Origin of the sequence: Neotabrizicola shimadae, assembly GCF_019623905.1 — a bacterium.
In the GTDB taxonomy this organism is placed as follows: Bacteria; Pseudomonadota; Alphaproteobacteria; order Rhodobacterales; family Rhodobacteraceae; genus Neotabrizicola; species Neotabrizicola shimadae.
This window is the reverse complement of record NZ_CP069370.1, coordinates 450,383-508,053: the sequence shown is the minus strand read 5'-3', so window position 1 is coordinate 508,053 and position 57,671 is coordinate 450,383. Positions and strand designations below refer to the sequence as shown.

The window sequence follows — 57,671 nt, the reverse complement described above, 5'->3', positions numbered from 1 at the left end:
CGAACTGGAAGGCGATGTCGCGGAAGCCGAGGTCTCGGGCGATGTCTTCCAGCACGGATTGGGCGGCGGCGTCGCCCTGCGCGTCGTCATCGACGAAGTGGACCGGGCGGCCCAGCACGACAGAGGTGAGGGGCGTGCCGGTTTCGGCATCGAGCCGGGCGCGCAGGTGGCCCATGAAACGGGCCACGACCTCGCGGAACGAGATGAGGCGGGAGCCGAGGCGGGTGGTCTCGCGGATGAGGGGCGAGCCCAGGGTGGATTTCAGGCCACGCATCAGCCGGCCATCCTCGCCGCCGGTATAGGCGGCGATGGCGGCGCGGCCGAAGCTGGCCTCGGCGGTTTCGGTGTCCAGGAAGACCGCGGTGGGGATGGTGGGCTGGGTGCCCTCGACCGCGATGAGGCGGGCGCCGGTGGCGTCGGCGAGGCCGACGGTGGAGTTCGAGGTGCCGAAGTCGATCCCGCAGGCGGGGGCGGTCAGGGGCGCGGGCATGGCATCGGCCTTCACGTTCGGGGAGGCGGCGCTTTAGCGGGCGGCGGCGATCAGGGCAAGGGGTTACCAGGGGATCGGCTGGCGGCGGCGGAAGAAGCCGCCGGTCGGGCCGTCCTCGGGCAGGAGGGCCAGCCAGACCGGGGTGTCGGCGCCTTCGTCAGGGGTGAGGGGCGCGCCGTCGCCGCCCATGCGCGTGGCGACCCAGCCGGGGTCGCAGGCGTTGATCTTCACGCCGGGGGGCAGGTCGCGGACCAGGGCGCGGGTCAGGGCATTGAGCGCGGCCTTGGCCACGCCATAGGCGCCGGGGCCGCCGAGACCCTGGGCATGGGCGCCCCAGCCGGAGGAGAGGTTGACGATCCGGCCCCAGCCGGTGGCCCGCCAATGCGGCAGGTTCAGGCGGATGAGGTCGAGGGGGGCGGCGACCATGACCTCCATCGCCTCGTCGAAATCGGAGCGGGGGGAGAGGAGGGAGGAATGGCCGAGGATGCCGGCGTTGTTGACGAGGATGTCGAAGCCCCCTGCCCCGGTCACGGCCTGAAAGCTGGTGTCGGGGTCGAGGAGGTCGATGTGGGCGAAGGCGACGCCCAGGGCGGCGGCGGCGGCGCGGCCTTCGTCCTGGTTCCGGGCCGAAAGGGTGACGCGGACGCCCCTGGCCTTGAGGCCCGCGGCGATGGCGCGGCCGATGCCGCGGTTGGCGCCGGTGACGAGGGCGGTGGGGTGGAGGGGGCGGGAGGTGGAGAGGGTCATGGTCGGGCCTTTCGGGTGTCCGAGCTCGGACGCTTTGGCGGATTGAGGAAAATCAGAGGGTTGCGGGCGCGGATTAACTTGGACTTAACGATTGGCCGGGAGGCTGGATCGACCGGAACCCGCAGACACGGCGCGGAGATGGCCGGCCTTACCGTTGCTGGCGCAGCCAGTCGGTGAAGCGGTGGACCTGGGGCGGGGCGCTGGGGGCGGCGTGGAGCGTGTAGAGGCCAAGCAGCACCTCGGGCGCGCCCGGCAGGGGGACGAGGCGGCCGGCGGCGATGTCGTCCTTCAGGGCGAACTCGGGGGCCAGCGTCATGCCGAGGCCGGCGATGGCGGCACGCATCGCGGCATCGTCGAGGTCGAAGCGGCCGGCGATGTCGAGCCTTGTGCCGGGCTGGCCGGAGGCGGCGAGCCAGACCTGCCAGTCCCAGTTCGTCTCGGTGCCCTGCAGCGCGGGAACGGTGGCGAGATCCCCCGGCGTGGGCAGGCGGGCAAGCAGGCCTGGCGAGAGGAAGGGTCGGCAGCGGTCTTCGAGAAAGACCTCGGCGCCTGCGGGGACCGTGCCGATGGGGTGATAAGCCAGCGCGACATCGGCGGGCGGGCCGGGCGGCAGGCCGGTGCCGGTGAGGGTTTCGACACGGATGCGCAGGCCGGGATGGCGGGCGCGGAAGCGGTCGAGCATGGGGATGAGCCAGCGGACCGCCAGGGTCATCGGGACCTGGACGGAGAGTTCGGAAGCGCCTTCCTGCGCCTCGCGCAGGGCGCGTTCGAGGATGAGGAGACCGGGGGCGGACTGCCGCCAGAGCCTCTCACCGGCCTCGGTCAGCTGCACGGCGTTGTTGCGGCGGTGGAAGAGCTGGGTGCCGAGCGCGGCTTCGAGCGCGCGGATCTGGTGGCTGACGGCGCCGGGCGTCACGCCAAGCCGCAGGGCGGCGGGGCCGAAGCCCTGCGCCTCGGCCGCGGCGGCGAAGCTGCGCAGCGCATTCAGCGAGACGCGGGACGTGGCCTGCATGAGGATTCCTGAGTCAGATCGAGGATTTCTCGTTTGTTTTATCGGCTGCGGCGGGGTTTGACACGAGGAACCTTCGCCCGAGACATCTTCGCCCGGAGTTCGCGATGCCGCCGCGCCTCACCTATCTGCCCGCAATTCTGTGGGCGCTGGCCTCGACCGCGATCTGGACGCTGATCTTTGCTGCGGTAAAGGCCTCGGGCGGGGCGGTCGGGGCGTTCCAGCTGACCTTCCTGCGGGGCATCGGATCGCTGGCGGTTCTGGTGCCGATGGCGCTGGCGACCGGGGGTTTCGGGCAGTACCAGAGCCGCCAGCCCTGGGCGCATCTGGCGCGGACCCTGTGCGGATCGGGGGCGGCGGTCGCGATCACCTGGGCCTCGGCCGAGATGCCCATCGTGGATGCCACGGCGATTGCCATGCTGTACGGGCCGCTGGCCGTGGTGCTGGGGGTGGTGGTGCTGGCGGAACGGGTGGGTCCGCTGCATGGGCTGGCGGTGGCGGTGAGCCTGGCGGGCGCGCTGGTCGTGGCACTGGCGCAGGGGGCGTTTTCCGGCGGGCTGGTACTGGCACCGGTGCTGGCATCGCTGGGCGGTGCCCTGCTGATGGCGGTGGAGGGGGTGCTGATCCGGGTTCTGGGACAGCGCGACCGGGCGTTGACGGTGATGCTGTATGTCACCGTGCTGGGCCTCATGGTGCTGGCGGTTCCGGCGGTGCTGGACTGGCAGCCGCTTGGGCCGCTGGGGCTGTTGGCTTGCCTTGCGCTTGGGCCCTTTGCGGTGCTGGGGCAGTATTGCACGATCCGCGGTTATCGCGCGGCGCCCCTGTCGGTGGTGGCGCCGGTTGACAATGCCTGGCTGGTCTTTGCGGCGGTGCTGGGGTTCCTGGCCTTTGGCGAGGTGCCGGGGCCGATGACGGTGCTGGGCGCGGCGCTGATCATCGCGGGCGGCGTGGCGCTGACGCGGGTAAAGGCGCGCTAGGAGCGATTCTTCTGCGAAGGCGCGGGGGCCTTCGCAGAAGAATCGGGGCCGGTCAGATGGCGGCGACGACGCCGGCGAGCATTTCCCGCACCAGGCCTGCAACCTGGCTGAGCGTCTGGTTCGGGATGCCGGCCATCGAGGCGACCGGATCGACGGCGGAAACCTCGGTGCCGCCCTCGACCTCGCGAAGGATGACATTGCAGGGCAGCATGGCGCCGACGCGGGGTTCCAGCGCGATGGCCTCCCAGGCCATGCCGGGATTGCAGGCGCCGAGGATGCGGTAGCCGGGCATGTCGCGGCCGAGCTTCTTCTTCATCGTGGCGGCAACGTCGATTTCGGTGAGCACGCCGAATCCTGCGGCGGCCAGCGCGGCGCGGGTGCGGGTCTCGGCATCGGCCAGCGCGGTGCCGGGCAGGAGGCGGGTGATCGTGTAGGACGCGGGCGACATGGGCAGCTCCATCATATTCCGTATTGTATATATGTTGGAGCCGCCCTGTTCCAAGGGGTCAGAGGTCGAGGGCCGCCAGATCCTCGGTCGTCAGGCTGAGCGCGGCGGCGCAGGCGAAGCTTTCGACATGGGCGGTCTTCGTGGCCGAGGCGATGGGCGCGGTGATGCCGGGCTGCGCCATGACCCAGGCGAGCGCGATCTCGGCCGGGGTGACGCTGTGCGCGGCGGCGACGCGGTCGAGCGCATCGAGGATCGCAAAGCCGCGGGGGGTGAAATAGTCGCCCATATCCTCGCCCCGGGCCGACTGGCCAAGGTCTTGCGGGCCGCGGTACTTGCCGGTGAGGAAGCCGGAGGCGAGGGCAAAGTAGCTGACCACGCCCAGGCCGCGGGCGATGCAGAGGTCGCGGAGCGGGCCTTCGAAGCTGTCGCGGGCGTAGAGGTTGTATTCGGGCTGCAGCACCTGGTAGGCGGGCAGTCCGGCATCGGCGAGGGCCAGGGCATGGCCCAGTTGCTCGGCATCGAGGTTCGAGGCGCCGATGGCGCGGATCTTGCCGGCATCGCGCAGCGCGCCGAAAGCGGCGAGGGTTTCCTCCTGCGGGGTTTCGGCATCGGGCCAGTGGGCGAAGTAGAGGTCGATCACATCGGTGCCGAGGCGACGGAGCGAGGCTTCGGCGGCCTTGGCGATCCAGCGGGCGGAGAGGCCCTTTTCGCCGGGGCGGCCCATGTCGGAACCGACCTTGGTGAAGAGCGTGATGCGCTGGCGCATCCCCGGCCGGGCCTTGAGCCAGCGGCCGATGACGGTTTCGGATTCGCCGCCCTGGTTGCCGGGGGCCCAGCTGGAATAGACATCGGCCGTGTCGATGGCGTTGAAGCCGTGATCGACGAAGGCGTCGAGGACGCGGAAGCCCTGCGCTTCGTCGATGGTCCAGCCGAGCACATTGCCGCCGAAGACGATGGGCGCGGTGACGAGGCCGGTCTGGCCGAGGGGGCGAAGCTGCATGGCGGGTCCTTTCTGGGGTTTCCCGCTGTTGTGGCCTGCCCCGGCGGCGGGGGCAAGCGGGGCGGTCAGGCCCCAGGGGATCAGGCGCGGTCGGCGGCGAGGCGCAGGCCGAGCCCCATAAGCAGCGCGCCGCCCGCGCGGTTCATCCAGGCCACGGCGCGCGTGGATTTGCCAAGGCGGCGGGCAAGGCTGGAGGCGGCGAAGACGGCGACCAGGTCGGCGGCGGCGAACATCAGGTTCACCACCGTGCCAAGGATGAGGAGTTGCAGCCAGACCGGAAAGCTGGCGGCGGGGTCTGCAAACTGCGGCAGAAAGGCCACGAAGAAGAGCGCGGTCTTGGGGTTCAGAAGCTCGACCAGGACGCTTTGGCGGAAGGCGCGGGCCGGGCTTTGCGGGGCAAGCTGCGGTGTGCCCGCGGTGGCCTTGCTGCGGATCATGCCCCAGCCGAGCCAGACGAGGTAGGCCGCCCCCGCCAGCTTGAGCAGCGCATAGACCGTGGGCACGGCGTGGAACAGAGCCGAGAGGCCGGCGGCGGCGGCCAGGACATGGATGTAGCCGCCAAGCGCGATGCCAAGCGCCGCCATGAGGCCGGCGCGACGGCCGCCCGCCAGGGTGCGGGCCGTGGCGTAAAGGATCGCCGGCCCCGGCATCAGCGCGAAGACCGCGGCGGCGGCGAGGAAGGCGAGGAGCGTGTCGAGCGGGGCCACTCAGCGGACCTTGAGCGTGGCGAGGCCGATCATGGCGAGGATCAGCGAGATGATCCAGAAGCGGATGACGATCTGCGGCTCGGCCCAGCCCTTCTTTTCGAAGTGGTGGTGGATCGGGGCCATGAGGAAGACGCGCTTGCCGGTGCGCTTGTAGTAGGCGACCTGGATGATGACGCTGAGCGCCTCGACCACGAAGAGGCCGCCGACGATGGCCAGCACGATCTCGTGTTTCGTGCAGACGGCGATGGCGCCGAGGGCGCCGCCCAGGGCCAACGAACCGGTGTCGCCCATGAAGACGGCGGCGGGGGGGGCGTTGTACCACAGGAAGCCGAGGCCGCCGCCGATGAGGGCGGCGGTGAAGACCATGATCTCGGACGTGCCGGGCACGAAGTGGACGCCGAGGTAGTTGGCGAAGGTGGCGGAGCCCACGACATAGGAGATCACGCCGAAGGTGCCGGCGGCGATCATCACCGGCATGATGGCCAGGCCGTCGAGCCCGTCGGTCAGGTTCACCGCATTGGCGGCGCCGACGATGACGACCATGCCGAAGGGCACGAAGAACCATCCGAGGTTCAACAGCGCGTCCTTGAGGAAGGGGAAGGCGAGCTGGTTGGTCAGGTCGTTGGGCTGGAACCGGGCGGCGGCATAGGCGGCCAGCGCGGCGATGGCGAGGCCGGAGAGGAAGCGCACGCGGGAGGAGACGCCCTTGGTGTTCTGCTTTGTCACCTTGGCATAGTCGTCGGCGAAACCGATGAGGCCGAAGGCGAGCGTCACCAGCACGGTGATCCAGATGTAGGGATTGTCGAGCCGCGCCCAGAGGAGCGTGGAAACCATGAGCGCCGAGAGGATCAGGAGCCCGCCCATCGTGGGGGTGCCGGCCTTGGCGAAATGGCTTTGCGGCCCGTCGTCGCGGATCGGTTGACCCTTGCCCTGCTTGCGTCGCAACAGGTTGATGAGGGGGCGGCCGAAGAGGAAGCCGAAGACCAGCGCGGTCAGGAAGGCCCCGCCGGCGCGGAAGGTGGTGTAGCGGAAGAGGTTGAAGATGTCCCCGCCGGTGGAGAACTGCGTGAGAAGGTAAAGCATTATTCTGTCCCCCGGTGGTCTTGCGCCACCCCTTGCCCGAGCCGGCGCAGCGCGTCGACGACCAGGCTGACTTTCGATCCCTTGGAGCCCTTGACCAGCACGATGTCGCCGGGGTCGAAGAGCGTTTTGGCATGGGCGGCGAGTTCGGGCGCCGTCTCTGTCCAATGGCCGCGCTGGCGGCGTGGCAGGGCCTGCCAGAGCGCCTTCATCCGCGGACCGACACAGTGGATCACCGCGATGGCGTCAAGGCCCGGATGACGGGCGATGGCCTGGTGGAGCGCGATCTCGTCGGGACCAAGTTCCAGCATGTCGCCCAGGATGGCGATGCGGCGGCCCTGGTGCAGGGCGCCCTGCCCGTCCGAGGGCTTGGCGGCGATGAGGATGTCGAGCGCCACGGCCAGCGAGGCGGGATTGGCGTTGAAGGCATCGTCGATCAGGTCGAAATGGGTTTCCTCGACCGGATCGAGCAGGATGCGCTCGCGCGTGCCCCGGCCTGCCGGCGGCTGCCAGCGGCCGATATCGAGCGCGGCCATGACCGGATCGGCGCCAAGCGCCTCGGCCAGGGCGAGCGCGCCGAGGGCGTTGGCGGCGAAATGGCGTCCGGGCGACATGACCTTGAAGAGGAAGGGCGCACCGTTGCGCAGGGCGTGGGCCACGGTTGCCGTATCGCAGAGACGGGTGCTTTCGAGCCGGTAATCCGCGGATGCGGCCTCGCCGAAAGCGACGATGCGGGCGCCCGAGGCGGCGGCGATGTCTTGCAGGATGTCGGCGCACGGTGCATCGGCTGGCAGGATGGCGGCGCCGCCGGGTTGGAGCCCCTCGACGATGGAAGCCTTTTCGCGGGCGATGCCTTCGAGGCTGCCGAGGGCTTCCAGATGCGCGGGGGCGATGGTGGTGATCATCACCGCGTGGGGCTGGACCATGCGGGCGAGCGGGGCGATTTCGCCCGCGTGGTTCATGCCCAGTTCCAGCACCGCGAAATCGGTGTCGGGTGCCATGCGGGCCAGGGTCAGCGGCACGCCCCAGTGGTTGTTGTAGCTGGCTTCGGCGGCGTGGGTCTTGCCCTGGCCCGACAACAGGACCCGCAGCATTTCCTTGGTGGAGGTCTTGCCCACCGAGCCGGTGACGGCGGCGACCTTGGCGCGGGTGCGGGCGCGGGCGGCGCGGCCGAGGGCTTCCAGCGCGGGCAGCACCTCGGGGACGATGAGAAGCGGCGCGTCGGCGGGGACATCTTCGGGGATGCGCGAGACGAGCGCGGCGGCGGCGCCCTTGGCCAGCGCCTGGGCCACGAAATCGTGGCCGTCGCGGATATCCTTCAGCGCGACGAAGAGATCGCCCGGCTGGATCGTGCGGGTGTCGATGGAAACGCCGCTGGCTTGCCACGTCCGGGTGGAGCGGCCGCCAGTCGCGGCTTCGGCATCGTCAGTGGTCCAGAGTGCGGTCATGCGGGGCGGCCCTCCAGCGCGGCGACGGAGACGGAGGCCTGTTCCACGTCGTCGAAGGGATAGACGTCGCGGCCGATGATCTGGCCGGTCTCGTGCCCCTTGCCCGCGATCAGGAGCGCATCGCCCGGCTGGAGCTGGTCCACCGCGCGCAGGATGGCCTCGGCCCGGTCGCCGACCTCGTTCGCTTCGGGGCAGGCTTGCATTATTTCTGCACGAATAGCGGCCGGAACCTCGGTTCTGGGATTGTCGTCTGTCACATACAGAACATCGGCGTGGTCATGGGCGGCTTTGCCCATCAGCGGGCGCTTGGTGCGGTCGCGGTCGCCGCCGGCGCCGAAGACGATGAGGATGCGGCCCATCACATGCGGGCGCAGCGCCTTGAGCGCGGTTTCGATGGCGTCGGGCGTGTGGGCGTAATCCACGAAGACCGGGGCGCCGTTGGCGCGGGTGGCCGCCAGTTGCATCCGGCCGCGCACGCCCGTGAGCCGCGGCAGGACCGACAGCACGCGGTCAGGGTCTTCTCCGCAGGCGATGGCAAGGCCGGCAGCCACGGCCACGTTTTCGGCCTGGAAGGAGCCGATCAGGTCAAGCTCGACCTGCACCGGCTTGCCCTGCCAGGAAAAGCGCACCTCTTGACCGGTGGCATGGGGGCGGGTGGCGATGAGGCGGAGGTCGGCGTTCTGGGCGCGGCCCACGGCCAGCACGGTCAGGCCGCGATCTGCCGCCCTGTCGGCCATTTCCGGCCCCATGGCGCCCGTGGTGTTGATGACGGCCACGCCTTCGGGCGGAAGGAGACGGTCGAACAGGCCGGCCTTGGCCTGGAAATAGGCCTCCATCGTGCCGTGGTAATCCAGATGGTCCTGGGTGAGGTTGGTGAAGCCCGCCGCGGTCAGGCGCACGCCGTCCATGCGGCGCTGGTCGAGGCCGTGGGACGAAGCCTCCATCGCGGCATGGGTGACGCCGGCGGCAGCGGCCTCGGCCAGGACGCGGTGCAGGGTCACGGCATCGGGCGTGGTGTGGGCGGAGGGGGCAACCCATGCGCCTTCGACGCCGGTGGTGCCGATGTTGATGGCGGCATGGCCAAGCGCCTGCCAGATCTGGCGGGTGAAGGTGGCCACGGAGGTCTTGCCGTTGGTGCCGGTGACGGCGGCCATGATGCGGGGCTGGGCGCCGAACCAAAGGGCGGCGGCGCGCGACAGGGCCTCGCGCGCGTCTTCGGCGACGATGAGCGCGGCGGGGCTGGCGGCAAGGGCCGGGGCCGCGAGGCGGGCGCCTTCGGCATCGGTGAGGATGGCGGCGGCGCCCTGGTCGAGCGCGGTGGCGATGAAGGCGGCGCCGTGGGTGCGGCTGCCGGGAAGGGCGGCGAAGAGATGGCCGGGACGCACGGCGCGACTGTCCAGCGTGAGGCCGGTGATGGCGGCCTGCCGGCCATCGCGCGCCGTCAGCCCCAGTTCCGCCAGTGTTGCCTTCCGTTCCGCCATCGCCTGCCCCTGCCCCGCGCGTCCGTGTTCACCGCGTCATTCGGTGACGCTGACGGCTGTTAGACCATTCGCCGCCCCGGCATCAACCTGCGGTCTGAGCCCGACGAGCGGTGCGACGCGGCGGATGATCTCGGCGGCGACGGGAACGGCGGTCCAGCCGGCGGTGCGGCGCGGCTCGGGCCCCGAGGTTTCGACCGGCTCGTCCAGGGTGACGGTGAGGACGTATTTCGGGTCGTTGGCCGGGAACATCGAGGCGAAGGTGTTGATCACCTTGTCGTGGTAGTAGCCGCCGGTGGGCTTGGGCTTGTCGGCGGTGCCGGTCTTGCCGGCGACGGCATAGCCCGGCACCTCGGCGAAGGAGGCGGTGCCGCGCGTCACCACCTGGCGCAGCATGGAAACGGAGTTCTTGGCCACTTCCGGGCGCAGGACGCGGGCGCCCTCTACCGGGGTGGGGTGTTTCAGAAGCGTGGGGGTGACGGTGATTCCGCCGTTGGCGATGGTGGCATAGGCCGCGGCGAGGTTCAGCGGGCTGGAGGACAGGCCGTGGCCGTAGGAGGCGGTGATCGTCACGATTTCCGGCCAGCGCGCGGGGACCAGGGGCTTGGCGCCCGCCGCTTCCACCAGTTCGACCGGCGAGGGGGACAGAAGGCCGAGCGCGCGCAGGAAGGCCTGCTGGCGTGTGCCGCCGATCATCATGGCGATATGAGCCACGCCGACGTTCGACGATTTCACGATGACGTCTGTGACCGAAAGCAGGGGGCCGTAGTTGTGGTTGTCGAATTCCTTGATCTTGAACTTGCCCCAGATCATCGGCGCATCGGCATCGACCATGGTTTCGGGGTTGACGAGGCCAAGCTCCATCCCCTGGGCGGCGGTGAAGATCTTGTAGGTGGAGCCAAGCTCGTAGACCCCCTGGACCGCGCGGTTGAAGAGCGGGCTGTCGGCGGGATCGCCCTTGACCAGCGGTTGCGGGCGGTCGTTCGGGTCGAAGTCGGGCAGCGAGGCCATGGCGATGATCTCGCCGGTCTTGACGTCCAGGAGGACGGCGGCGCCGCCCTTGGCGTTCATCATCTTGATGCCGGAATCGAGCACTTCCTCGATCGTCGCCTGCACCGTGAGGTCGATGGACAACTCCAGCGGCGCGCCGGCCTGGGCCGGGTCGCGCAGGCGGGCGTCCAGCGCCTTTTCGATGCCGGCGGTGCCGATGACCTCGGCCGAGGACACGCCTTCGGCGCCGAAGGAGGCGCCGCCCAGGATGTGGGAGGCGAGTGCGCCGTTGGGGTAGAGCCGCATCTCGCGCGGGCCGAACAGAAGGCCGGGATCGCCGATCTCGTGCACCTGCTGCATCTGTTCGGGGCTGATGACCTTCTTGATCCACAGGAAGCTGCGCCCGTCGGTGAAGCGGCGTTGCAGGTCCTCGGCCTTCAGGTCGGGGAAGATCTCGGCCAGCATCTGCGCGGTGCGCGCGGGATCGACCAGGTCCTTGGGCTGGGCGTAAAGCGCGTGGGTCAGCATGTTGGTGGCGAGGATGCGGCCGTTGCGGTCGGTGATGTCGGCGCGGCCGGCGAGGATTTCGGCGCCGGAAGAGGCGGAGCGGGGTTCCTCGGGCTCGGTCGCGGCGATCTTCATCATCTGCGCGCCGATGGCGGCATAGGCCACGATGAAGCCGAGACCCAGGAGGAGGATGCGACCCTCGGCGCGTGCCCGCGACCGGTCGCGCATCACCTCGTGGCGGGCACGGCGGTTTTCGGCCTCGATGGCATCGGGGTTTTCGCCCTGGGCGCGGGCGTGGAGGATGCGGGCGAGAGGGCGAAGGGGGGTGCGGATCACGGCAGGTCCCCCTCGTCGGTGTCTTCGCCCATGATGGTGACGGGCTGGCCGAGGTCGCCGGGAAGGTCGAGCTTGGCGCGGGGATAGGCCACCTGTGTCACCTGGCCGAATTGGCCAGGTTCCAGCGGCAGGAGGCCGAGTCGGTCGAAGTTGATGGTGGCCAGCTCGCGCAGGCGGTCCGGGCGGTTGAGATAGGCCCATTCGGCGCGGGTCAGAGCGAGGCTTTCGCGCAGGCTGGCGATCTCGTCCTGCAGGCCCGCCACCTCGCGCAGGGCGTGTTGGGTCGCGTAGTTCTCGCGGTAGGCCCAGAAGGCGAGGCCCATGACGGCAAGGAAGGAGAGGACATAGAGAACGGGACGCATCAGCGGCTCTTCTGCGGCAGGGTGGGAAGGTCGAGACTGGCGGGATCGGGTGCGCGGGCGGGCGCATCGGTGCGGCGGGCGACGCGCAGCTTGGCCGAGCGGGCGCGCGGGTTGGCGGCAAGTTCCTCGTCGTCGGGGCCTGTGGCGCGGCGGGTCACAAGCTCGAACCGGGGGGCTTCCTGGGCGACGGCGGGGGCGTAGCGGTTGGCGTTGCCCTCCTGGCCGGCGGCCTGGGCGAAGAAGCGCTTCACCACGCGATCTTCGAGCGAATGGAAGGTGACCACGGCCAAGAGACCGCCGGGCTTCAGCGCCCGTTCGGCGGCGTTGAGGCCGTCGAGCAGCTCGTCGAACTCGCGGTTCACGGCGATGCGCAGCGCCTGGAAGCTGCGGGTGGCGGGATGGCTTTGCCCCGGTTTGGGCCGCGGCAGGCAACGCGCGACGATCTCGGCCAAGCGCAGCGTGGTGGTGATGGGCGCCTTGGCGCGTTCGGCCACGATGGCGCGGGCGATGCGGCGCGAGGCGCGTTCCTCGCCGAAATGGTACAGGATGTCGGCGAGCTCGGCCTCGGAAGCGGTGTTCACGAGGTCGGCGGCAGAGGGGCCGTCCTGGCTCATCCGCATGTCGAGCGGGCCGTCCTTCTGGAAGGAGAAACCGCGCGCGGCATCGTCGATCTGCATGGAGGAGACGCCCAGATCGAGCACGACGCCATCGAGCGGCGCATCGGCGCAGGTGTCGAGCGTCGAGAAGGTGCCGTGCACCAGGGTCAGGCGGTCGCCGTAGGGCGCGCCCCAGGTGCGGGCGAGGTCGAGCGCGAGGGGGTCGCGGTCGACGCCGATGACCCGATCGGCCCCGGCCGCGAGCAAGCCACGGGTGTAACCCCCTGCCCCGAGCGTGCCGTCGAGCCAGAGGCCGGAGACCGGTGCCACTGCCGCCAGAAGCGGCTTCAGGAGGACGGGGATATGGGGGGCGGTTTCGGCGGGTTCAGATGCGGTGGCGGGTTTGGCCATGGGTCAGGCCCCCGGCTGTGCCGCGGGCAGCGGGCCCAGAAGCGACATGAGGTCGGCATCCTCGGGCAGGCGGGCGATGTCCTCGGCGGCAAAGCGTGCCTGGCGCTCGTCATAGGTGTCGCGCTTCCAAAGCTGGAAGCGATCGCCGGCGCCGGCGAACATCGCCTCGAATCCCTTGGCCTGGTCTTCGGGCGAGATGCCCAGTTTCTCGCGCACGCGGGGCGGCAGGACGATGCGGCCGTCGTCATCGACTTCGGCTTCCATCGACATCTGGATGTAGATGCGGCGGATCAGCGGCAGGTTGGGCGTCGTGTCGGGCGCCGACATGATGCGTTCGACCATCTGGTCCATCTTGGCGGCGGTGAAACATTCGACAGCGGGGTTGCGGGGATCGCCGTAGACGATCACGAAACGCGGGCGGCCGTTGGCGGTGTAGTCGGGATCACCGGATTCGAGGACACGGCGAAAGGCTGCCGGGATCGAGACCCGCGCCTTGGAGTCCACCTTCTGGGGGACCTCGCCTCTGAATATGCCCTTCACGGCTTTGCCGCCCCTTCACGCCCCTCGCACCCCGGAAAATGGAAACGGCGGATCAGACGCTGCCATGTCTGATCCGCCGCCTGTCCCAGTTCACTTCTGGGCGGTCCAGCCACGCGCGCCACTTGGGGGGTGCTGCTCGCTCGCGCGCCGGATCTCTTTATTCGGTCGAAGCCGGGGGTGCCTGTATGAAAGCCTGCCTTTTTGCCTTAAGTTTCCGAGGTCTGCGCCTCGTTCTTACTGCCCGTCGTCTTCCGATGAACAAGGGATGCCATGGGATTTTATGGGACGCAATGGGTTTGTTTGGGCGGAACTTGCGAGCCCATCACCCACTGTGGCGCGGAATCCGCGGTCGCCCCCTGGGGGATGCGGCGACGTTCGCAAAACCTAGCGGAAGGGGTTGCGCGAGGCCCCATATCTAGAAGGCGGAGGCCATCCCAGACCGAGGCAGTGGCCGTGCAGATTTTTCCCATCCAGTGGGGCCAAATCCCAGGCCTACCCCCTGGAATGAAAAAATCCGGGGCTTTCACCCCGGATTCACCGCGAATCGCGGTCGCGTGATTCGGCCGTGATCGGCGATCAGGCCATTCCGCCGCCGATCAGACGCTCGGCCAGGCGGGCATAGGCCTGGGCTTCGGGCCCGTCGCCAAGCGCGATCGGGGTGCCGCTGTCGCCTGCCTCGCGCACGGCGAGGCTGAGGGGGATTTCGCCCAGGAAGGGCACGTCCAGCTTTGCGGCCTCGGCCCTCACACCGCCGTGCCCGAAGATATGCGCCTCGTGGCCGCAGTTTGGGCAGATATAGGAGGACATGTTCTCGATCAGGCCAAGGATCGGCGTCTTGAGCTTGAGGAACATGTCGATGGCCTTGCGCGCATCGAGCAGCGCCACGTCCTGCGGCGTGGAGACGACAAGCGCGCCGGTCAGGTGGGTGCGCTGGCAGAGGGTGAGTTGCACATCGCCGGTGCCAGGCGGCAGGTCGATGACGAGGACATCCAGCTTGCCCCAGTTCACCTGAGTCAGAAGCTGCTGCAGCGCGCCCATCAGCATGGGGCCGCGCCAGATGACGGCCTCGTCTTCCTTCAGCATCAGGCCAAGCGACATCATGGTGACGCCGTGCGCGGTGACCGGGTCGATGGACTTGCCGTCGGGGCTGGAGGGGCGGCCCTTGACGCCCATCATGCGGGGTTGGCTGGGGCCGTAGATATCGGCATCCAGCAGCCCGACGCGGCGGCCCTGCCGGGCCAGCGCGACGGCGAGGTTCGAGGACACGGTGGATTTGCCCACACCGCCCTTGCCCGAGGCCACTGCGAGGATGCGGTCGATGCCCGAGATGCGCTGCGGCCCGCCCTGGTGGGGGGTGGGGTGCTGGCCGATGCGCAGGTTTGGCGCGGCCTCCTGGGGCGGCGCCTTGGCCGCGGGGCCATGCGCCGTCATCACCACCTGGACATCGCTGACCTCGGGCGCGGCGCGGAGCGCCTGTTCGGCCGCGGCGCGGGCGGGCTCGAAGGCGCGCGCCTGTTCGGGCGTTTCCGCTTCGATCACGAAACGGACCTGGCCGCCGGCGATGGACAGGGCTCGAATCATGTCGCGGCTTACGAGATCGGCGCCGTCGGGCAGCCGGATGCCCCGAAGAATCTCCATTACCCCTTCGCGCGTGATGGCCATCGTGTTTTCTCCGCCAGATTCCCTGGCATAGGTCGTGCGCTTTCGGCAGAAGGGCAAGGGGTCGTTTCGTCTCTGCCCAAGAGTTCAGCGAAGGTGCTGCATTCCTTGACGTTTCCGTAAAGGAACCCATGCGGATTGCGCATAGCTGCGTTGCGGCATGGCCCATTGTGCAGGTGCAGCAAATCCCTCATGTTACCCCTAACAGCGAGGGCAGACCCCGACACCCGGAAGGTCCAGCCGCGCCAAGAAGAGAATGTGAGGCTGACATGGCATATGTGAACAACACCCGCACCGCTTCCCCGGCGCTGTCGTCCGAAGTCGGTGGCATCTTCAAGTCGATCAAGGTTGCTCTGGAACGCCGCGCCGTCTTTTCGCGTACCGTTCGGGAACTGAACGGCCTGACCGACCGCGAACTGGCCGACCTGGGGATCTCGCGCGTGTCGATCCGCGATGTCGCGGCGCAGGCGGCCTACGGCTACTGAGTTTCTTGCGAGGCCCCTTCCTCCTCCCTCGGGGCCTGTAGCAAAAGCGGCGATACGTCTCCTCCTCCCTCGTATCGCCGCACTTTCTTCGGAAGCCCTGGGCTTCCACCAGCTTCGGACGGTCCTCTCCTCCTCCCTCGGACCGGACGGACAAGCGGCGGCCCCTTCCTCCTCCCTCGGGGTCGCCGCGCAAGTTTCCGGGGTTCTGGCCCCGAACGACGTGCGATGGCCCTCCTCCTACCTCGGGCCATTGTCTCCAGCGGCGGCCCCTCCTCCTCCCTCGGGGTCGCCGCGCAGGTTTCCGGGGTTTAGGCCCCGACCGGCGTGCGATGGCCCTCCTCCTCCCTCGGGCCATTGTCTCCAGCGGCGGCCCCCTCCTCCTCCCTCGGGGTCGCCGCGCAAGTTTCCGGGGTTTCGGCCCCGACCGGCGTGCGACGGCCCCTCCTCCTCCCTCGGGCCGACGGCACCTGCGGCGCTCCCTCTCCTCCTCCCTCGGGAGCGCCGCACCCTCCCTTGCACTTGAACCTTGCGGCTTGCCGTGCATCTTCGCCCGGACCAGAGGCAGGCCGGGACGGACCCATGCGCGCATCGCTGATCTCGGCCGCCTTTGTGGCCGCCATGGTGGGTTTTGGCAGCACCGTGGCGCTGGTGCTGGCGGCGGCCCATGCCCTGGGCGCGACGCCGGGACAGACGGCAAGCTGGGTCCTGGCCATCTCGGTCGCCAAGGGCATCGGGAGCCTGGGGCTGAGCTGGCGGCACCGCGTACCGGTGGTTCTGGCCTGGTCCACGCCCGGTGCGGCGCTGATCGCGGCCAGCAAGGGCGTGACCATGCCCGAAGCGGTGGGGGCCTTCCTTCTGGCGGCGGGGCTGATCGCGCTGACGGGCGCGGTGAAGCCGCTTGGCACGCTGGTGGCGCGCATCCCTGACGGGATTGCTGCTGGGATGCTGGCCGGGGTGCTGCTGCCCTTCTGCCTGAAGGGAGCGCTGGCGGTGAAGGACCTTCCTGCCGTGGTCCTGCCGATGGTGGCGGTCTTTGCGCTGGTGCGGCTGCGTTCGCCCGCCTGGGCGGTGCTGGCGGCTTTGGCCACGGGGCTGGCGCTTGGCTTCGGGCTGGGTCTGGCGCATCTGCCCGCGACCGGGCTGGTCCTACCGCGCCCCGAGTTCATTGCGCCGGAGCTGCGGTGGGATGTGCTGATCGGGCTTGGGTTGCCGCTTTATCTTGTCACCATGGCCTCGCAGAACCTGCCGGGCTTTGCGGTGATGCGGGCGGCGGGATATGAGCCTCCGGTGCGGTCGGCGCTGGCGGTGACCGGCGGGCTGTCGGGGCTTTCGGCGCTGTTCGGGGCGCATCCGATCAACATGGCGGCGATCACCGCGGCGATCTGCATGGGGCCGGATGTCCACCCGGACCCGAAGGCGCGCTGGCGGGTGGGGGTGTTCTATGGGCTGTTCTGGATTGGCCTGGGGCTGGTGTCGCCCCTGGTGATTGCGGTCTTGCAGGCGCTGCCGCCAGAGCTGCTGGCGGCGATTGTGGGGCTGGCGCTCTTGTCGCCGTTGACCGGGGCGCTGGCTGGGGCCTTCACGCCGGAGCCGACGCGCTTTGCCGCGGCGATGACGCTGGCGGTCACGGCTTCGGGCGTGGCGGCCTTCGGGGTGGGCGCAGCCTTCTGGGGCTTGGTGGCCGGGCTGGCCTTGCAGGGGCTGGAGCGGTTCAGGCGGTTCTGAAGGTCCGAAGAAATTTGCCCTAGAACGGCACGTCGTCGGCCTGTTCGGCTGGCACGATGAACTGGGCCACGACCTTCTTCGACCCGGCCTTGTCAAACGCGATGTCGAGCTTGTCGCCCTCGATCCCTGTCACGCGGCCATAGCCGAACTTCTGGTGGAACACGCGGTCGCCGACCGCGTAGGCCGAGGCGGCGGTGATGTCGATCACCGTGCCCCGCGCCTCGCGTGGCTGGCTGACCGGGCGCGCGCTGCTGCGGTCCTGCAGGCGGCGCCAACCGGGGGAGTTGTAGACATCGGCCTTGGCGACGCGGTCTTCGAGCGATGAGCCGAAACTTGTGCCGGCGAAGGGCGCCGCCGCGCCGTAGCCGCCGCCGTAAAGGCCGGGCGGCGTGAGAACCTCGACATGGGCCGCCGGCAGTTCGTCGATGAACCGGCTGGGAAGCTGGCTTTGCCACTGGCCATAGACGCGGCGGTTCGCGGCGAAGGAAATTGTGCAGAGCACCTCGGCCCGGGTGATGCCGACATAGGCCAGGCGACGTTCTTCCTCGAGCCCCTTGAGGCCCGATTCGTCCATGCTGCGCTGGCTGGGAAACAGGCCGTCTTCCCAGCCGGGCAGGAACACCACCGGAAACTCCAGCCCTTTGGCGGCGTGGAGCGTCATGATCGAGACCTTGTCGATCGCCTCTTCGGTGTCATTGTCCATGATGAGGGCGACATGTTCGAGAAAGCCTTGAAGATTCTCGAACTGCTCCAGCGCCTTGACCAGTTCCTTCAGGTTGTCGAGCCGTCCGGGCGCCTCGGGCGTCTTGTCGGCCTGCCACATCGCCGTGTAGCCGGATTCGTCGAGGATTTTCTCGGCCAGTTCGACGTGGTTGGCTTCGAGGTTCAGCGTGGTCTCGTGCCAGCGGTCCACGCCGTCGACGAAGGCGCGGAGTTGCCCGCCGCCCTTGCCCCCGATCAGGCCGCGCGCCACCATCTCGCGCGCGCCCTCCAGAAGCGAGACGCCCGCGGCGCGGGAAAATCGCTGGATGTCGCCCTGCGCCTTTTCACCAAGGCCGCGCTTGGGAAGGTTCACCACACGCTCGAATGCCAGGTCGTCGTCGGGCGAGACGGCGAGGCGGAAATAGGCCATCGCGTCGCGGATTTCCTGCCGTTCATAGAAGCGCGGGCCGCCGATGACACGGTAGGGCAGGCCGATGGTCAGGAAGCGGTCTTCGAAGGCGCGCATCTGGTGGGAAGCGCGCACGAGGATCGCCATGTCGTCCAGCCGGAAGCGGCCGACCGCCCTGCCCCGCTGGAGGCTTTCAACCTCTTCCCCGATCCAGCGTGCTTCTTCCTCGCCGTCCCAATGACCGATGAGGCGGACTTTCTCGCCCTCCTGCTCTTCCGTCCACAGCGTCTTTCCAAGCCGCCCGGCATTCACCGCGATCACGCCTGAGGCGGCGGCGAGGATATGGGGGGTGGAGCGGTAGTTCTGTTCCAGCCGGATGACCTTGGCGCCGGGAAAATCCTTCTCGAAACGAAGGATGTTGCCAACCTCGGCCCCGCGCCAGCCATAGATGGACTGGTCGTCGTCGCCGACGCAGCAGATGTTGTGGTGGGCCTGCGCCAACAGCCGCAGCCAGAGATACTGGGCGATGTTGGTGTCCTGATATTCGTCGACCAGGATGTAGCGGAACCATCGCTGGTATTGGGCCAGCACGTCGGGGTGAGCCTGGAAGATGGTGACGCAGTGCAGAAGCAGGTCGCCGAAATCGACGGCATTCAGGGTCTTCAGCCGGTCCTGGTATTGTTCGTAGAGTTCCGTGCCCTTGCCCGCATAGGCATGGGCTTCGCTTGACGGGACCTTCTGCGGGGTGAGCGCGCGGTTCTTCCAGCCGTCGATCATGCCGGCCAGCATCCGGGCGGGCCAACGCTTGTCGTCGATGTTCGAAGCGGCGACGAGTTGCTTCAACAGGCGCAGCTGATCGTCGGTATCGAGGATGGTGAAGTTCGACCGCAGGCCGACCAGTTCGGCATGGCGGCGCAGGATCTTCACGGAAAGCGAATGGAAGGTGCCCATCCAGGGCATTCCCTCGGCCACCTCGCCCAGAAGGCGGCCCACCCTGTCCTTCATCTCGCGCGCGGCTTTGTTGGTGAAGGTGACGGAGAGGATCTCGTTCGGGCGCGCCTTTCCCATGCGCAGGAGATGCGCGATGCGGGCGGTCAGCGCCTTGGTCTTGCCGGTGCCGGCACCCGCGAGCATGAGGACCGGGCCATCCAGCGCCTCGACCGCGGCGCGCTGTGCGGGGTTCAGGTCATCCAGCCAGGGCGCGGGGCCCTGGGCGGCTATCATGGCGCGCTGGCTGAGCGTGAGGCCGGAAGGATTGGAGGGCGCATCGGTCATGGTACGATCCTAGCGCGGTTGAACCGCCGGGGAAAGCCCGCGTTCCTTGAATGTTCCTGCGAGGTTCAGCCGGAAGGGTACTGCTCCCGCATCCCTTCACCATAGCGGCGGAAGAGACGCGCGAAGGTCAGGATGTCTTCTTCGGGCCAATCGCGGAAGAGGCGGATCGTGCGCTCCCACTTCGCCGCGAGAAAGCGTTCGATCAGGGCCTGCCCGGCCTCGGTCGCCTCGAGCACAGAGCGGCGGCCGTCCTGCTGGCTGACGGCGCGACGCAGGAAGCCACGGTCCACGAGATCGGACGCCAGGCGACTGGCGCGCGACGCATCGACCATCAGATCCTCGGCCAGATGACCCACGGTGACCTCGCCCGGCCCGTCGCGCCCGAAGCCCGAGGCGATGCGGGTCACGGCCGCGAGCGCGTGGAACTGCATCGGTTCGACCTCGACCCCCAGCCCCTCGATCAGGGCTTTCGGGATGTCACCTTTCCGGACACGGCGGATGAACTGGTAATTCTCCTGGTCGAAACCGGCCAGGGCTTCCGCGACCGGGGGCGCGAAACCGGCGCCGGCAAGAGCCGCGGTCAGGCGTTCAACATAACTGTCATGGGGTGCGGTCGTCATGGCACCGAAATGGGCCAATCGCTTGCGTATGTCAATCACATGCGTTCTGCAATAATGTGCCATTGACACATAAATTGGCCCGGCCTATCACCGGCGCCTACCCTGATGACCGCGAGGCTGCCATGACCGACTCCCCTTCTGCCGCATCGGCGCCCAACGCCCCGTCACAGGCCCCTCGGGGTTCGGTTCGCTTGGTCGTGGTGTCGATCGGGCTTCTGCTTCTGCTCGCCTCGCTGGACCAGACCATCGTATCCACTGCCCTGCCGACCATCGTGTCGGATCTGGGCGGGCTGGATCACCTGTCCTGGGTGGTGACGGCCTATATCCTGGCCTCGACCGTGGTGGCGCCGCTTTATGGCAAGCTGGGCGACCTTTATGGCCGGCGGAACATGGTCTTCCTGTCGGTCGGGCTGTTCCTGATCGGGTCCACATTGTGCGGTCTTGCGGATTCGATGACCTTCCTGATCGCGGCGCGGGCGTTGCAGGGGCTGGGCGGCGGCGGCCTGTTCGTGCTGGCACTGGCGGTGGTCGGTGACGTGATTGCGCCGCGCGACCGCGGCAAGGTGCAAGGTGTGTTCGCTGCCGTATTCTCGCTGTCTTCGGTGGCCGGGCCCCTGCTTGGCGGATGGTTTGTCGAGGTGGCCAGCTGGCACTGGATCTTCTACATCAACATCCCCGTGGGTCTGATCGCCGCGGCGGGTTTTGCGGCGGGCTTTGCGCCGACGGGCCGACGAGTCAGCCACAGCATCGACTGGGCGGGGGCGGCCACGCTGTCGATCGCGCTGGCCTCGCTGACCCTGGTGACCAGCCTTGGCGGACATACGATTCCCTGGACTTCGCCCATGGCGCTGGCCCTGATTGCGGCGACCCTTGTCGCAGGCGGGCTGTTCTTCGTGATCGAGTCGCGGGCGGCCGAGCCGATCCTGCCGCCGTCGCTGTTGCGGCAGAATGTCTTTGTGATGACGTCGATCATCGGCTTCATCACCGGCGCGGCCATGTTCGGCGCGATCACCTTTCTGCCGCTTTACCTTCAGATCGCTCTGGGCATGTCGCCCACCGTGTCGGGGCTGATGCTGGTGCCCATGACCGCCGGGATCCTGCTGACCTCGACCGCGGCAGGCCGCTACATGGGGCGCACCGGCAAGTATCGGACGCTGCCGATGATCGGCACGGCGCTGATGGCGGCCGGCGCCCTGCAACTGACACTTCTGGGCGAAGCGACCGGCACGGTACAGTTCGGCCTGGCGATCCTGGTGCTGGGGGCGGGTATGGGGTGCATCTTCCCGGTGGTGACGACGGCCGTGCAGAACTCGGTCCCGCGCGAGATGCTGGGCACAGCGACGGCGGCAGGTGTGATGTTCCGCCAGATCGGCGGATCGCTGGCCGTGGCCGTCTTTGGGGCCTTGTTCACGGCTGGGGTTGCCGCAGAGTTGGGCGAGATCGGCTTCGCGGGCGGTCTGGACATCGGGCCGGCCATGGCGGCGGCCTTGCCGGCCGAGCAGAAGGCGCAACTGGCTGGCGCCATCGTGACCGCCATTCATCCGATCTACTGGATCGTGGTGGTGATGGCGGTGATCGGCTTCCTGGTTTCGTTCTGGCTGGAAGAGGTGCCCTTGACGGGGCGGATGGTGCCGCGGGGCGAATGAGCCCCGGCACCCTTCTGCTCACCATTGCGTGAGTCCAACGGTTTTCTCGGAGGTGCCACGAAGGTGCCGCGAACGGCCACGATGCCGCCCGGAAGAGGATGCAGAACGGATCTGCATTCACGGGAAACCCACCTTGACCATCGAACCGTTCCTTCTGATCAGCTTTCTGTCCGGCGCCGCCATTGCCGCGGTCATGGCCTATCGGCTTTCGCGCGGACGGCCTGCGGTGGCGGGCGGCCCCGAGGGGCGCGCCGCCCCTGACCCCTGGCGTTCCGGCGCCGTCGCGCCGCTGGCGGGCGGGCTTGGCACGGCGATCCTTCTTTCGGGCAGCGGGCTTGTGTGGTTGCTGGCTGGCGTTGGCCTTCTGGCGCTGATGGCCGTGGCCCTGATCGCTCTGAGACCGTCCTATGATGTGCTCTGGACGACCGACGGGCTTGAGGGTCCTTCCGCCCTTCTGGTTCCGCCCTTCGGGCCGAAGCGGGATTTCCTGCTGTGGCGGGACCTGCGACGCATCGGCAAGGACAGGTGGGGCAACCGCTTTGTCGAGGATGCCTTCGGGCATCGCATATGCTGGAACTGGCTGTACATTGGCGATGGCCACCTGCTGGCACGGCTGGAAACGGTGCGCCCCGATCTCTTCGACGAGGACGACGTTCAGGTGGACTCGGCCGCATGATGGGTCGGCGGGACCCTTTGCACAAGAATCGCGCAGTTTGTGAACGACTGCCTGTTTCCGCCTCATCACGCCCCGGAATCGCGCCGATGCGCCCTTGCGCCGCACCGCAGCAAGCATAGACTGGCCCCGAAAGCTATCGCCTGGGGGACGGCCGAATGCCCGAATTCAAGAAGATTCTCGTCGCCAACCGCGGCGAGATTGCCATCCGCGTGATGCGGGCCGCGAACGAGATGGGCAAGAAGACGGTCGCCGTCTATGCCGAGGAGGACAAGCTCAGCCTCCACCGGTTCAAGGCGGACGAGGCCTACAAGATCGGCGAGGGCCTTTCGCCCGTAGGCGCCTATCTTTCGATCCCCGAGATCATCCGCGTGGCCAAGATGTCGGGGGCCGATGCCATCCACCCCGGCTATGGCCTGCTTTCGGAAAACCCCGATTTCGTCGATGCCTGCGACCAGGCTGGCATTACCTTCATCGGCCCGCGTGCTGAGACGATGCGCGCCCTTGGTGACAAGGCATCGGCCCGCAAGGTGGCGGTCGCCGCCGGTGTGCCCGTGATCCCGGCGACGGAAGTGCTGGGCGAGGACTTTGCGGCGATCAAGAAGGAAGCCAAGGAGATCGGCTATCCGCTGATGCTGAAGGCGTCCTGGGGCGGCGGCGGGCGGGGGATGCGCCCGATCCTGAACGAGGAAGAGCTGGAAGCGAAGGTCCGCGAGGGCCGGCGCGAGGCCGAAGCCGCCTTTGGCAACGGCGAGGGCTATCTGGAAAAGATGATCCTGCGCGCCCGCCACGTTGAGGTGCAGATCCTGGGCGACAAGCAGGGCAACTGCTGGCACCTGTGGGAACGCGATTGCACCGTGCAGCGGCGCAACCAGAAGGTCGTGGAGCGCGCCCCGGCCCCCTATCTGACCCAGGAACAGCGTGAAGACGTCTGCGAGATGGCCAAGCGCATCTGTTCGCACGTCAACTACGAATGTGCGGGAACCGTCGAGTTCCTGATGGATATGGACTCGGGGCGTTTCTACTTCATCGAGGTTAACCCCCGCGTGCAGGTCGAACACACGGTGACCGAAGAGGTCACCGGCATCGACATTGTTCAGGCGCAGATCCTGATCGAGGAAGGCAAGACGCTGGCCGAGGCGACGGGAGTCGCCTCACAGGCCGAGGTGAAGCTGAACGGCCACGCGCTGCAGTGCCGGGTGACAACCGAAGACCCGCTGAACAACTTCATCCCCGATTATGGCCGCCTGACCGCCTATCGCAGCGCAACCGGCAATGGCATCCGGCTGGACGGAGGCACTGCCTATGCGGGCGGGGTCATCACCCGTTACTACGACTCGCTTCTGGTGAAGGTCACGGCCCATGCCCAGACACCGGAGAAGGCTATCGCCCGCATGGACCGGGCGCTGCGCGAGTTCCGCATCCGCGGCGTGGCGACGAACATCGAGTTCGTCATCAACCTGCTGAAGCACCCGACCTTCCTGGACTACAGCTATACCACGAAATTCATCGACACCACGCCGGGTCTGTTCGCCTTCAAGAAGCGGCGCGACCGGGCGACGAAGATCCTGACCTATATCGCCGACATCACGGTGAACGGGCACCCCGAGACCTCGGGCCGGCCGAAGCCGCCGGCTGAGGCCAAGGCGCCGAAGCCGCCGGTGCTGAAGGCCGAACCTGCCTATGGCACGCGCAACCTGCTGGAACAGAAGGGTCCGCAGGCCGTGGCCGACTGGATGAAGGCCCAGACCAAGGTGCTGCTCACCGACACCACCATGCGCGACGGCCACCAGTCGCTGCTGGCAACGCGGATGCGGTCGATCGACATGATCAAGGTGGCGCCGGCCTATGCAGCGAACCTGCCGCAGTTGTTCAGCGTGGAATGCTGGGGCGGGGCGACCTTTGACGTGGCTTACCGCTTCCTTCAGGAATGTCCGTGGCAGCGCCTGCGCGACCTGCGCGCCGCGATGCCAAACCTGATGACGCAGATGCTGCTGCGGGCGTCGAACGGCGTGGGCTACACCAACTATCCCGACAACGTGGTGCAGGCCTTCGTCAAGCAGGCGGCAGAGACAGGCGTGGACGTCTTCCGTGTGTTCGACAGCCTGAACTGGGTCGAGAACATGCGTGTTGCAATGGATGCGGTGATCGAGGCGAACAAGATCTGCGAAGGCACGATCTGCTATACCGGCGACCTGCTCGATCCGAAGCGGTCGAAGTACAACCTGAAATACTACGTAGACCGCGCCAAGGAACTGAAGTCCGCCGGCGCGCATGTGCTGGGGCTGAAGGATATGGCGGGGCTTCTTAAGCCTCCCGCCGCGCGCCAATTGATCCGCGCGTTGAAGCAGGAGGTGGGCCTGCCCATCCACTTCCACACCCATGACACCAGCGGCGCGGCGGCGGCGACGATCCTGGCCGCCTGCGATGCCGGGGTGGATGCCGTGGACGCTGCGATGGACGCCTTTTCGGGCGGGACTTCGCAGCCCTGCCTGGGCTCCATCGTCGAGGCGCTACGCAACACCGAGCGGGACACCGGGCTGGACATCGGCGCGATCCGCCAGATCTCGGACTACTGGGAGGGTGTGCGCAAGCAGTATGCCGCCTTCGAAAGCGGTCTGCAGGCGCCGGCTTCGGAGGTTTACCTGCACGAGATGCCGGGCGGCCAGTTCACCAACCTCAAGGCACAGGCGCGCTCGCTTGGCCTGGAAGAGCGCTGGCACGAGGTGGCGCAGGCCTATGCCGATGCCAACCAGATGTTCGGCGACATCGTGAAGGTCACGCCGTCGTCTAAGGTCGTGGGCGACATGGCGCTGATGATGGTGGCGCAGGGCCTGACCCGCGCCCAGGTCGAGGATCCTTCGGTGGAGGTGGCGTTCCCCGAGTCGGTCGTGGACATGCTGAAGGGCAACCTTGGCCAGCCCCATGGCGGCTGGCCCGACGGAATTCTGAAGAAGGTGCTGAAGGGTGAGACGCCCCTGACCGAACGGCCCGGCAAGACGCTTCCGCCGGTCGATCTGGAAGCTGTCCGCGCGAAGGTGTCGAAGGAGCTGAATGGCCTGACCATAGATGACGAGGACCTGAACGGATATCTCATGTATCCCAAGGTCTTCCTCGATTACATGGGACGGCACCGCGCCTATGGCCCGGTGCGTGTGCTTCCGACACGGACCTTCTTCTACGGGATGCAGCCCGGAGACGAGATCACCGCCGAAATCGACAGCGGCAAGACGCTGGAGATCCGCCTGCAGGCTGTGGGCGAGACCGGCGAGGACGGTGAGGTGAAGGTCTTCTTCGAGTTGAACGGCCAGCCCCGCGTGATCCGCGTGCCGAACCGCGCAATCAAGGCCAAAACGGCCGCGCGCCCCAAGGCCGCCGATGGCAACCCTGCCCATATCGGCGCGCCGATGCCGGGCTCGGTGGCCTCTGTCGCCGTCACGGCGGGGCAAAAGGTCCGCGCAGGCGACCTGCTTCTGACCATCGAGGCGATGAAGATGGAAACCGGCCTGCATGCCGACCGCGAGGGAACGGTCAAGGCGCTGCACGTCCATCCCGGCAGCCAGATCGAGGCGAAGGACCTTCTGATCGAACTAGAATGACGGCTGGCGCGGAACTGCAATTTACCCCTTGCAGCCCCCCGCGCCATCCCTTAGATCACCGGCATCCGATGCGCGGGCGTAGCTCAGGGGTAGAGCATAACCTTGCCAAGGTTAGGGTCGTGAGTTCGAATCTCATCGCCCGCTCCATCGGAAAAGCGACAGGCCGCCTTTCGGGGCGGCCTTTGCCATTCCGGGGTCGGGATCGAGAAGCCGATTCCTGGCGCAGAAAGCCACTTGCCACCGTCGCGCAGGTTCGGTAGTCAGCCCGCCACGGAGTGCGGGCGTAGCTCAGGGGTAGAGCATAACCTTGCCAAGGTTAGGGTCGTGAGTTCGAATCTCATCGCCCGCTCCAGAAATCACAAAGCATTGCCTTGGTCGGACAGATCCGCGCATCAGTGCGTGTGACCTGTGCGTTCTGCCGTTCAGGCAGAACCGGGGCCTACCCTGTTGCAGACACTCTAAGAGCTTGATCTTTCGACTGCGCGCCACGCACGGCGACCGGGACCTGACCACCGTGACAGGCCCGCGCGAATCTGTGCTGCGCCCGAGGCGCGCGGTCAGGGCGTCTGACTTGCCGAGAGGGCCTGAAGCCGGTCAAGCGCATCGCCAAAGCCCGACAGGGATACGGGCAGGCTGATCGTGCCGGTCGGGTTGTCGGAAGGCCAGACACTGACCACCAGCGCGGTTCCCCTGCGCAGGTCGGCTGAAAGTGCGTCGTCCAGAGGCAGCGTGGCGATGCAGCCGACCTGAAGACAGGTGCGGAAAGCCAGATCGCGTACCGGCCCGCCATCCACGGAAAGGTCCAGCCCCTGGGCCAGATCAACCCCGAATGGCCCGATGATCGAGGCGACCGGCGCAGCCCCCTGCCCCGCCGGCTCGACCACGAAACGCATCACGACCGCCTTCGTCGCGTTGTCCGTGACGGCCTGCTGCATGGAACAGGCCCCGGTTGCGGCACTGGCCGCAGGGCCACAGGTCACCGTCCAGTCCCTGTACTGCTCTTCCACGCGGTCGGGCCGAACCTCGGCATCAGACAGGCTTGCAGTGGAAACACCCAAAGCCACAATCAACCAAGATACGGGTCGACGGGCAGGAAAACCTAAACTCGCCAAAACGTTCCCCGCTGGCTGATTGACACTGCGCAGAGCGTGCAGAACTCTTGGCCGAGCATTAAAGGGGAAAGCGTGTTGGCGATCAATTCGATTGTTGGGCGTGGGCCGCGTGGCAAGGCAAGGCATCCGAGCTCCATCGTGAAGCGCTCTCTCCTTGGCACCAGCCTGGTGGCGATCTGTCCAGCGCCGGCCCTGGCAGACGGATGCGTGACCTCTGGCAATACCGTGACCTGCACCGGCGACCCTTCGCTTCCTATCGTGGTCGAAAACATCCCCTATCTGACGATCCAGTCTCTTTCCGGCAGCCTGACGCCACCGTCGGGCACCCTGGCCGTCAGTGCCACTGTGACCTCGGACATCGGCAACGATGCCGGCTCGGTTTCGGTCACGTTTGATGACGCCGGCGCCGGATGGTCGACGACGAATGCGCCCGGCCTTCAGATCAACAGCGCCGGGGGTACAGGCGTAGATGCCGGATTGGGGCCTGACCAGGCCTCGGGCGGCCCTGGCGGCTCTGGTGGCGCAACCGGTTTCAACATCACGGCCGGGACGATCGCCGCATCGGGAACAAACGCCACAGCGGTTTCTCTGTACGCTGCCGGTGGGCAGGGCGGGTCAGCCAACATGCAGCCGGTTACCCCGGACAACGACAATGTAACCGGCGGATCGGCCGGCCAGGGCGGCGGCTTCGGCAACATGGACCCGGCGGCCACGGTCTACGTCACCGCGTCCAGCATGAGCCTTGCGGACAACGCGGCAGGCATCGTTGCGACCGTGATCGGGGGCGACGGCGGGCAGCTGGATCAGAACAACGAGACGATCGGTCAGAACAACGTCACCGGCAGTGCCGGCGGCGCCGGGGGCGATGGCGGGCAGATTGCCGGCTGGCTGCAATTGAGCGAGGTCAGGCTGAGCCAGGCGGGAACCGGGGCCGTCGTGCTGACCTCGCAGGGGGGCAGCGGCAGCGACGGCGGAGCCGCCGTTTCGTCGGTCGGGCTTGGCCAGGAGAAGGGCACCGGGGGCGCAGGCGGGGCCGGCGGAGCGGGCGATTTCGTCGGCCTGCTGGGCAGCATTTCGGTTTCGGGCTCGGCAGCCTCGGGGTTCACGGCGGTGCTTGCGCAGTCGATCGGCGGCAACGGCGGTAGCGGCGGCCTGGTGTCTGGTGGCAGCGGCTCGTCGGGCGGCGCAGGCGGTGCGGGAGGTGCGGGCGGCGCGGTGACGGTCGGAAGCAACGAAGCCTTCGGCGACTTCGCAGTGACCGCCGCACTCTCCGGAAACGGGGTGCGCGGCTTCATGGCGCGCAGCTACGGCGGGGTGGGCGGCGATGGGGGTGCGACCCAGAACAGCTTTGGCACCAAGGGTCAGGGTGGCGCGGCAGCGGGCGGCGGTGACGCTTCCGAGATCACGGCATGGGTTACGGCAACCATCGCGACCTCCGGAAGTTCCTCGGATGCCATGGTGTTCCAATCGGTCGGCGGCTTCGCCGGAAGCGGATCGGCCGAATCCTACGGAGCCGGGGAACAAAGCCATGGCGATGGCGGTGGCATCGGCGCCGAGGTCACGCTTGTCGCGGCAGAGAACGGCATCGGCATATCCACGAACGGGAACTCGTCGGACGGCGTAACCGCCCAGTCGGTCGGCGGTGGCGGCGGCAAGGCGTTTCAGAGCCTTGGGCTGAGCGGATTGGGCGGCGCGAACCTTGCCGGCGGCAGTGGCGGGGCGGTGGAACTGACGGTCAGCGGCGCCGGAATTGCCACCTTTGGCAGCTTTTCGCGCGCGATCTTTGCCAGCAGCGTGGGCGGCGGCGGTGGCAGCGGCGGGCCCAACACCGGCATCTCGACGATCGGCGCGGCCGGGGGCACCGGAGGCAACGGCCAGTCGGTCACGGTCTATGGTCTGTCTGACATCACCACTTCGGGCGGACAGTCGGACGGTATCCTTGCAAGCAGCATCGGCGGCGGTGGCGGGTCAGCATCCTCTGCCGTGGGGCTCTTCTCCATCGGGGGGAAGACCGGCGGTGGTGGCGGGGACGGCGGTGCCGTTGCGGTGACCTATGGAGGGGCCATCACGACCGGCGGCGGCGATGCCGATGGCATCCATGCCTTGTCGGTCGGCGGCGGGGGCGGTGATGGCGCCAACGCAGTCGCCGCAGGAGTGATCTACGAGAATGCGGTGGGGGGCACGGGCGGAAAGGGCGGCACCGGCAGCACAGTCAGCGTTGTGCAGCTAGCCGGCGCAAGCGACCTGATCCGCACGACGGGCGACCGGTCGCGCGGGATCCTCGCTCAATCCATTGGTGGCGGCGGCGGGTCAGGTGGCAGCGCGGCCACGGGCGGAATTCTGACCGGCTTCAGCCACACAGTCGGTGGCACAGCCGGCACGGGCGGCAGTGCGGACGACGTCACCGTAAGCATTGCGGGCGGCATCTCGACGATGGGCGCCCATTCGGACGGCATCCTCGCCCAGTCCATCGGCGGCGGGGGCGGGAACGCTTCGAGCGTGGTGACGGCCGGTATGCCGGGCGGCATCAGCGTGTCGGCGACCATCGGCGGTTGGGGCGGCAATGGCGGCAGCGCAGGCGGGGTCAGCGTTGCCGCAGGCGGGGGCATAGCAACGGGCGGCGCCCATGCCTCAGCCATCGCCGCACTGGCCACGGGCGGCGGTGGAGGACATTCGGGCACGCTCGTCTCGGCCACCGGAGTAGACCTCGCCGCAGTGAATGTGAGCATCGGCGGGCGGGGCGGGAAAGGCGGCAATGTCAATGGCCCCGTGACCGTGACGGCGAACGGCAACCTGTCGACCGCGGGCGATCATTCCGCGGGGATCATCGCCCATTCCACCGGTGGCGGGGGCGGCCACGGCAGCAATATCGTCAACGCGACCACCCTGACCTTGGGCTCGATCGGTGCGTCGGTGGGCGCTGCGGGCGGCAATGCCGGCAATGCGAGCGCCGTCAGCGTCACCGCGCAGGGCGCGATCTCTACCAAGGGTGTGATGTCTTCCGGGATTTCGGCGGTCAGCGCCGGAGGAGGCGGCGGCTCGGCCGGATCCATCGTGAATTCGAATGTCGCTTCGGTCGGCGATGTCGATGTTACCATTGGCGCATCGGGCGGCGGGGGGGGCAGCGGGGGCGCGGTGACCGTTTCCACTGCCGGCGACATCCAGACGGTGGGCCACCAGTCCGACGGGATCTATGCAGCCTCAACCGGCGGCAAGGGTGGCTCAGCGGGCACGCATATCGCCGCTGACGCAACCGCAAACGTGGGAACGGTGGGCAGCATCACCATCGCGGTTGGCGGTCAAGGGGGCGCCGGAGGAACGGCGGGCAATGTCGCGGTCACCACCGCCAACAGCATCACGACGGCGGGCGATCTGTCAGCCGGCCTGATCGCGCAGTCGATCGGCGGCGATGGCGGGCGGGCGCTTGGGACGGTGGCGGCCAATCTTGGCGACATCGGCAATGCCACGGTGCTGATCGGTGGGGCGGGCGGCAATGGCGGGATCGCCGGGACCGTGGACGTGGTGACAAAGGACAGCGGCGCTGCCATCACGACCAGCGGCATCGTCTCGCACGGCATTGTGGCACAAAGCATGGGCGGAGGCGGTGGCGCGGGGGGATTTGCCGGCGAAGCCTCGATCAATGTCGGGGATGAGGCGAGCGGCGGCATTTCGGGCCAGTTGGGTATTACTGTCGGCGGCGGCGGAGCGCCGGGCGGGCGGTCGGCGAAGGTCACGGTCCAGAACAGCGCGGCGATCACCACGTCCAACCTGATGAGCTTCGGCATTCTTGCGCAAAGCGTGGGCGGCAACGGCGGCGACGGCGGCAGCGCCTATGCTTTCAACGTCGATGTGAACTCGCCTGACGCGGTGAACGTGAATGTCGATGTCGGCGCTGATGGCGGTTTCGGCGCCGAAGGCTCTGAAGTCGATTTGACCAACACCGGGGCAGTCACCACCGAAAGTTTCATGTCGGTCGGCCTCTTCGCTCAGTCCGTGGGCGGCAACGGCGGCAACGGTGGATCAAGCTATACGGCACTGGCTCAGGTCGTCGCCTCGTCGAAGTTCGAGGTCGATGCCAATATCGGCGGCGGGGGTGGCGGCGGCGGTGCTGGCGCTGCCGTGGTCCTGAACAACCAGGGAACGGTCATCACCAAGGCGAGCGGGTCTGACGCGATCTATGCGCAATCGGTGGGCGGCGGAGGCGGGCGCGGCGGCAATGCCGGCTACCTTGCGCTGAACCTCAGCAGCCCGTTTTCATCCGACAATCCCGAAACCCAGATCACGGTCGGCGTGAAGGTCGGCGGCGGCGGCGACGGGGGTGAGGGGGCGAACAGCAGCACCGTTCAGGTGACGAACACCGGGAATGTCACAACGACAGGAACCCGGTCGCGGGCGATCTTTGCGCAGTCGGTGGGCGGCGGCGGCGGGGACGGCGGCACGAGTTCGGCCACGTCTTTTGCCGTGAGCGACATCTGCAACAACCCGTCTGTGAGCGAGTACGTCTGCGACAGCAAGCTTGACCCGAACAAGGAACAGGCCGCCAATATCGGCATCAACATGACGGTCGAACTTGGCGGCAACGGCGCGGCCGGCGGGGACGGCGACACAGTCGCCGTGAACAACAGCGGTGCTCTTTCAACGGCCGGGCAGCTCAGCCACGGGATCTATGCCCAGTCTGTCGGCGGCGGCGGCGGCAATGGGGGCGAAGGCGCCCTGGGCATTGAGGCCTGGACGACAAACACCCTGGCCAACACGATTGCCGACCTGCCGGGCAATCTGCTTCCCTCGTTCACCAGCGTCGACATCGCGGTGGGTGGCACCGGTGCGGGCGGCGGCAATGGCGGGGCTGTCACAATAACCAACAGCGGCGCCATCACCATCGCGGGACCCGACGCGTCTTACGTGACCAAGTACACCGGCTTTTCGGGGGGGGCACGTGGCGCCCTCAGCTTCCTTGCAGGAGGCACCGGTATATTTGCGCAATCGGTGGGCGGCGGCGGGGGAGACGGCGGCGCCGGATCATCCAGCTTTACGGCCGTTGTCACGGTTGGCAATTCGGGCGGTGGCGGCGGTCAGGGTGGCGCGGTCACGGTAAACAATACGGCAACCATCACCAATACCTCGGGCTTCAGCGGCACCGGAATCTTCGCCCAATCGGTGGGTGGCGGCGGCGGAACGGCCGGCGACGTTGGGCAGGCCTTCTCGGACCCGCACGAGTCCCTGAACATCGGCGCTGGTGTCGCGGTTTCAAAGACGCCCGGCCAAGGCGGTGACGGCGGCGAAGTCAACGTTGCCAGTGGCGGTGCGATCCTGACAACGGGAACATCTTCCCCCGGGATCATCGCCCAGTCGGTGGGCGGGTCGGGTGGCATCGCCGCTGTGGCAAGCGACGCCAGGACAACGATCTATGTCGGCAGCGGGGTCGCTGCCGGCAATGGCGGCAATGTGACTGTGACGAATGCCGCCCCGATCGAGGTTCAGGGCCAGGGCTCGGTAGGCATCGTGGCGTTGAGCGCCGGTGGCGCCAATTCCTCGGATCAGAGCGGCACCGTAACAGTGAACGCGAACGCGAACATCACCGCCAGCGGGTCAGGCGGCCGCGCCATACTGGTGTCGAGCGACAGCTACAAGAACCAGGCGACGGGCACGGTCAACATCAACATCAACCAGGGCGTGACCCTTCAGACCGGCGCAAACGGGGCTGAAACCGTGCTGGTGCTGAACGGCAGCGAAACCTCGACGCTGACGAATGCCGGCACGATCATTGGCGGAAACGCGGCCAGCAATGCGATCTACGTCAAGTCCGACAACAGCTTCCAGATCCAGAACTACGGCACGATCACCGGCTCGATCTCTGGGGAGGCGGGCAGCGTGGGCGGAACGTACGGGTTCCTTTCGCTGGACAACAATGTTGGCGCGACGCTGAACACCGGCAGCCTGATCAACTTGCCAGGAGCCGCGGGATCCTTCGTTTCGTCTGGCACGATATCGCCGGGCGCGCAGGGGACCATTGCCGACACCACCATTCAGGCGGGTCAGATGATCCTGCTTGGCTCTGGGTCCACCTATCAGCCGGATCTGGATGCGAGCGATGAGGTCGGAAGCGGTATCGTTGCCTCTGACATGCTTTCACTCGTGCCAGGCACCTTTGCACCCGGCGACGGCATCTTGCAGATCGAGGCCGCGATCGTCGCCCCCAGCATGCTGATTTCGCAACCGGGGAAGGCCTTGAGGTCGGGCACGGCCTACGTGATGGACAGTGACTACAACTTCGCGGCTTCCGACTTCACGGTGCAGGATACCGCGACGGTCGACTACAGCCTGTCGACAAGTTCCACCGTGACCAGCGGCACCACCACGCTTGTGCTGGACTATTCCATCTCCACCACGCCCTGGAACCTGCCGGGGGCACCGGCGCAGCTTCTCTCGCGCGTCAACTCCAACCACCGCAGCTTCGGAGACTACCTGGACCGGCTGTTCTTTACGCCCATCGAGGGCGTGGACGATGCCTTCATCTCGTCGCTTGCCGAAGACGTGCTGGCGATTCCCGACATGGCGAGCCTTCTTGAGAGCTATGAAGACTATATCGCCGATGAAGCCTTGGCCGTTCCGGACGCAACCTTGCTGGGCAGTCTGGCCTTCTCGAAGGATCTGCACGGGTGCGGTGCGACCGGCCTGGCGGGCGCGTCAAAGCTGGAACAGGACACCTACTGCACCTGGGGACGCTTCTATGGCCGCGGGCTGGACTATGATCCCAGTGCAGCAGGTCCCACCTACACCGAACAGGTACTGGGACTGTCCCTCGGAATTCAGACCGAGTTCAACGGCGACATGACCCTGGGCGGGGCACTGGATTACGAATCGGGTGACCTGACCCTTGGCAACGGCACCGGCTCGGTTTCCCGCTTCATGGCAGGTGCCATGCTGAAATCCGATCTGGGTTTCATGACACTTGCCGGTTCGCTGGAAGGCGGGAACTACTCATCCACGATCAGCCGCAGCTTCACCGTAGGCGGCGACGACTTCACCGCAACGGGCGCTCCGGACGGGACATGGCTGGCCGCACATGTGCGGGCCAACAGCAGGTTCAACCAGGGAGGCGGGTTCATCGATCCCACGCTCGACATCGGTCTGACCTCGCTTCGGCAGGACAGCTTCGTCGAGCAGGGCGCCGACGGCTTCAACATGTCCGTTTCCGAACTGGAGCAGACGACCGTCAGCATCAACCCCTTCGTGACCTTCGGGACCAGCTTCCTTCAGGACGGGATGACCGGCCAATTCTCGCTGCGGGCGGGGGTTCTGGGCCTTGTCGGGCAAGATCCGTCCGTCGATGCCTCCTTCGTCGGGGTCGGTACTTCGGGCCCAACCTTTGTGATCAGGAACAGCCAGACGAACCTGTTCGGCGATCTGGGGGCGGCAGTTGACCTGTCGATATCGGACAGCCTCGCCCTTCGCGCCTCGGCTGATGCGCTGGTGTCCGACGACCAGACCTCTTACTCTGCGCAGGTGCTGCTGAACTATTCCTTCTGATCTTCGGCGCTTGAAGAGATTGGATAAATGGCGACCGTCCCGTCATTTTGCTCGCGGTCGGCTCCAGGTCATGCCGGCAAGCCGCGGGTCGGCGGCAAAGGCCTCTCGCCCGAATTCGATCCCAAGCCGTGGGTGCTCGCGCAGCGCCTGAGCGCCGCCGGGGCTGAGCCGGATGCGCCAGGTCTGGCGCTCCAGAGGCAGGGGTGACGCGAAGGCACGGCAGCTCAATACCGCAAGGTTCGCCCGACACTCTGGGTCGCGCACGGACTTATAGCGGATCAGTTCCACCCCGAGGGACCGGGCCTCGTCGGCCAGCGCCTGGCACGCATCGTAGACCACCGGATCGGCCCAGTTCGACTGATCCTTGGCCAGGGCGCCGACCGTCAGGTCAAGCGACACGGGTGACGCCACCTGGGCCGAGAAGGCCGTATACTCGGCAGCATCGTCGGGAAAGGGCGTATCCGGACTCTCGGCATAGAATAGGAACCGATAGAAGACCATCTCGGCCGCCGCGGTCTCTGGCGATTCCGCCCCGTACCAGACGCCTTTGCTGAGCCCGGCCCTGCGGAACCGTGAGCCCGCGGGATAAGGGCGATAGCGGAAAGGGGTCGCCAGCAAATAGTCAAGATGTCGGCATTCCTCGGGGAGCGGGGGCTTGCTCGCCTCCAGAATGTCTTCCAGCGCAAGCTGTTCTGCCAGACTGTCCACCAGTTTCAGCGTCGACACCCGGTGTTGCGCCTCGACAAGCCGCCATGCGTGACCGGAATAGCTGCGCGACTCAGAGCGGAGCGCGGCGGCCGTCCAGATAGGTAGCGACATCGACCAACCCCTGCACCTGTGCCATGCGTTCGATCGGTCGCGCCGCCAGGGCCAGGTTGGGCGCCTGAAGCCATCGGCGTGAAACCACCTCGTCACCGCCGGTAATCGCATCAAGCGAGCGGAACACCCTGACCAGAAGGGCGGCAAGCTCGAAGGATTTCGTCGCCGGCTCCAGAAGGCTTTCGCCGCGCCTCCAGCGGGAAACGGTTGCCTCGGATACGCCGACGATCCCGGCCAATTGACGGCCGGTCAAGCCAAGCCGATCTGCGGCTCGCACAGCGGCCTTCGTCAGGACAGCGCCGGCCTCTGCGGCAGGCGATACAGCGCGGACAGGACCCATCGCCACCCCCCGTTTCCATAGAAAACATAGCGCCGAAAACCTTCTTGTGAAAGAGGCGGGTGCGCTGTTCAGGCCAGTAATCGCCGATCGACGCGCTCTCGAAGCCTTCTGCAAAGCCGAAGGGCACGTCAGCGTTCGGTCAGCTTCAACTCGATCCGGCGGTTCTGGGCGCGGGCGGCCTCACTATCGCCCTCGGCCACGGGTCGATACTGGCCAAAGCCGGTGGCGGCCAGCCGGTCGGGAGGGAAGCCCAACACGTCGATCATATAGCGCACCACGGACAGAGAGCGCGCCTGGCTGAGTTGCCAGTTGTCCTTGAACTCGCCGGTGCCGGACAAGGGCACGTTATCGGTGTGGCCGTCCACCCGGATGATCCAGTCGATCGAAGGCGGGATATCCTGCATCACCTCTTTCAGGATCTGTACAACTCCGGCGATCTGCGCCTGCCCTTCCGGCGCAAGATCGGCCGAACCGGGCTGGAACAGCACCTCCGAGGAAAACACAAAGCGGTCGCCGACGACGCGGACACCATCCCGGCCAGACAGAAGCTCGCCCAACTGGCCGAAGAACTCGGACCGGTACTTGGCAAGGTCCAGGTTCTCTGCCTCCAGCCGCTTGCGCTCTGCCTCTTCCGCCTCGGCGCGCTTCTTCTGTTCGGCGGCCACCTGGGCCAGTGCGGCGTTCAGCTGGCTGCCAAGCGTTTCGATCTGCACCTTGGCCGCAACATCTGCGGCGGCCGAGGCATCGAGCAGCGCCTGAAGCGAGGCAAGCTGCGCGCGCAACTCGCCGATCTGCTGGTTCAGAAGCTCGACATCGCGCTGCGCCTTCAGTGCCTTTTCCTTTTCCGCATCCAGCGCCGCTTCGGCCGTGGCCAGAAGAGCTGCCTGCCGGTCCGTGTCTCCCGCAGCGGCTGCGGCCTGTGCCGCCTCGGTCCGGGCCGCGGCCAGCAGGGTCAGGGTCTCCTCGGCTTGCCTGCGCTGCTCCTCGAGCGCCAGCGTCATCGAGGCGAGTTCCGTGTTCGAGGCTTCCAGCTTCTTGCGCAATTCCTCCAGCGCTGCGGCATCGACCAGCCGGGCGGCTTCCTCGTCCGAAAGCTGCGCCCTGGCCGCGGCAAGATCGGCCTCGGTCGCAGAACCCTTCGCGCGAAGCTCCGCCACCAGCGCCTCCAGCGCCTCTCGGCGGGCGGCGGCGAGGCGCGCTTCCTCGGCCTGGGCATCCACCTCGCTGCGCGCCTTGGCCAGCGCGAGGTCGAGCGCCTCCTTCTCGGTCAGGGCCTTTGCCTTGGCGGCCTCAAGTTCGGTAACAGTTGCCGTGAGTTCCCCCACCCGCCCGCGCGCCGCGTCGCGTTCGGCAAGAAGGCTGGCCACCTGCGCCTCGAAGCTGGCGATCTGGCCTTGGGCGGCGGCAAGCTCGCCCTCTTTCGTCTGAAGCTGAGCGGTCAGCGTGGAAATCAGCCCGGCCTGCCTTTCGCCTTCGGCCTCGGCCGAGGCGAGCGAGGACTTCAGCGTTCCGACCTCGGTCTCCAACTGCGCCGCACGGGTACGTTCCAGGCCAAGCGCATCTGCCAGTTGCGCCACCTGCTCCGTCAGCGCACTCAACTCGGTGTCCTTGGTGGTGATCTCGTCGCGCAGCACCGACTGCATCACGGTGAAGACGGTCAACACGAACAGGATGACCATAAGAAGCGTGGTCACGGCATCGACGAAGCCGGGCCAGATCATGTGACTGTCGCGGCGACGTCCAAGCGCCATGGTCTAGCCCCGTCCCACAGTGCCGCGCGACAATTGCCGGATGGCGGCGGTGACGGCCGTCAGGTCGGCGCGCAGATCGGCCACGGCTTCCTGCCGGCCGGCCGACATTTCCTCCAGAATGCGCAGAAGCTGCACGTCGATGGACCGCAGCCGCATCCGGTTTTCCGCCTCGGTCTGCAGCGAGCTCTCCGGGCCGGTCAGTGCCGCGACCAGCCGGTCCTGGCCATCCGCGATCCGCAAGAGAAGCTGTTCCTGCGCCGATTGTGCCGCCAGGCGTTCGCTCAGGCGATCCAAGGCCTGGGACAGGGCAGAAAGCCGTTCGTCGATCTGCCCTCGCGTGACATCGGCCTGCGCAGTCAGGGTTTCCAGCACTTCCATCTGCTGGGCCAGGTGCTCGACCAGGCCGCCGAGCGGGCTGGAACCTTCGCCATCGGACGAAGCAAAGCCAAGCTGCGTGATGGAGGAAAGCCATTCCTCCAGCTCGCGGTAGAACCGGTTCTGGCCGTGGCCGGCGAAAAGCTCCAGCAAACCGATGACCAGCGAGCCGGCAAGGCCAAGAAGCGATGAGGAAAAGGCCGTGCCCATCCCGCCAAGCTGGCCTTCGAGCCCGCCCATCAGTTTCGAGAACACCTCGATCCCGGTCTCACCTTCCTTCGGGGCCACGGACCGGATGGTTTCGACCACAGCCGGCACCGTGGTGGCGAGGCCGTAGAACGTGCCGAGAAGGCCGAGGAATACCAGGAGGTTGGCGATGTAGCGGGTAATGTCGCGCGCTTCCTCGATCCGGGCTTCGACAGATTCCAGGATCGAGCGCGAGGACGAGGCGGACATCTGCATCCGTGCGCCGCGCGACCGCAGAAGCGAGGCGAGCGGGGCGAGCAGGCGCGGCGGCGTGACCAGTTCATAGCCGGGCCGACGCTTCACGAAATTCTCGATCCAGCTGACCGACTGGGCCAGGATGAACACCTGCCAGAAACAGGTGGCGACGCCGAACAGGAAGACCCCGACGATGAACCAGTTCAGCAGCGGGTTCGTGGCCAGCACAGCACCGACCGTGCCGTGGATCAGCCAGGCCCCGGTGCCGACAAGGCCGCAGACGAGCAGCATCAGGACGATCTGGCGGATCGGCTGGCTGAAAAGGGTCTCGCGCGCCTCTGCCGCCTTGTCCGTCCGGTTCGCGTTCATCTAGAGGGGCCTGCCCGCTGTTCTGGTTGGCGAAAGCATAGCAGGGCGGGTGGCCCTGCCAAGGGAAACGGTGGCTCAGCCCGGCAGCGCGCGCACCCGTGCGGCCAACCAGTCAAGATCGAGGTCGGCGATACCCAGTTCGGCGAGATGTGCGGCAGTTGCGAACAGGTAGTCGCGGTTCGGCCCACGGCCGCCATGCGCGGTGGCGATGATCTGTGCCTGCTCCTCCAGCGGCAGGCCGCCGCAATACTGGATGTGATGCGGGTCGATGACATAGACCAACGCCTGCACGCCTGCGCCGTCGGCAAGCGTCACGGGCAGATTGCGTTCCAGATAGGCCGAAGAAATCAGTTCGCGCTCGCGCAGGGCGGCCAGTGTCGACTCCTCGGCGCCGGGTGCCACGCGAAATGCCACACCCGCGCAACGCGCGTCGGGAGATTCGTCCAGCGCCAGCACCAGGCCTGGGGCGGCTTCGCTGCCACGGTGATGGATCGACCTCATGCAGAAGCTGCGGTGCCAGCCCGAAAGAAAGGCAAGCTGACGCTCGGCGATCGGAAAACCGGGATCCCAGATCAGGGAACCATAGCCAAAGACCCACATCGCCTTATCCATCGCTGGCCCTTCTGCCATGCCGGCGCTAATCACTGCGCCAAAGGTCCTAGCCCGAAGCCGGCGCAGGAACCAGAGACGGATGGTGACATGAAGAAGCTGATCGCCCTTGTGCTGGTCGTGGCGGCGCTGTGGTCGGGATACTGGTTCATCGGCACGCGGGCATTGGAACGGGGCGTGCGCGAGTGGATCGCCATGCAGACCGCAGCCGGGCTGGAGGTACGACAAGACGGTCTGTCGGTGCAGGGCTTCCCCAACCGCTTCGACCTGACGTTGACGCAACCCCTGCTGCGCGACCCGGTCAGCGGCTATGGCTGGACGGGCGAATGGCTGCAAAGCCTGATGATGGGCTGGAAACCCTGGCATGTGATCCTGGTCGCCCCGCAGGACTGGGTTCTGCTGACACCGATGGGCGATATTCCCGTCACCGCCCAAAGCACCGAGGCAAGCCTGGTTCTCGTGCCCGGCCGCAATCTGCTGATCGACCGCTTCACCCTGGTGTCCCAATCGCCCGCGGCGGTCCTGCCAACCGGGGTGCTTGCGGCAACAGACCTCCGGTTGGCGACCCGGCGACTGGCCGAAGGCTCGGCAAAGCACGAACTCGGGGTCGAAATCTCCGGTCTGACCGGGACCGGACAACTGGCAGCGGCGGGCACCGGGCATCTGCGCGTGGATGCTTTGGTGGGTTTCTCCGCGCCTCCGGGGCTGGTGGTGGTCGAGCCGCCCGTGGTTGTGGAGACTCTGGAGGTGACGGAGGCGCGGCTCGACTGGGGCACGGCAAGCCTTGCGGTCACTGGGTCACTTGCGGCGGATGCGGCGGGTCAGGCCGAGGGCCGGTTGGAGGTGACGCTGCAGGGCGGGCCAGTGTTGCTGCCGCTCGCGGTTGCGGCGGGCCTGGTGCCGCAACGGCTGGCCCCCACGGTCAGCGCCATGGTGGATCGGCTGCAGGAGAGCGCGGGCGATGGCAAGCCCCTGGTGCTGCCGCTGACCTTCCAGCGCGGCCAGATGCGGCTTGGCATCCTGCCGCTCGGGCCGGCGCCCTTCCTGCGCTGAGGTTTCAGCGGCAGTAGGGTCCGTTGCGATACGTCGCGGTGTCGAGGTGCAAATGGTCCTCATGGTATCCGTCGGAGCCGGGGCCAAGCGTGGTGCCAAAGGTCCCGCAGGCAGCCTTGTGCACCTTGCGGATCTTGCCAGAGTAGTTCCGGCTGACGGTAACTTCCTTGCCGTTCTTCAGCACGAAGCCTGATATGTCGATGGCGCGACCGCTGCCGTGCTCACTGATCTTGGCGCCGCGGATGTTGTTGCGCGGGCGGCAGGAATAGGACGCGGCCACGGTCAGGCCGACAATCTGGCGGCGTCCGAAGGCAGGCTTCACCGCGCCCTTTACCCACTTCTTCAACGCGGTGGCGGTCTCGCAGGTGATGGTCGCGGGCGGACTCAGCGACAGGCCGTCAACAGAGGTTACCCGCACAGGTTCGGCAATGCCGCACCCCCGCACCTTGGAGGTGATCGGCGCCAGTTCCTCGCCCAGGATATCGCGGTCGCCACAGACATAGCCGGGGCTCTGGTCGCGCGGGGTGGACTGACCTCCCCCTCCGAACAGGCCCGCCAGGCCCTTGCGCTTCTTTTCGGGCGCGGGTTCATCCGGCGTTGCCGGCTCTGGGGCAACAGCAGCGGGCGCAGCCGAAGCCGTGACGACCTCCGCCGCACCGGCCAGATCAGCGGGCCGGGGACGCGGGCGGATCGACGCGGCCTGGCCTTGGGCCACTGCCGCAGGGGCAGAAGACGTGGACAAAGCCTCCTGCACCGCCTCGTCCACCGCGTCGGAGTTGCCCTGCCCCGCGCCCGGATCAGGCGCAACCGTCGCGGCAAGGTCCTGTTCCGGTGCACCAAGCACGACAGGGCGCTCTGCCGGACGAACCGAGGTCTGGGGCGCCTGCGCAAGCGCCCCATCAGTGAGAAGGGCAAGAACCAGCGCCAGCCGAAGGACCAGACCCTGATGGCCGCCAGCCAAGGTCAGCCCTTCGCCCCGGCAGGCTTCACTGCGACGCGGCCAAAGTCGGGCGCGGCCGTATCCTGCCCCGCCTCGATGATGCCGCGCCGGATGGCCCGGGTGCGTGTGAAATAGTCGAAAAGCATGTCGCCGTCGCCCATGCGGATCGCCCGCTGCAACACGAACAACTCTTCGGTGAAACGACCCAGGATGTCCAGCACGGCGTCCTTGTTGGTCAGGAACACGTCGCGCCACATCGTCGGGTCAGAGGCCGCAATGCGGGTGAAGTCGCGGAAGCCCGAGGCAGAATACTGGATGACTTCGCTGTTCGACACCCGGCGCAGGTGATCTGCCACACCCACCATGGTGTAGGCGATCAGGTGCGGCGTATGGCTGACGACGGCAAGAACCAGATCGTGGTGCGCCGCATCCATCTCGTCCACCTTGGCGCCCATGCCCTCCCAGAGCGCGCGCAGCCGCGCCGTTGCCTCTGGCGTGGAACGTTCGGTTGGGGTCAGCAGGCACCAGCGGTTCTCAAAAAGCGTGGGAAAGCCTGATCGCGGGCCGGAATGTTCTGTACCCGCCAGCGGATGGCCGGGCACGAAGGTCACGCCTTCGGGCAGATGCGGCGCCACGGCGCCGATGACCGCCTGTTTCACCGACCCCACGTCCGTGACGCAGGCGCCCGGCTTCAGATGCGGGCCGATTTCTTCGGCGATGGCGGCCATGGCACCGACCGGCACCGCCAGAACAACAAGATCGGCACCCTGCACTGCCGCCGCAGCCGTATCGAAGACCGCGTCGCACAGTCCGATTTCAAGCGCCACGGCACGGGTCTCGGCCGATTTCGCGTGGCCCGCGATCGTCCCCGCAAGCCCCCGCTCGCGCATGGCCAGCGCCATCGAGGATGCGATGAGGCCCAGCCCGATCAGGGCGACCCGGTCATAGACAGGTGCCGACATCGAACGCCTCTTACCTCACGCCCTTGAACTGGCCAACCGCATGGGCAACCCGGCGACAGCTGGACTCATCGCCCACGGTGATGCGCAGGCAATGCGGCAGCTTGTATCCCGCCACCCGCCGCACGATCAGCCCCTGAGACTGAAGGAACGCATCGCAGGCCTCGGCCTCCTCGGTCGAGGAAAAGCGCGCAAGGACGAAATTCGCCATCGACGTATCCGACGGCACCCCAAGTTCGGCCAGCGCCCCGGCCAGCCATGCCCGCATCCGGGCGTTTTCGCTGCGGCACTTGTTCACGAAATCCTGGTCGCGCACCGCAGCCTCGGCCACCTCCTGCTGGGTGGTGGACAGGTTGAACGGCCCACGGATGCGGTTGAGCACGTCAATGATGTGCTTCGGCCCATAACCCCAGCCGATGCGCAGACCCCCAAGCCCGTAGATCTTGGAGAAGGTCCGCGTCATGAACACGTTCTCGCGGCTTTCCACCAGCGCGAGACCGCCGTCATAGCCATCGACATACTCGGCATAGGCACCATCCAGCACGAGGATGGCCCGCTGCGGCAGGCTGTCGGCCAGCCGCGCGATTTCCGGCGCCGGGATCATGGTCCCGGTCGGGTTGTTCGGATTGGCCAGGAACACCAGCCGCGTCATGGGCGAGCAGCCTGCAAGGATCGCATCCACGTCAGTGGTGCGCTCGCGCTCCTTCACCTCGATGGGCCGCGCTCCCACCGCCAGCGCCGAGATGCGGTACATCAGGAAGCCGTGTTCCGTGTGCACGACCTCTTCTCCGGGGCCGGCATAGGCCTGGCACAGGAAGGTGATGATCTCGTCCGAACCGACACCGCAGATCACGCGGTCGGCGTCCAGTTTGTGCACCTCGGCGATGGCCCGGCGCAGGCCGCCATGGTCTGTGGACGGATAGCGGTGCAGCGAGTGGATGGCGCGCTGGTAGGCTTCCTTCGCGCGGTCGGACGGGCCGAAGGGATTCTCGTTCGACGAGAGCTTCACGGCATTGGCAACGCCCGCGACATTGCTCTTGCCGCCCTCGTAAAGGGCGATGTCAAGGATGCCGGGCTGCGGGCGGATCGCGTTGGTCATCGAAGGCTCCCTGTTGCCGCGGGTTTGTAGCCGGGGGGGCAGCCTTTTGCCAGCAGGTTTTCGGCGGCTTTCCGCGCGCAAGACAGCACAGGCTGCGCGGTCCCGCGCAGCCGGGAAGGATCAGTGCTTGTCGGTCTTGGCCGATGTCCAGTCCATCAGGGCAAGCAGCACACCCGAGACAACGAAGGTCAGGTGGATGATGACCAGCCAACGCATCTTTTCCACGTCCACCGGAGCGGCGGATTTGCCGACCTCCATGAACACCTTCAGCAGATGGATCCCCGAGATCGCCACGATCGAGGCGATGAGCTTCATCTTCAGGCCCGAGAAATCCACCGTACCCATCCAGTTCGGCCGGTCAGTGCCGGTGTCGATGTCGAACTTCGACACGAAATTCTCGTAGCCGGAAAACAGCACGATCAGCAGAAGGTTCGCCGCCAGCGACAGGTCGATCAGCGTCAGCACGGCGAGGATCGCCTCGTCGGCCTTCATCGAGAACGTCTTTGAGGCATAGTAGACCAGTTCCTTGCAGAACACGACGGTCAGCATGGCCAGGCTGATCGCAAGACCAAGGTAGATCGGCGCCATCAGCCACCGGCTGGCGAAGAGGCCGGCTTCGAAACGGGTCTCGATCGTGGGCTTTTCTGACATGGTTGCTCCTGTCGCTGCGCCTTCCGGATGTCGGTCGGCACGTCGGATTTGCAAGGCCCGCATGGTACGGGAAATGCAAAGGGCCGCACCAATGGCGCGGCCCAGTCCAGTGATCCGCGAGGGATCAGTTCTTCGCGTAGTATTCGACCACGAGGTTCGGTTCCATCTGCACCGGATACGGCACATCGCCGAGGCCCGGGGTGCGGACGAACTTCGCCGTCAGCTTCGAATGGTCGACTTCCAGGTAATCGGGAACGTCACGCTCGGTCAGCGCGATGGCTTCCACGATCGTGGCCATTTGCTTGGACTTCTGGCGCACTTCCACCACGTCGCCTTCCTTCACGCGGTACGAGGCGATGTTCACCGCCTTGCCGTTCACAAGGACGTGCCCGTGGTTCACGAACTGGCGCGCCGCAAAGATGGTCGGAACGAACTTGGCGCGGTACACCACCGCGTCCAGACGGCGCTCCAGCAGGCCGATCAGCATTTCGCCGGTGTCGCCGCGCACACGCTCGGCTTCCGCATAGATCTTGCGGAACTGCTTTTCGGTCAGGTCGCCGTAATAGCCCTTCAGCTTCTGCTTGGCGCGCAGCTGCGTACCGAAGTCCGACAGCTTGTTCTTGCGGCGCTGGCCGTGTTGGCCGGGGCCGTATTCGCGCTTGTTCACCGGGGACTTGGCACGGCCCCAGATGTTTTCGCCCATGCGGCGGTCGATCTTGTACTTGGCAGAGGTGCGCTTGGTCACCGCTGATCTCCTTCTTTTCGTTCCAGAAGGGCGTTGTCCTCTTCCCCAAGCTGGGGACGACAGGGTTCCCCTCGCGGGGTCCACCAACACCAATGAAAAACCCCGGGGTGAGCCCCGGGATCGGCGGGCTTATAGACGTACGAACGGCAGTGTCAACAGCCGCCTGCCGGTTTCGGCCCGATCAGGCCCCCAGGTCGTGCCGCAGGATCGCCGCTTCAGGCGCCGAAAGGTTGCGACGGGCGAAACCGCCATAAAGGTGTGGGCGGTCCAGCCCTCCCGGCAGCACTTCGGCCAAGGATACACGCTGATCCAGGTCGATGGCATCCAGAGCGGCATGAGAGGGGTGAAAGCTCTCCGTCTCCAGCCCGTTCGCCCAGACGATGTTGTGCCGTTCCAGCATGACATGGATGTAGGTCACTTCCCGCAGGGAATGGTCCACGATGATGCTGTCGTCGTTGACCAACGCCTCGGCCGTCACCAACACCTCGTCGGTGTTGAACAGGTTCTGTGCTGCGGGCCCGCGCACCAGCATCCGGTGCTGGGGAGAGACGATCAGATCAGCATCGGGCTGGCCTTGCCCGAAGACACCCGCGCGCAGGCGGATGGGGCGCAGCTGCGGCATCGCGAACAGCCGCGCGCCCGACATGCGGCGACGCCCGGTCCACAGCACCTCCTGCGGGCCGTTGTCGCGGGTCAGGATGCGGTCGCCAGAGCGAAGAGACTCGATCGGGCGAGGTCCGTCGCTGGTGGCGATGCGCGTTCCAGGCGTGAAGCAGATCACCCCACCCTGCGGCGCCCCGTTATCCGACGGGCGCTCGATGGTCATGCTGACGACCCAAAGCTCACGGGATTCCGGCGGCAAGCCATCCGGAAAAAGCACAAGCTGGCGGCCGCTGGCGGGTGCCTCGATCAGCTGCGCGGTCCAGCTCGCGCGGCCATCGGTCAGCACGAAGGACTGCGCCGGCGGGACAGGTTCGACCTCTGGGCGGGGCGCGGGCGGACCCGCCAGCGCAATGCCGGTCAGCCGCCGCACCATGCGCGACGCCCGCCTGCGGACCTCCTCCATTCCTTCTGCCCCTTCCAGAAGCAGCCGGTCCCCTCCGCCGTCCACGCGCTGCGCCTCGCCGGTCCAGCGCCAGGGGGCGCCAACGGCGATCAGCTCCAGCGGCGCGTTCCTGACGCCATCCAGTTCCGTCTGCGACCAGGAGATGACGAACGCGCCCCGAAAGCCCGCCTGCATTCCTGTGTGCCTGCTCGTGTTTTATCGTTCTTTGTTCGCAGACTAACAGGAGTTGTTAACGTTGCATATGACTTGCAGGCAACAGTGCGATGATTGCGCTCGGAAAACTTGCGCAACCACACGTTGCTGAAGTGTCAGAAACGGAAGTTGATGTTCAGCGACCCGACCACCTGGCCCTCCGGCTGCTGCACGAATTCCTCGCCCAGATAGCTGATCCCATAGAACACGCTGGCGCGTTCGCCCTGCCACTGGATGCCGGCACGCGCCCGCGCGCGGGTCGAGGACAATTCGGCCGCGCCTCCCTCGGGCAACAGCGCGGAATCGAAGACATGGGCGATGTCGCCGCCCAAGGTGAAACTGGTGCCTGTGATCAGGTCGCCCTTGATGGCGCGGTAGCGCTGGCCCGTCATGTATTCGCGGACCAGGAGACTGCCTTCTCCAAAGCCGCCAAAGGTAAGGTCCGCCCCGGCCCGGACAAAGGTTTCGATTCCGGCCTGGGCTTCGACGAACGGGCGGACACGGCCCGCGTCACCCATCTGGAACTCCTTGCCCATTTCGCCGATGGCCGTGAGGTAGATGTGGTTCGGGATCTGGTTCTCGAACGCCGGCTCGGGGTCCGGCAGGTCAGTCCAGTCGTGGACCCGTTCCTGAAAGCTGGACAATCCGGTCTGCGGTCCGGTGAAGTCCAAATCTGCCCCGACGCTGGTTTCCAGCCCAAGCCAGTCGAAATGCGTGTGCAGGCCGAATGTCAGGATCCCTGCATAACGCCGGTCATCGGGGGCGGGATCGGCCAGATTCGCCGGTGCGATGGTCTGGCCGCTTGCTCGGAACTCAAGGATTTCGCCAACCTGCGTCGGCAGGTCGCCATCCCAGGAAGGGCCGCGCATATAACTCACGGTGTAGGATCCGGTGCGCCACCGGTCGTGGCCGTCTCCGATCGCGTCGTTCGAGAACATGCGACCCCAGCCAAGGGTCACGCGCTCCTGCGCCTCGGCTGCTGTGGCAAGGGCGATGAGTCCCGAAACTGCCAGGGCTACCCGAACGCCCTTTCCCACCATGCCTGTCCCGCCTCTCGCCTGATCGGTCTTTCTTGCCGACAACAGTATGATGTTGCCGTGCCCGATTCCACTGCCAAATGCGGTACGGATCAGATTGCACCCGGCCTATGGCCACCGTGCCAGAGGCGGCAGGCTCATCAACACGGCATTTGCGTCATGGCCGGTTTCCAGCCCGAACTTGGTGCCACGGTCGTAGACAAGGTTGTACTCGGCATAAAGCCCGCGGTGGATCAGCTGCGTCTCGCGGTCTGCCTCTGTCCAGGGCGCGTGGCGCCGGGCCTCGGTCACGGGCAGAAAAGCCGGCAGGAAGGCGCTACCCACCGATTGCGTGAAGGCGAAGTCGGCCTCCCAGTCGCCGGTGTTCAGGTCGTCAAAGAATATGCCCCCCACGCCCCGCGCCCGCCCCCGGTGCGGCACGAAGAAATACTCGTCGGCCCAGGCCTTGAAGCGGGGGTAGTACTCCGGGTTGTGGCCATCGCAGGCGGCCTTCAGCACCGCGTGAAAGGCGGCGGTGTCCTCTGGGTATTCGATGCAGGGGTTCAGATCCGACCCGCCCCCGAACCACCAGGCATGGGGCGTCCAGAACATGCGCGTGTTCATGTGCACCGCCGGGCTGTGCGGGTTCACCATGTGGGCCACCAGGCTGATGCCCGAGGCCCAGAACCGCGGATCGCTGTCCATGCCCGGCACGCCGCGCGCGGCCATCGCCCGCTGCGCCCGCTCGCCCAGGGTGCCATGCACCTCGGACACGTTCACGCCCACCTTCTCGAACACCCGCCCGCCGCGCATCACGCTCATCAGGCCGCCGCCACCATCGGCGCGCGAGGTGGGCGTCACCTCGAACCGTCCGGGGGTGCCCGACCCGCCGTGACTGTCCTCCAGCCCCTCGAAAGCCGTGACGATGCGGTCGCGCAACTCGCGGAACCAGCCGGCGGCGCGGGCCTTGCGGTCGTCGAATCCGTTGCTCATGGGCGTCCTCCCGGCCATTTCCCGACTGCTAGCGCAGCCAGCCCGGCAGGGAAAGGTGTCAACTGAACGTGACAGTCGCCGGCGCCAGCCGGTCGATCTCGACCGTCACGGTCTGCCCGCGCGCGATGGGGCCAACGCCTGCGGGTGTGCCAGTAAACACCAGGTCGCCCGGTTGAAGCGTCACGAAGCGGCTCAGATGCGAAAGTAGATGCGGCACGTCCCAGATCATGTCCGACAGCCGGGCCTGCTGCGTGATCCGGCCATCCACGCGGCAAGTGATGGCCGCATCGCCGAATGGTCCAAGCGACAGCGGCCGAACCGGCCCCACCACCGCCGAGGCGTCGAACCCTTTCGACATGTCCCAGGGCCGGCGCAGCGCCTTGGCCTCGGCCTGCAGGTCGCGTCGGGTCAGGTCGTTGCCGGCGGCATGGCCCCAGACCAGGCGCGCGGCCTCATCGGGGGAAAGGTCGGCGCCCGTGGCCCCGATCGCCACCACGAGTTCTGCCTCGTGCTGCAAGTCCGCCGTCATCGGCGGGTAGGGCACCGTCGCGCCGCTGTCCACGACGGCATCGGCCGGCTTGGTGAAGAAGAAGGGCGGCGCCTCGTCCGGCGCATGGCCCATCTCGCGTGCATGTTCCGCATAGTTGCGGCCCACGCAGAACATGCGCCGGACCGCAAGGCGGCTCACGCTGCCCGCCACGGCAACCGAAGGCTGCGGCGGCGGGGGCAGGACAAATCCGCTCACGGCCCCAGCGTGAAGCAGGGCGTCGACCGTGCCGCCAGCCGGCGGCAGGCCAGGTCAGCCTGATCCTGGGTCAGGCCCGAGAAGGTCGCCTCATAGCCGCCGCCACGCGACACGACCTTGCGGAGCGAGTCGTTCAACGTCGCGGTCTCGGCCAGCTGGGTCTTCAACAGCACCCGCTCGGCCTCGGACCGGGTGTTGTACCGGCCAACGGTGATGCCCCAGTCACGCCCGCCAGAGGTCGAGACACGGGTCACAACCTCCTGCTCTGCGGGGGCAACGGCGGCCACGACGGTCGCGTCGTCATAGATCGGCGCCTTGCGCTTGGCCGGCCTTGGGCTGGCCGAAGCAAGGGTCACCATCGGATCGGTGCCGGTTGCCGACCCGTCGGCAATCGCCTGCGCCTGACCCTGTAGGGAATTTGCCGGCGCCGCGGCGGTGGATTGCACAGAGCCCGGATCCACGGCCAGCGCGGCGACCTGGGCCTCCTCCGGCTCCTCGGTGGACGCATCGGCCACCACGACCGCCGCTTCCGCCTCTGGCGCGGGCGCAGGCGCCGCAGCCGCCACCTCGGTTTCTTCCGCAGCCTCCGGCGCGGGTGCCGCCTCGGCCGCCGCCACCGCAATCGCCGCCGGTGCCATGCCCGGATTGGCCTTCGGGCGCGGCGAGGCGTTGACATTCATTACCACGCGCACGGTCTTCGCAGTGCCGCCTTCCTCGTTGCCGTCATCGACCGTGCCGGCATCGGCGATCAGCGCGGTTTCGGGCTCGGCCGCCCCGCTGCCCGCCTTGCGGAATCCAAGGTCCAGCAACTCCGCCATCTTCGCATTGCGGTGCGCCGTGGACTTGCCTCCAAACACCGTAGCCACGATGCGCTTGCCGTCACGCTCCGCGGAACCCGTCAGGTTGAAACCCGCCGCCACGGTGTACCCGGTCTTGATGCCGTCCGCGCCCGGATAGGCATCTAGGAAGCGGCGGTTGGTGTTCTGCACCTCGGCAATGCCGGCATCGGCGGTGCGGCGCGAGAACAGGTTGTAGTATTGCGGAAAGTCATAGATCACATGCCGCCCCAGGATCGTCATGTCATGGGCGGAGGACAGGTGGCCATCTGCGGTCAGTCCATTGGCATTCTTGAACGTCGTGTTCTTCATGCCCATCGCCTTGGCGGTCTTGGTCATCCGCTTGGCAAAGGCCTGCTGGTTGCCGCTGATGTGGTCGCCGATGGCGGCGGCGGCATCGTTGGCCGATTTGATCGCCGCGGCGCGGATCAGATACCGCATCTGGATCTTCTGCCCGGCCTTCAGACCCAACCGCGACGGCGGCTGCGATGCCGCATAGGGTGTCACCGTCACAACGGTGTCCAGCGAGAGGTTGCCCTTCTCGATTTCCTGGAACGCGATGTACAGCGTCATCATCTTTGTCAGCGAAGCCGGATGCAGCCTGGCATCCGCGTTCTCCGCGTACAGCGTCTGCCCCGTCCGTGCATCCATCACGAAAGCCGCATAGGGCGCCGCGCCGGTCTCGCGCGGGGCAGAACAGGCTGCCGCCAGCACCAACCCGAACAGGAGAACGAAATTGCGTGCAAACTGCTTGATGGGAAGTCCCACGCCGCTTGTCCTTGTATTGCCTGCCTCTGCCGCGGACCCTTGTTTTGCGGGACCTTCGACTCGCTCAGGCTAACACAGAGCCGGCCGTCCCGAAAAGCCCTCGATTTCAAAGGCTTTGACTGTGTTCTTCAGAACACGGCGGAACATATGGGGTTGACACCCCCAACAGGCCCCAACGGGTTGCGGCGACTCCCCTATCCGGCGTTCAACCGGCGCACCAGCGCGGGCAGGTCGCCCAAATCCGCAAGACGGTGAAACCGTTGATGACCCTCGGGCGGCTCTGCATGTTCCAGCGCCCAGGTCAGCCCGTGCGGCACATGCACGCCATGCCCTCCCGCCTCGATCACCGGGATCACGTCCGATGCCAGCGAATTGCCCACCATCATGGCACGGTCTGGCCGCTCGCCGTGACGCGCAAAGACCGCGGCATAGGTGGCCGGTGTCTTGTGGCTCACGATCTCGACCCCGTGAAACAACTCGCCCAGGCCCGATTGCGCCAGCTTGCGCTCCTGATCCAGAAGGTCGCCCTTGGTGATCAGCAGCACCTGAAAGTCACCCGCAAGTGCCTCCACCGCCTCGCGCGCCTGGGGCAAGAGCTCGATCGGGGTTTCCAGCATCTCGCGCCCGGCCGACAGGATCTCGGCAATGATCCGGGCCGGAACAGCGCCTTCCGTCACCTCGATCGCCGTCTCGATCATGGACAGCGTGAAGCCCTTCACACCAAAACCGTAGTGCGAAAGGTTCCGCCGCTCGGCGGCGATCAGCCGCTCCATCAGGTGATCCGGCGCCGCATGGTCGGCCAGCAGCGCCGCGAAACGCTCCTCTGTCAGCCGGAAGAACGTCTCGTTCTGCCAAAGCGTATCATCTGCGTCGAAGGCGACGGTTGTGATCGGTGTGGTCATCATGCGGTCTCCCCGTGCCTTTTTGCCGCTTCGCCCCTGCACTGCAAGGACCCTCCCCTTTTCCCGCGCGGGGAACACGCTATATTGCGCTCGTCAGCCAGATTTCGAATCCGAGTGGAGCCGCGCCCCGTGGTCATTGCGCCCGTCAAGATGTCCAACCCGCCCGGCGGCGGCAATGGCACGGACTCGTCCGTCCTGACCAAGACGAAAAGCAAGACGCAGCGCCCGCCAATGTACAAGGTGCTGCTTCTGAACGACGACTACACGCCGATGGAATTCGTCGTGCATGTGCTGGAACGGTTCTTCGGCCTCAGCCACGCGCAATCCTTCGAAATCATGCTGACGGTTCACAAGAAGGGCCTCGCCGTGGTGGGCGTCTTCTCCTTTGAGGTGGCGGAAACCAAGGTGGCGCAGGTGATGGATTTCGCCCGCCGCCACCAACATCCGCTGCAATGCACCATGGAAAAGGACTGAGGGCGCACTGCGCCCGACCATGCGATCCACCCGCCTGAGTCTTGCGCTCGACAGCGGCGCTCTTGCGTTTCCGGCCGATGGCTTGATCGCCGTGTTCTCCCCCCATGCGGGCGAGGATCTGGGCGCCCTGCCCCGGTCGCGCACCGTCATCGTCACCGGCTTCCGCCCCGACCACGACGCCTTCGCCGCCGCCGGCTGGACCTGCACCACCACCGCACCGGAAGGTCTGGCTGCCGCACTGGTCTGTCTGCCCCGCGCGCGGGACGCCGCCTTGTCGCTGGTGGCCAGCGCCGCCGCCTCGGTCCGACCCGGCGGCCCGGTGGCGGTGGACGGGCAGAAAACCGACGGAATCGAATCCGTCCTGCGCGACCTTCGCGCCGCCCTGCCCCAAGGCGCCCTTTCCGATCCGGTCACCAAGGCGCATGGCCGACTGGCGGTCTTTCCCGCCGGCGCCGCCGATCTGTCGGCCTGGATCGCCCGGCCCCGCCCCATCGCGGACGGCTTCACCACCATCGCGGGTGTCTTCTCGGCCGACGCCCCCGACCGCGGCTCCGCCCTCCTCGCCGCCGTCCTGCCGCGCCAGATGTCGGGCCGCGTGGTGGACCTGGGCGCCGGATGGGGCTACCTCGCGCGCGCCGTGCTGGCCCATCCCGGCGTCACCCGCCTGGATCTGGTCGAAGCCGACGCCGCCGCGCTCGATTGCGCACGCCTGAACATCCCCGACCCGCGCGCCGCCTTCCACTGGGCCGACGCCACGCGCTGGAAACCGGCAGAGTTGGCCGACCACATCGTCTGCAACCCGCCCTTCCACGTCTCGCGCGAGGCCGATCCTGCCCTGGGTCTGGCCTTCCTGCGCGCTGCTGCATCCATGTTGCGCCCCGAAGGCACGCTCTGGCTGGTCGCCAACCGCCACCTCCCCTACGATTCCCCCCTCAAGACCCTCTTCCACACGGTCGAGGAACTGGGCACCGACCCCGCCTTCCGCCTGGTGCGCGCCGCGCGCCCGGTGCGCGGCACCCGGGCGCCCCAGGACAGGAGATCCTCATGAGCTTTTCCATCACCGGCAAGACCGCCATCGTCACCGGCGCCGCCTCGGGCATCGGCCTCGCCATCGCCCGCCACTTTGCCGACAAGGGCGCCAACGTCATGTTCGCCGACGTCGATGAGGACCGGCTCGATGCCGAAATCGGCGAAGAGGCGCGGGGCGATGGCCCGATCCGGTCCTTCGCTGGCAATTTCTGCGAGAAGCTCGCCATCACCAACCTCCTTTCCGCCACCATCGACGCCTTCGACCGCGTGGACATCCTGGTGAACGCCGCGCGCCGCATGGCGCTGTCCGATCCCCTGTCGGCCGATGCTGACGCGGTCTCGGACCTGTTCCGCGAAAACGTCATGTCCGGCCTGCGGCTCACCCAGATGACCGCCAAGCGCATGATGCACTGGGCCGACCAGAATGCGGTCGAACCCGGCACCCCCATCGGCTCGATCATCAACCTGTCTTCCGTCGCCGTGCGCGTCACCCAGCCCGAGCTCCTGGGCTATTCCGTCTCTTGCGCCGCGGTGGAACAGGTCACACGGTCCATGGCCGTCGCGCTCGCGCCCAAGGGCATCCGAGTGAACGCCGTCGCCATCGGCTCGGTGATGAGCGGCAGCCTGCAATACGCGCTGAAGGAAGACGCCGCCGCGCGCCAGAAAATCGTGGCGCAAACCCCGCTTGGCCGCATCGCCGCGCCGGATGAGCTTTCCGAAACGGTACAGTTCCTTGCCTCCGACGCCTCCAGCTTCATCACCGGCCAGGTGCTCACCGTCGATGGCGGGCGTGGCCTGCTCGATGGCGTGCGCTTCGCCGCGCATTAGGCCCTATTCGGGGAACTCGGCCTTGCACTGTGCGATGCCGGCAGAAGCAGCCGAGGCGAGTTCCTTCCGCTTCGCCTTCAACTGCGCCAGCTTCTTTCTCTCCGCGTCGATGTCGATGGCAACCGGCCGCTCGATGATCTGCGCCTGCTCGTCAATGCACATGCCTCCCGCGGGGCGATAGCCATAGGGTCCGTAGACCCCACCACAGGGCACCCAGACGTCGCGATAGATCGTGGTCGCCTGCAACCCGTACCCGCGCGAAATGTTGCCCTCGGTCTCGGCAATCAGCCGGTCCACCGGCCGCAGCGGGGCGGCCGCACTGTTGATGCAGCGCTGTTGCGGCGTGCCGCAGGCCGCCAGCAACGGCACAAGCATCAAGAGGCGGAACGGAAACGGCATCGGGTCCTCCTGGACCAAGCCTAGCCCCCTGCCCGCAAGGCGCAAGGGGTCACGCCGCCAGCCGGGGCCAGGCGATCTGCACCGTCAGCCCGCGCTCCACCGGCGGCAGGGTCAGCCGCGCGCCGTGCCGCGCCGCGATGGCGCTCACCAGCGCCAGCCCCAGCCCGTGGCCGGGCTTCGCCTGGTCGCGCGTGCCCCGAACGAAGCGCTCGAAAGCCTCGCCCGCGATCTCGGGCGGCAGGCCCGGTCCGGTATCGGCCACCGACAGCACCGGCCGGTCCCCGCCTTCAGCCAGCGTCACCCGCAGGTCGTCGCCGGGCCGGGCGTATTTCAGTGCATTGTCCAGAAGGTTCGACAGCATCTGCGCAATCAGGCTGCGGTCCCCCAGCACCTGGATGCCCTCTGCCACTTCGGCGGCGGGCACCAGCCCCCGCTCCTCGGCCGCCGGTTGGTACAGGTCCCAGACTTCGGCCACCAGCGCCGAAAGGTCCACCGGCACCAGCCCGCCCGCGCCCTTGTCGGCCTCGGCCCGGCTGATGTCCAACAGCGCATCGAAGACCCGGATCGCCTGCCGCATCTCGGCCTTCAGCGCCCCCGTCACCTCGTCCTGCCCCCGAACCTCCTGCAACTTCTGCAGCATCCGGTTCAAGGGCGTGCGCAGCTCATGCGCGATGGTATCCGAAAGCCGGTGCGTCGCGCGGTTCAGCGTCTCGATCCGGTCCAGCATCGCATGGACATGCGCCTCCAGCTGCCCGAACTCATCATCGCTTTGCGGCCCCAGCAGTCGCGCCGCCAGGTCGCCAGCCGCCACCCGGTCCGCCAGGGCATTCACCCGCTGAATCCGCCCGATCACATGGCGCGCCGCAAGCCAGCCCACCCCGGCCCCCGCAGCCAGCATGACAAGCCCCAGCCCCAGAATACCGCGCCGCAGCGCCTTCAGCGTGCCATCCACCGGCCCCAGGCTGCGCGCCACCAGCAAAGGGAATCCCCCCGGCAGCTCCCGCGCCACCCCCAGCCAGCGTGTGCCGGAATCCTCGAACTCCACCGCCGGCTCCGCGGCAAAGCCCGCTCCCACGGGCGCAAGCCCCCCGGGCCATGCCTTGCGCGTGCCCGCCAGAACCTGCCCCTGCCGGTCCATCAGCAAAAGCATCTCGCCCCCGCCCGAGGTCTCGACCCTATAGTCGATGGCCTCGCGCAACGCGATGATGCGCCGCTGCTCATACAGTGCGGCCAGCCCGCCCAGATCGGCGGCCAGAAGCCGCTCGGTCTGCTCATGAAGCCGCATCGAAACCAGCCGGTACTGCGCGGCCATGCCCAGTAAAGACAACCCCGCCACAGTCAGCGCCACCAGCGCCGCAAGCCGAAATGTGGCCGACAGGCGGATCACCCCGCCGCGCTCGCAGTCGATACAATCGGCGAAAAGATATACCCCTCGCCCCGTGCGGTCTGGATCACATTCGCCCCCGCGTCCTCCAGCTTGCGCCGCAGCCGGCCGACATGAACGTCAACGACATTGGTGCCGGGGTCGAAATGCAGGTTCCAGACCTTCTCCAGAAGCTGCATCCGTGTCACCACATGGCCCGCGTTCTGTGCCAGAAAGACGATCAGGTCGAACTCGCGCGGGCTCACCGGGACATGCTCGCGCTTCACATGCACGGTGCGGGCCTTCAGCCGGATTTCAAGGTCGCCGAATGCCATAAGGTCATTGTCCAGCACCTGCATCGTCGCCCGGCGCAGCAGTGCCCGCAGCCGCGCGCGCAACTCTTCCGGCTCGAAGGGCTTGGGCAGATAGTCATCCGCCCCCTTCTCCAGTCCCTCCACCCGCTCCGCCGCACGGCCAAGCGCCGAAAGCACCAGGATCAGCGCATCCGACCCGGCCGCCTTCAGCCTTGCGATGGCGTCCACGCCATCGCCCCCCGGCAGCATCCGGTCCAGCACGATGACGCGATAGCCGCCACGCGCCGCCTCAGCCAGACCACTGTCCAGCGTGTCGCGGATCACCGGATCACAGGACAGGGCCCGCACTTCACCCGCCACGGCCAGGGCGGTGGCGACGTCGTCCTCGACAATCAGGATACGGTCCATTCTGTCCTCCGGCCCCGATGTCAGAACACCACCACGGCCGGGTCAAGCACATTCGCGCCACCCACAGCCCGCATCCCGTCGGCCCGGCCCCAGGGATCCACCAGCACGTGCCGCGTCGCCCCGCCAGGCCCCGCCACCAGCAAAAGGGTGGCCTTGGTGATCTCTGCCGTCTCCAGAGCACTGCCCGCCATTTCCTGCCCGTTCATCGCCAGGATACGGTCGCCCTTGGCCAGCCCCGCACGGGCGGCGGGCGAGTTTTGCGTGATCTCGTTCACCTGCCCCTCCTCGTCCAGCGTCACGCCAAGGCTCGCAAGCGTGTAGGAATCCACCTTCTTCACTTCGCCCAGGTCGCGCAGCGCACCGATGTCCTCGCCGATGGGGGCAAGTTCCATCACCACCAGCACGGCCGCCCCATCACGCCGGATCACCAGATCGGCACTCTCGGCCGCCTGAGCCGCCTCAAGCGCAAAGGGCAGATCACCCGGCGCGGCGATCGGCTTGCCATCCACCGCCAGAAGGATATCGCCCGCCTTCAGGCCCGACATCTCTGCCAGACCGCCCGCTTCCACCTCGTCCACCAAGAGCCCACCCGGCTCCACCCCCAAGGCGGCCGCAATCACCCGGTCCACCGCCCGCGCCCGCAGCCCCAGCTTCGGCAGGGGAGCCAGCGTCTCGTCCACCAGCCCGGTCACGATGCGGTCCAGATCCGCCGCCGTGATCGCATAGGCAATGCCCACAAAGGTGCGCGAGCCGTCGGCGATGCGGCTGTTCATGCCAACCAGTCCGCCCTCTGCATCCACCAGCGGCCCACCGGACGATCCGGGATTGACCGCCGCATCATGCTGCACCATGCGCAGGGGCGCGGTCGGGTCCACCTGACGCGCCAGCGCCGAAACCGTGCCATCCGTCACCGAAAGGTCCAGCCCCAAGGGCGCGCCAAGCGCCCAGACCGCCTGCCCAAGATGCGGCGCCGCGCCGGGCTCCAGCCCCGGACGGCCCGGCGCGACCGCAATCACCGCCACGTCGCGCAGTGCGTCCACCGCGATCACCCGGCCGATCTCCTCGCGCCCCTGCGCATCGGTCAGCCGCACCTCGGCCGCCTTGCCCACCACATGCGCGTTCGTCACCGCCACCGCCCCGTGCTCGCCCCACAGGAAGGCCGAGCCCAGGAACCGCGCACCGTCATCGGCCGCGCGCACGGTGAACACCGTGGCCAGCGCCCCGTCCAGCACGCCCGGCGCCGGCTCTGCCGCCCGCATCGGCACCAGCGACAGCAAAAGCACCAGCGCAGCCGCAGCGATCTCGACGGCATAGCCCCGGAACAGGCGGATATCCTTCTGACGCAGCACGATCTTCTCCCTTTCGTCAGGTCATGCCCCAAGGCTATGCCCCCGGCCCGAAAGGGTCACATGACAAAGACCGTCATGCGAAAACTTCGCGTTTACACAGGGCGCCCCCCCCGCCATCCTGCACCCGACCCGAAGGACAACCCCATGCTCCGCTCCGCCCTCCTTCTCGCCCTCCTCGCCAGCCCGGCCCTCGCCGGCCCGCTGCAAGAGGCCGACCTTTCCGCCCGGCTCTATGCCGAGGGGCTGGCGCTGCAGGACCCGGTCCTGCTTCTCGCCG

The 57,671-nt window shown here is 67.3% G+C and carries 49 protein-coding genes and 2 tRNA genes (2 of these 51 running past the window's edge); 14 read left to right on the top strand and 37 right to left on the bottom strand.

The genetic code is table 11. The annotated features are described in order from the left end of the window. The 3 genes from JO391_RS02405 to JO391_RS02395 all read right to left on the bottom strand — a co-directional run. On the bottom strand, positions 1–490 hold the beginning of the coding sequence (locus JO391_RS02405; RefSeq protein WP_259444801.1) for an Hsp70 family protein. The gene continues 779 nt to the left of window position 1, outside the view; only the first 490 of its 1,269 coding nucleotides appear in the window; it begins with the start codon at positions 488–490; the stop codon falls past the left edge of the window. A 63-nt stretch (positions 491–553) separates the two neighbouring features. Then, complete coding sequence (locus JO391_RS02400; protein ID WP_220662617.1) at positions 554–1,237, bottom strand: SDR family NAD(P)-dependent oxidoreductase; 684 nt, start codon at positions 1,235–1,237, stop codon at positions 554–556. 148 nt (positions 1,238–1,385) lie between these two features. Continuing rightward, positions 1,386–2,249 carry a LysR substrate-binding domain-containing protein gene (locus JO391_RS02395; RefSeq protein WP_220662616.1) on the bottom strand — a complete coding sequence of 288 codons (864 nt, stop codon included), beginning with the start codon at positions 2,247–2,249 and terminating at the stop codon, positions 1,386–1,388. A gap of 104 nt (positions 2,250–2,353) precedes the next feature. On the opposite strand from JO391_RS02395, the gene JO391_RS21685 reads away from it, so the two are divergent. Continuing rightward, positions 2,354–3,223 carry a DMT family transporter gene (locus JO391_RS21685; RefSeq protein ID WP_220662615.1) on the top strand — a complete coding sequence of 290 codons (870 nt, stop codon included), beginning with the start codon at positions 2,354–2,356 and terminating at the stop codon, positions 3,221–3,223. Positions 3,224–3,275: 52 nt separating this feature from the next. Here the strand turns inward: JO391_RS21685 and JO391_RS02385 are convergent, their stop codons facing one another. The 11 genes from JO391_RS02385 to JO391_RS02335 form a co-directional block, all read right to left on the bottom strand. Next, positions 3,276–3,671 (bottom strand): DUF302 domain-containing protein, encoded by a 396-nt coding sequence (locus tag JO391_RS02385; RefSeq protein WP_220662614.1) that lies wholly within the window; start codon positions 3,669–3,671, stop codon positions 3,276–3,278. 58 nt (positions 3,672–3,729) lie between these two features. Beyond that, a complete protein-coding gene (locus JO391_RS02380) occupies positions 3,730–4,671 on the bottom strand; it encodes an aldo/keto reductase (RefSeq protein ID WP_220662613.1) in 942 nt (313 codons plus the stop codon). 80 nt (positions 4,672–4,751) lie between these two features. Further along, positions 4,752–5,378: a LysE family translocator gene (locus JO391_RS02375; protein ID WP_220662612.1), complete on the bottom strand. Its 627-nt coding sequence runs from the start codon at positions 5,376–5,378 to the stop codon at positions 4,752–4,754. Further along, positions 5,379–6,461 (bottom strand): phospho-N-acetylmuramoyl-pentapeptide-transferase, encoded by a 1,083-nt coding sequence (gene mraY, locus JO391_RS02370; protein WP_220662611.1) that lies wholly within the window; start codon positions 6,459–6,461, stop codon positions 5,379–5,381. Next, entirely contained in the window at positions 6,461–7,906 is a 1,446-nt protein-coding gene (locus tag JO391_RS02365) for a UDP-N-acetylmuramoyl-tripeptide--D-alanyl-D-alanine ligase (RefSeq protein ID WP_220662610.1), read from the bottom strand. The genes mraY and JO391_RS02365 overlap by 1 nt, the downstream gene beginning before the upstream one ends. Further along, positions 7,903–9,387 carry a UDP-N-acetylmuramoyl-L-alanyl-D-glutamate--2,6-diaminopimelate ligase gene (locus JO391_RS02360; RefSeq protein ID WP_220662609.1) on the bottom strand — a complete coding sequence of 495 codons (1,485 nt, stop codon included), beginning with the start codon at positions 9,385–9,387 and terminating at the stop codon, positions 7,903–7,905. The genes JO391_RS02365 and JO391_RS02360 overlap by 4 nt, the downstream gene beginning before the upstream one ends. 36 nt (positions 9,388–9,423) lie before the next feature. Next, complete coding sequence (locus tag JO391_RS02355) at positions 9,424–11,217, bottom strand: peptidoglycan D,D-transpeptidase FtsI family protein (protein WP_220662608.1); 1,794 nt, start codon at positions 11,215–11,217, stop codon at positions 9,424–9,426. Further along, on the bottom strand, positions 11,214–11,579 hold the full coding sequence (gene ftsL, locus JO391_RS02350) for a cell division protein FtsL (RefSeq protein WP_220662607.1): 366 nt from the start codon (positions 11,577–11,579) through the stop codon (positions 11,214–11,216). The genes JO391_RS02355 and ftsL overlap by 4 nt, the downstream gene beginning before the upstream one ends. Beyond that, entirely contained in the window at positions 11,579–12,586 is a 1,008-nt protein-coding gene (gene rsmH / locus JO391_RS02345; RefSeq protein ID WP_220662606.1) for a 16S rRNA (cytosine(1402)-N(4))-methyltransferase RsmH, read from the bottom strand. The genes ftsL and rsmH overlap by 1 nt, the downstream gene beginning before the upstream one ends. Positions 12,587–12,589: 3 nt before the next feature. After that, complete coding sequence (locus tag JO391_RS02340) at positions 12,590–13,126, bottom strand: division/cell wall cluster transcriptional repressor MraZ (protein WP_220662605.1); 537 nt, start codon at positions 13,124–13,126, stop codon at positions 12,590–12,592. A 576-nt stretch (positions 13,127–13,702) separates the two neighbouring features. Further along, a complete protein-coding gene (locus JO391_RS02335; RefSeq protein WP_220662604.1) occupies positions 13,703–14,788 on the bottom strand; it encodes an Mrp/NBP35 family ATP-binding protein in 1,086 nt (361 codons plus the stop codon). 266 nt (positions 14,789–15,054) lie between these two features. Between JO391_RS02335 and JO391_RS02330 the strand changes: the two genes are divergently transcribed. Together JO391_RS02330 and JO391_RS02325 are read left to right on the top strand one after the other, a co-directional pair. Further along, the gene (locus JO391_RS02330; RefSeq protein ID WP_220662603.1) at positions 15,055–15,270 is read left to right on the top strand and encodes a DUF1127 domain-containing protein; all 216 of its coding nucleotides are present in this window, start codon (positions 15,055–15,057) and stop codon (positions 15,268–15,270) included. Positions 15,271–15,849: 579 nt separating this feature from the next. Further along, a complete protein-coding gene (locus JO391_RS02325) occupies positions 15,850–16,995 on the top strand; it encodes a benzoate/H(+) symporter BenE family transporter (RefSeq protein ID WP_220662602.1) in 1,146 nt (381 codons plus the stop codon). Positions 16,996–17,014: 19 nt separating this feature from the next. Here JO391_RS02325 and JO391_RS02320 read toward each other — a convergent pair whose 3' ends face one another. Beyond that, complete coding sequence (locus JO391_RS02320; RefSeq protein WP_220662601.1) at positions 17,015–19,381, bottom strand: ATP-dependent helicase; 2,367 nt, start codon at positions 19,379–19,381, stop codon at positions 17,015–17,017. 65 nt (positions 19,382–19,446) lie between these two features. Then, entirely contained in the window at positions 19,447–20,001 is a 555-nt protein-coding gene (locus JO391_RS02315) for a MarR family winged helix-turn-helix transcriptional regulator (protein ID WP_220662600.1), read from the bottom strand. 122 nt (positions 20,002–20,123) lie between these two features. Between JO391_RS02315 and JO391_RS02310 the strand changes: the two genes are divergently transcribed. From JO391_RS02310 to JO391_RS02290, 5 genes are all read left to right on the top strand, one after another. Beyond that, positions 20,124–21,647, top strand: a complete 1,524-nt coding sequence (locus JO391_RS02310; RefSeq protein ID WP_220662599.1) for an MDR family MFS transporter — start codon at positions 20,124–20,126, stop codon at positions 21,645–21,647. 133 nt (positions 21,648–21,780) lie between these two features. Next, entirely contained in the window at positions 21,781–22,323 is a 543-nt protein-coding gene (locus tag JO391_RS02305) for a hypothetical protein (RefSeq protein ID WP_220662598.1), read from the top strand. A gap of 155 nt (positions 22,324–22,478) precedes the next feature. Continuing rightward, positions 22,479–25,919, top strand: coding sequence for a pyruvate carboxylase (locus tag JO391_RS02300; RefSeq protein ID WP_220662597.1), 3,441 nt, complete (start codon positions 22,479–22,481; stop codon positions 25,917–25,919). A gap of 72 nt (positions 25,920–25,991) precedes the next feature. Continuing rightward, positions 25,992–26,066, top strand: a tRNA-Gly gene (locus tag JO391_RS02295). 130 nt (positions 26,067–26,196) lie between these two features. Then, a tRNA-Gly gene (locus JO391_RS02290) sits at positions 26,197–26,271 on the top strand. A 205-nt stretch (positions 26,272–26,476) separates the two neighbouring features. On the opposite strand, the gene JO391_RS02285 is transcribed toward JO391_RS02290, so the two are convergent. Beyond that, complete coding sequence (locus JO391_RS02285; RefSeq protein WP_220662596.1) at positions 26,477–26,977, bottom strand: invasion associated locus B family protein; 501 nt, start codon at positions 26,975–26,977, stop codon at positions 26,477–26,479. A gap of 192 nt (positions 26,978–27,169) precedes the next feature. Here JO391_RS02285 and JO391_RS02280 point away from each other — a divergent pair, with 192 nt between their 5' ends. Beyond that, complete coding sequence (locus tag JO391_RS02280; RefSeq protein WP_220662595.1) at positions 27,170–34,561, top strand: autotransporter outer membrane beta-barrel domain-containing protein; 7,392 nt, start codon at positions 27,170–27,172, stop codon at positions 34,559–34,561. Positions 34,562–34,603: 42 nt separating this feature from the next. Here the strand turns inward: JO391_RS02280 and JO391_RS02275 are convergent, their stop codons facing one another. The 5 genes from JO391_RS02275 to JO391_RS02255 form a co-directional block, all read right to left on the bottom strand. Beyond that, complete coding sequence (locus JO391_RS02275) at positions 34,604–35,380, bottom strand: RES family NAD+ phosphorylase (RefSeq protein WP_220662594.1); 777 nt, start codon at positions 35,378–35,380, stop codon at positions 34,604–34,606. Continuing rightward, positions 35,340–35,657 carry an antitoxin Xre/MbcA/ParS toxin-binding domain-containing protein gene (locus tag JO391_RS02270; protein WP_259444799.1) on the bottom strand — a complete coding sequence of 106 codons (318 nt, stop codon included), beginning with the start codon at positions 35,655–35,657 and terminating at the stop codon, positions 35,340–35,342. Before JO391_RS02270 ends, JO391_RS02275 begins: the two co-directional genes overlap by 41 nt. Before the next feature lie 191 nt (positions 35,658–35,848). Next, on the bottom strand, positions 35,849–37,471 hold the full coding sequence (locus JO391_RS02265) for a peptidoglycan -binding protein (protein ID WP_220662592.1): 1,623 nt from the start codon (positions 37,469–37,471) through the stop codon (positions 35,849–35,851). Between the two features lie 3 nt (positions 37,472–37,474). Continuing rightward, the gene (locus JO391_RS02260; RefSeq protein WP_220662591.1) at positions 37,475–38,656 is read right to left on the bottom strand and encodes a biopolymer transporter ExbB; all 1,182 of its coding nucleotides are present in this window, start codon (positions 38,654–38,656) and stop codon (positions 37,475–37,477) included. 75 nt (positions 38,657–38,731) lie between these two features. Beyond that, positions 38,732–39,268 (bottom strand): gamma-glutamylcyclotransferase, encoded by a 537-nt coding sequence (locus JO391_RS02255; RefSeq protein ID WP_220662590.1) that lies wholly within the window; start codon positions 39,266–39,268, stop codon positions 38,732–38,734. An 87-nt stretch (positions 39,269–39,355) separates the two neighbouring features. Here JO391_RS02255 and JO391_RS02250 point away from each other — a divergent pair, with 87 nt between their 5' ends. Next, positions 39,356–40,318 carry a DUF2125 domain-containing protein gene (locus tag JO391_RS02250; RefSeq protein WP_220662589.1) on the top strand — a complete coding sequence of 321 codons (963 nt, stop codon included), beginning with the start codon at positions 39,356–39,358 and terminating at the stop codon, positions 40,316–40,318. A 4-nt stretch (positions 40,319–40,322) separates the two neighbouring features. On the opposite strand, the gene JO391_RS02245 is transcribed toward JO391_RS02250, so the two are convergent. From JO391_RS02245 to JO391_RS02195, 11 genes are all read right to left on the bottom strand, one after another. Beyond that, positions 40,323–41,279 (bottom strand): extensin-like domain-containing protein, encoded by a 957-nt coding sequence (locus JO391_RS02245; RefSeq protein WP_259444798.1) that lies wholly within the window; start codon positions 41,277–41,279, stop codon positions 40,323–40,325. A gap of 2 nt (positions 41,280–41,281) precedes the next feature. Beyond that, entirely contained in the window at positions 41,282–42,220 is a 939-nt protein-coding gene (locus JO391_RS02240) for a prephenate/arogenate dehydrogenase family protein (protein WP_220662588.1), read from the bottom strand. Between the two features lie 10 nt (positions 42,221–42,230). Next, positions 42,231–43,316, bottom strand: a complete 1,086-nt coding sequence (hisC, locus tag JO391_RS02235; RefSeq protein WP_220662587.1) for a histidinol-phosphate transaminase — start codon at positions 43,314–43,316, stop codon at positions 42,231–42,233. A gap of 120 nt (positions 43,317–43,436) precedes the next feature. Beyond that, a complete protein-coding gene (locus JO391_RS02230; RefSeq protein WP_220662586.1) occupies positions 43,437–43,967 on the bottom strand; it encodes a TIGR00645 family protein in 531 nt (176 codons plus the stop codon). Positions 43,968–44,091: 124 nt separating this feature from the next. Next, positions 44,092–44,712, bottom strand: a complete 621-nt coding sequence (gene rpsD / locus JO391_RS02225; RefSeq protein WP_220662585.1) for a 30S ribosomal protein S4 — start codon at positions 44,710–44,712, stop codon at positions 44,092–44,094. A 181-nt stretch (positions 44,713–44,893) separates the two neighbouring features. Beyond that, positions 44,894–45,952: a Hint domain-containing protein gene (locus JO391_RS02220; RefSeq protein WP_220662584.1), complete on the bottom strand. Its 1,059-nt coding sequence runs from the start codon at positions 45,950–45,952 to the stop codon at positions 44,894–44,896. Between the two features lie 134 nt (positions 45,953–46,086). Further along, a complete protein-coding gene (locus JO391_RS02215; protein ID WP_220662583.1) occupies positions 46,087–47,010 on the bottom strand; it encodes a lipid A-modifier LpxR family protein in 924 nt (307 codons plus the stop codon). Between the two features lie 105 nt (positions 47,011–47,115). Next, positions 47,116–47,979: an oxygen-dependent coproporphyrinogen oxidase gene (gene hemF, locus JO391_RS02210; protein ID WP_220662582.1), complete on the bottom strand. Its 864-nt coding sequence runs from the start codon at positions 47,977–47,979 to the stop codon at positions 47,116–47,118. A gap of 58 nt (positions 47,980–48,037) precedes the next feature. Next, positions 48,038–48,724 carry a fumarylacetoacetate hydrolase family protein gene (locus JO391_RS02205; RefSeq protein WP_259444797.1) on the bottom strand — a complete coding sequence of 229 codons (687 nt, stop codon included), beginning with the start codon at positions 48,722–48,724 and terminating at the stop codon, positions 48,038–48,040. Next, the gene (locus JO391_RS02200) at positions 48,721–50,328 is read right to left on the bottom strand and encodes a D-alanyl-D-alanine carboxypeptidase family protein (protein ID WP_220662581.1); all 1,608 of its coding nucleotides are present in this window, start codon (positions 50,326–50,328) and stop codon (positions 48,721–48,723) included. The genes JO391_RS02205 and JO391_RS02200 overlap by 4 nt, the downstream gene beginning before the upstream one ends. A 194-nt stretch (positions 50,329–50,522) precedes the next feature. Further along, positions 50,523–51,230, bottom strand: a complete 708-nt coding sequence (locus tag JO391_RS02195) for an HAD family hydrolase (protein WP_220664411.1) — start codon at positions 51,228–51,230, stop codon at positions 50,523–50,525. 150 nt (positions 51,231–51,380) lie between these two features. Here JO391_RS02195 and clpS point away from each other — a divergent pair, with 150 nt between their 5' ends. Genes clpS through JO391_RS02180 form a run of 3 tightly spaced genes read left to right on the top strand, consistent with a single transcriptional unit; the run spans position 51,381 to position 53,561 of the window. Then, positions 51,381–51,704, top strand: a complete 324-nt coding sequence (clpS, locus tag JO391_RS02190; protein ID WP_220664410.1) for an ATP-dependent Clp protease adapter ClpS — start codon at positions 51,381–51,383, stop codon at positions 51,702–51,704. A gap of 19 nt (positions 51,705–51,723) precedes the next feature. Next, the gene (locus tag JO391_RS02185; protein WP_220662580.1) at positions 51,724–52,752 is read left to right on the top strand and encodes a class I SAM-dependent methyltransferase; all 1,029 of its coding nucleotides are present in this window, start codon (positions 51,724–51,726) and stop codon (positions 52,750–52,752) included. Then, entirely contained in the window at positions 52,749–53,561 is an 813-nt protein-coding gene (locus tag JO391_RS02180) for an SDR family NAD(P)-dependent oxidoreductase (RefSeq protein ID WP_220662579.1), read from the top strand. Before JO391_RS02185 ends, JO391_RS02180 begins: the two co-directional genes overlap by 4 nt. Before the next feature lie 3 nt (positions 53,562–53,564). On the opposite strand, the gene JO391_RS02175 is transcribed toward JO391_RS02180, so the two are convergent. From JO391_RS02175 to JO391_RS21680, 4 genes are read right to left on the bottom strand one after another with little or no spacing between them, the layout of a single operon-like run. Further along, positions 53,565–53,960, bottom strand: a complete 396-nt coding sequence (locus tag JO391_RS02175) for a hypothetical protein (protein WP_220662578.1) — start codon at positions 53,958–53,960, stop codon at positions 53,565–53,567. A gap of 49 nt (positions 53,961–54,009) precedes the next feature. After that, the gene (locus JO391_RS02170) at positions 54,010–55,347 is read right to left on the bottom strand and encodes a sensor histidine kinase (RefSeq protein ID WP_220662577.1); all 1,338 of its coding nucleotides are present in this window, start codon (positions 55,345–55,347) and stop codon (positions 54,010–54,012) included. Then, a complete protein-coding gene (locus JO391_RS02165; RefSeq protein ID WP_220662576.1) occupies positions 55,344–56,045 on the bottom strand; it encodes a response regulator transcription factor in 702 nt (233 codons plus the stop codon). The genes JO391_RS02170 and JO391_RS02165 overlap by 4 nt, the downstream gene beginning before the upstream one ends. Before the next feature lie 20 nt (positions 56,046–56,065). Then, the gene (locus tag JO391_RS21680; protein ID WP_220662575.1) at positions 56,066–57,394 is read right to left on the bottom strand and encodes a S1C family serine protease; all 1,329 of its coding nucleotides are present in this window, start codon (positions 57,392–57,394) and stop codon (positions 56,066–56,068) included. A 144-nt stretch (positions 57,395–57,538) separates the two neighbouring features. Between JO391_RS21680 and JO391_RS02155 the strand changes: the two genes are divergently transcribed. Continuing rightward, positions 57,539–57,671: the 5' end (the start) of a hypothetical protein gene (locus JO391_RS02155; RefSeq protein ID WP_220662574.1), read on the top strand. It continues 443 nt past the right edge of the window; the window shows 133 of its 576 coding nt (coding positions 1–133); it begins with the start codon at positions 57,539–57,541; the stop codon falls past the right edge of the window.

Coding starts and splice junctions, on each gene's coding strand:
- JO391_RS02240 (WP_220662588.1), bottom strand. CDS start 42,220: ATGTCGGCACCTGTCTATGACCGGGTCGCCCTGATCGGGCTGGGCCTC.
- JO391_RS02315 (WP_220662600.1), bottom strand. CDS start 20,001: ATGACGACCGCACCCCATGACAGTTATGTTGAACGCCTGACCGCGGCT.
- JO391_RS21685 (WP_220662615.1), top strand. CDS start 2,354: ATGCCGCCGCGCCTCACCTATCTGCCCGCAATTCTGTGGGCGCTGGCC.
- JO391_RS02300 (WP_220662597.1), top strand. CDS start 22,479: ATGCCCGAATTCAAGAAGATTCTCGTCGCCAACCGCGGCGAGATTGCC.
- hisC (WP_220662587.1), bottom strand. CDS start 43,316: ATGACCAACGCGATCCGCCCGCAGCCCGGCATCCTTGACATCGCCCTT.
- JO391_RS02255 (WP_220662590.1), bottom strand. CDS start 39,268: ATGGATAAGGCGATGTGGGTCTTTGGCTATGGTTCCCTGATCTGGGAT.
- JO391_RS02400 (WP_220662617.1), bottom strand. CDS start 1,237: ATGACCCTCTCCACCTCCCGCCCCCTCCACCCCACCGCCCTCGTCACC.
- JO391_RS02260 (WP_220662591.1), bottom strand. CDS start 38,656: ATGAACGCGAACCGGACGGACAAGGCGGCAGAGGCGCGCGAGACCCTT.
- JO391_RS02175 (WP_220662578.1), bottom strand. CDS start 53,960: ATGCCGTTTCCGTTCCGCCTCTTGATGCTTGTGCCGTTGCTGGCGGCC.
- JO391_RS02365 (WP_220662610.1), bottom strand. CDS start 7,906: ATGACCGCACTCTGGACCACTGACGATGCCGAAGCCGCGACTGGCGGC.
- JO391_RS02380 (WP_220662613.1), bottom strand. CDS start 4,671: ATGCAGCTTCGCCCCCTCGGCCAGACCGGCCTCGTCACCGCGCCCATC.
- JO391_RS02360 (WP_220662609.1), bottom strand. CDS start 9,387: ATGGCGGAACGGAAGGCAACACTGGCGGAACTGGGGCTGACGGCGCGC.
- JO391_RS02165 (WP_220662576.1), bottom strand. CDS start 56,045: ATGGACCGTATCCTGATTGTCGAGGACGACGTCGCCACCGCCCTGGCC.
- JO391_RS02325 (WP_220662602.1), top strand. CDS start 15,850: ATGCGCGCATCGCTGATCTCGGCCGCCTTTGTGGCCGCCATGGTGGGT.
- JO391_RS02215 (WP_220662583.1), bottom strand. CDS start 47,010: ATGGTGGGAAAGGGCGTTCGGGTAGCCCTGGCAGTTTCGGGACTCATC.
- mraY (WP_220662611.1), bottom strand. CDS start 6,461: ATGCTTTACCTTCTCACGCAGTTCTCCACCGGCGGGGACATCTTCAAC.
- JO391_RS02250 (WP_220662589.1), top strand. CDS start 39,356: ATGAAGAAGCTGATCGCCCTTGTGCTGGTCGTGGCGGCGCTGTGGTCG.
- rsmH (WP_220662606.1), bottom strand. CDS start 12,586: ATGGCCAAACCCGCCACCGCATCTGAACCCGCCGAAACCGCCCCCCAT.
- JO391_RS02180 (WP_220662579.1), top strand. CDS start 52,749: ATGAGCTTTTCCATCACCGGCAAGACCGCCATCGTCACCGGCGCCGCC.
- JO391_RS02335 (WP_220662604.1), bottom strand. CDS start 14,788: ATGGCCATCACGCGCGAAGGGGTAATGGAGATTCTTCGGGGCATCCGG.
- JO391_RS02220 (WP_220662584.1), bottom strand. CDS start 45,952: ATGCAGGCGGGCTTTCGGGGCGCGTTCGTCATCTCCTGGTCGCAGACG.
- JO391_RS02265 (WP_220662592.1), bottom strand. CDS start 37,471: ATGGCGCTTGGACGTCGCCGCGACAGTCACATGATCTGGCCCGGCTTC.
- JO391_RS02195 (WP_220664411.1), bottom strand. CDS start 51,230: ATGACCACACCGATCACAACCGTCGCCTTCGACGCAGATGATACGCTT.
- JO391_RS02395 (WP_220662616.1), bottom strand. CDS start 2,249: ATGCAGGCCACGTCCCGCGTCTCGCTGAATGCGCTGCGCAGCTTCGCC.
- JO391_RS02230 (WP_220662586.1), bottom strand. CDS start 43,967: ATGTCAGAAAAGCCCACGATCGAGACCCGTTTCGAAGCCGGCCTCTTC.
- JO391_RS02185 (WP_220662580.1), top strand. CDS start 51,724: ATGCGATCCACCCGCCTGAGTCTTGCGCTCGACAGCGGCGCTCTTGCG.
- JO391_RS02320 (WP_220662601.1), bottom strand. CDS start 19,381: ATGACCGATGCGCCCTCCAATCCTTCCGGCCTCACGCTCAGCCAGCGC.
- JO391_RS02310 (WP_220662599.1), top strand. CDS start 20,124: ATGACCGACTCCCCTTCTGCCGCATCGGCGCCCAACGCCCCGTCACAG.
- hemF (WP_220662582.1), bottom strand. CDS start 47,979: ATGAGCAACGGATTCGACGACCGCAAGGCCCGCGCCGCCGGCTGGTTC.
- ftsL (WP_220662607.1), bottom strand. CDS start 11,579: ATGCGTCCCGTTCTCTATGTCCTCTCCTTCCTTGCCGTCATGGGCCTC.
- JO391_RS02275 (WP_220662594.1), bottom strand. CDS start 35,380: ATGTCGCTACCTATCTGGACGGCCGCCGCGCTCCGCTCTGAGTCGCGC.
- JO391_RS02330 (WP_220662603.1), top strand. CDS start 15,055: ATGGCATATGTGAACAACACCCGCACCGCTTCCCCGGCGCTGTCGTCC.
- JO391_RS02385 (WP_220662614.1), bottom strand. CDS start 3,671: ATGTCGCCCGCGTCCTACACGATCACCCGCCTCCTGCCCGGCACCGCG.
- clpS (WP_220664410.1), top strand. CDS start 51,381: ATGTCCAACCCGCCCGGCGGCGGCAATGGCACGGACTCGTCCGTCCTG.